General features: G+C 44.6%; 54 protein-coding genes and 1 riboswitch (2 of these 55 cut by a window edge). Of the genes, 46 read left to right on the top strand and 8 right to left on the bottom strand.

Translation table 11 applies throughout. The features are described from left to right. The 7 genes from MKY92_RS13920 to MKY92_RS13950 form a co-directional block, all read left to right on the top strand. On the top strand, positions 1-530 hold the 3' portion of the coding sequence (locus tag MKY92_RS13920) for an alpha/beta hydrolase (RefSeq protein WP_339301298.1). 475 nt of this gene lie to the left of the window's left edge; 530 of the gene's 1,005 nt are visible here — the last part of the coding sequence; its start codon lies off the left edge, out of view; it ends in the stop codon at positions 528-530. Then, a complete protein-coding gene (locus tag MKY92_RS13925; protein ID WP_339301300.1) occupies positions 527-1,981 on the top strand; it encodes an alpha/beta fold hydrolase in 1,455 nt (484 codons plus the stop codon). Before MKY92_RS13920 ends, MKY92_RS13925 begins: the two co-directional genes overlap by 4 nt. A 35-nt stretch (positions 1,982-2,016) precedes the next feature. Next, positions 2,017-4,107: a serine hydrolase domain-containing protein gene (locus MKY92_RS13930; RefSeq protein ID WP_339301302.1), complete on the top strand. Its 2,091-nt coding sequence runs from the start codon at positions 2,017-2,019 to the stop codon at positions 4,105-4,107. 224 nt (positions 4,108-4,331) lie between these two features. Further along, positions 4,332-4,706, top strand: coding sequence for a hypothetical protein (locus MKY92_RS13935; RefSeq protein WP_339301304.1), 375 nt, complete (start codon positions 4,332-4,334; stop codon positions 4,704-4,706). Between the two features lie 2 nt (positions 4,707-4,708). Further along, complete coding sequence (locus tag MKY92_RS13940; RefSeq protein WP_100528051.1) at positions 4,709-6,427, top strand: ABC transporter ATP-binding protein; 1,719 nt, start codon at positions 4,709-4,711, stop codon at positions 6,425-6,427. A 453-nt stretch (positions 6,428-6,880) separates the two neighbouring features. Further along, positions 6,881-7,303 (top strand): MarR family winged helix-turn-helix transcriptional regulator, encoded by a 423-nt coding sequence (locus MKY92_RS13945; protein ID WP_339301306.1) that lies wholly within the window; start codon positions 6,881-6,883, stop codon positions 7,301-7,303. Next, positions 7,300-8,379, top strand: a complete 1,080-nt coding sequence (locus tag MKY92_RS13950) for a low specificity L-threonine aldolase (RefSeq protein ID WP_339301307.1) — start codon at positions 7,300-7,302, stop codon at positions 8,377-8,379. Before MKY92_RS13945 ends, MKY92_RS13950 begins: the two co-directional genes overlap by 4 nt. 81 nt (positions 8,380-8,460) lie before the next feature. Here the strand turns inward: MKY92_RS13950 and MKY92_RS13955 are convergent, their stop codons facing one another. After that, the gene (locus MKY92_RS13955; RefSeq protein ID WP_339301308.1) at positions 8,461-9,378 is read right to left on the bottom strand and encodes an AraC family transcriptional regulator; all 918 of its coding nucleotides are present in this window, start codon (positions 9,376-9,378) and stop codon (positions 8,461-8,463) included. Between the two features lie 596 nt (positions 9,379-9,974). On the opposite strand from MKY92_RS13955, the gene MKY92_RS13960 reads away from it, so the two are divergent. The 12 genes from MKY92_RS13960 (at position 9,975) to MKY92_RS14015 (ending at position 20,630) form a co-directional block, all read left to right on the top strand. After that, complete coding sequence (locus tag MKY92_RS13960; protein ID WP_339301310.1) at positions 9,975-10,754, top strand: class I SAM-dependent methyltransferase; 780 nt, start codon at positions 9,975-9,977, stop codon at positions 10,752-10,754. Further along, a complete protein-coding gene (locus MKY92_RS13965; RefSeq protein ID WP_339301312.1) occupies positions 10,751-11,380 on the top strand; it encodes a pentapeptide repeat-containing protein in 630 nt (209 codons plus the stop codon). Before MKY92_RS13960 ends, MKY92_RS13965 begins: the two co-directional genes overlap by 4 nt. 70 nt (positions 11,381-11,450) lie before the next feature. Continuing rightward, a riboswitch (guanidine-I (ykkC/yxkD leader) is annotated at positions 11,451-11,551 on the top strand. A 102-nt stretch (positions 11,552-11,653) separates the two neighbouring features. Further along, positions 11,654-11,992 (top strand): multidrug efflux SMR transporter, encoded by a 339-nt coding sequence (locus MKY92_RS13970; RefSeq protein WP_339184881.1) that lies wholly within the window; start codon positions 11,654-11,656, stop codon positions 11,990-11,992. After that, positions 11,992-12,306, top strand: coding sequence for a multidrug efflux SMR transporter (locus MKY92_RS13975; RefSeq protein ID WP_339184883.1), 315 nt, complete (start codon positions 11,992-11,994; stop codon positions 12,304-12,306). Before MKY92_RS13970 ends, MKY92_RS13975 begins: the two co-directional genes overlap by 1 nt. 117 nt (positions 12,307-12,423) lie before the next feature. Continuing rightward, positions 12,424-13,830, top strand: coding sequence for a DEAD/DEAH box helicase (locus tag MKY92_RS13980; protein WP_036608186.1), 1,407 nt, complete (start codon positions 12,424-12,426; stop codon positions 13,828-13,830). A 142-nt stretch (positions 13,831-13,972) separates the two neighbouring features. After that, positions 13,973-14,332 (top strand): MmcQ/YjbR family DNA-binding protein, encoded by a 360-nt coding sequence (locus MKY92_RS13985; RefSeq protein ID WP_339301313.1) that lies wholly within the window; start codon positions 13,973-13,975, stop codon positions 14,330-14,332. Between the two features lie 68 nt (positions 14,333-14,400). Next, on the top strand, positions 14,401-15,087 hold the full coding sequence (locus tag MKY92_RS13990) for a hypothetical protein (RefSeq protein ID WP_339301315.1): 687 nt from the start codon (positions 14,401-14,403) through the stop codon (positions 15,085-15,087). A 40-nt stretch (positions 15,088-15,127) separates the two neighbouring features. Further along, positions 15,128-16,012 carry an alpha/beta hydrolase gene (locus MKY92_RS13995; RefSeq protein WP_339301317.1) on the top strand — a complete coding sequence of 295 codons (885 nt, stop codon included), beginning with the start codon at positions 15,128-15,130 and terminating at the stop codon, positions 16,010-16,012. Between the two features lie 229 nt (positions 16,013-16,241). Further along, positions 16,242-17,399 (top strand): type III polyketide synthase, encoded by a 1,158-nt coding sequence (locus tag MKY92_RS14000; protein ID WP_339301318.1) that lies wholly within the window; start codon positions 16,242-16,244, stop codon positions 17,397-17,399. Continuing rightward, the gene (locus tag MKY92_RS14005; protein ID WP_221819438.1) at positions 17,386-18,105 is read left to right on the top strand and encodes a methyltransferase domain-containing protein; all 720 of its coding nucleotides are present in this window, start codon (positions 17,386-17,388) and stop codon (positions 18,103-18,105) included. The genes MKY92_RS14000 and MKY92_RS14005 overlap by 14 nt, the downstream gene beginning before the upstream one ends. A gap of 6 nt (positions 18,106-18,111) precedes the next feature. After that, a complete protein-coding gene (locus tag MKY92_RS14010) occupies positions 18,112-19,260 on the top strand; it encodes an FAD-dependent oxidoreductase (RefSeq protein WP_339301320.1) in 1,149 nt (382 codons plus the stop codon). Positions 19,261-19,439: 179 nt separating this feature from the next. Continuing rightward, on the top strand, positions 19,440-20,630 hold the full coding sequence (locus MKY92_RS14015) for a PLP-dependent aminotransferase family protein (protein ID WP_076317962.1): 1,191 nt from the start codon (positions 19,440-19,442) through the stop codon (positions 20,628-20,630). Between the two features lie 67 nt (positions 20,631-20,697). On the opposite strand, the gene MKY92_RS14020 is transcribed toward MKY92_RS14015, so the two are convergent. Next, entirely contained in the window at positions 20,698-21,123 is a 426-nt protein-coding gene (locus MKY92_RS14020; RefSeq protein ID WP_091016472.1) for a MaoC family dehydratase, read from the bottom strand. Between the two features lie 160 nt (positions 21,124-21,283). Between MKY92_RS14020 and MKY92_RS14025 the strand changes: the two genes are divergently transcribed. The 9 genes from MKY92_RS14025 (at position 21,284) to MKY92_RS14065 (ending at position 30,693) form a co-directional block, all read left to right on the top strand. Next, positions 21,284-22,282 (top strand): LacI family DNA-binding transcriptional regulator, encoded by a 999-nt coding sequence (locus MKY92_RS14025; protein ID WP_339301323.1) that lies wholly within the window; start codon positions 21,284-21,286, stop codon positions 22,280-22,282. Positions 22,283-22,400: 118 nt separating this feature from the next. Beyond that, on the top strand, positions 22,401-23,285 hold the full coding sequence (locus MKY92_RS14030; protein WP_339301325.1) for an AraC family transcriptional regulator: 885 nt from the start codon (positions 22,401-22,403) through the stop codon (positions 23,283-23,285). 85 nt (positions 23,286-23,370) lie between these two features. After that, positions 23,371-24,636, top strand: a complete 1,266-nt coding sequence (locus MKY92_RS14035; protein WP_339301327.1) for an extracellular solute-binding protein — start codon at positions 23,371-23,373, stop codon at positions 24,634-24,636. Between the two features lie 46 nt (positions 24,637-24,682). Further along, positions 24,683-25,573 (top strand): sugar ABC transporter permease, encoded by an 891-nt coding sequence (locus MKY92_RS14040; protein ID WP_036608160.1) that lies wholly within the window; start codon positions 24,683-24,685, stop codon positions 25,571-25,573. A gap of 14 nt (positions 25,574-25,587) precedes the next feature. After that, positions 25,588-26,469, top strand: coding sequence for a carbohydrate ABC transporter permease (locus MKY92_RS14045; RefSeq protein ID WP_339301328.1), 882 nt, complete (start codon positions 25,588-25,590; stop codon positions 26,467-26,469). Positions 26,470-26,669: 200 nt separating this feature from the next. Next, on the top strand, positions 26,670-28,079 hold the full coding sequence (locus MKY92_RS14050) for a spore germination protein (RefSeq protein ID WP_339301330.1): 1,410 nt from the start codon (positions 26,670-26,672) through the stop codon (positions 28,077-28,079). A 41-nt stretch (positions 28,080-28,120) separates the two neighbouring features. Continuing rightward, positions 28,121-29,236: an endospore germination permease gene (locus MKY92_RS14055; RefSeq protein WP_339301332.1), complete on the top strand. Its 1,116-nt coding sequence runs from the start codon at positions 28,121-28,123 to the stop codon at positions 29,234-29,236. Positions 29,237-29,278: 42 nt separating this feature from the next. Continuing rightward, on the top strand, positions 29,279-30,430 hold the full coding sequence (locus tag MKY92_RS14060; RefSeq protein WP_339301333.1) for a Ger(x)C family spore germination protein: 1,152 nt from the start codon (positions 29,279-29,281) through the stop codon (positions 30,428-30,430). A gap of 44 nt (positions 30,431-30,474) precedes the next feature. Beyond that, the gene (locus tag MKY92_RS14065; protein WP_339301335.1) at positions 30,475-30,693 is read left to right on the top strand and encodes a hypothetical protein; all 219 of its coding nucleotides are present in this window, start codon (positions 30,475-30,477) and stop codon (positions 30,691-30,693) included. A gap of 83 nt (positions 30,694-30,776) precedes the next feature. Here MKY92_RS14065 and MKY92_RS14070 read toward each other — a convergent pair whose 3' ends face one another. Continuing rightward, positions 30,777-32,051, bottom strand: a complete 1,275-nt coding sequence (locus tag MKY92_RS14070) for a stalk domain-containing protein (RefSeq protein ID WP_339301336.1) — start codon at positions 32,049-32,051, stop codon at positions 30,777-30,779. 266 nt (positions 32,052-32,317) lie between these two features. On the opposite strand from MKY92_RS14070, the gene MKY92_RS14075 reads away from it, so the two are divergent. Further along, positions 32,318-32,740 (top strand): hypothetical protein, encoded by a 423-nt coding sequence (locus MKY92_RS14075; RefSeq protein WP_339301337.1) that lies wholly within the window; start codon positions 32,318-32,320, stop codon positions 32,738-32,740. A gap of 98 nt (positions 32,741-32,838) precedes the next feature. Here the strand turns inward: MKY92_RS14075 and MKY92_RS14080 are convergent, their stop codons facing one another. Both MKY92_RS14080 and MKY92_RS14085 read right to left on the bottom strand, forming a co-directional pair. Beyond that, complete coding sequence (locus MKY92_RS14080; RefSeq protein WP_339301338.1) at positions 32,839-33,264, bottom strand: hypothetical protein; 426 nt, start codon at positions 33,262-33,264, stop codon at positions 32,839-32,841. Positions 33,265-33,310: 46 nt separating this feature from the next. Continuing rightward, positions 33,311-34,549 (bottom strand): ATP-binding protein, encoded by a 1,239-nt coding sequence (locus tag MKY92_RS14085; RefSeq protein WP_339301340.1) that lies wholly within the window; start codon positions 34,547-34,549, stop codon positions 33,311-33,313. A gap of 163 nt (positions 34,550-34,712) precedes the next feature. Between MKY92_RS14085 and MKY92_RS14090 the strand changes: the two genes are divergently transcribed. The 5 genes from MKY92_RS14090 to MKY92_RS14110 all read left to right on the top strand — a co-directional run bounded on the left by MKY92_RS14090 (position 34,713) and on the right by MKY92_RS14110 (position 40,872). Beyond that, a complete protein-coding gene (locus MKY92_RS14090; protein ID WP_339301341.1) occupies positions 34,713-35,021 on the top strand; it encodes a hypothetical protein in 309 nt (102 codons plus the stop codon). 186 nt (positions 35,022-35,207) lie between these two features. Then, positions 35,208-35,780, top strand: a complete 573-nt coding sequence (locus tag MKY92_RS14095; RefSeq protein WP_339301787.1) for an alpha/beta fold hydrolase — start codon at positions 35,208-35,210, stop codon at positions 35,778-35,780. Between the two features lie 191 nt (positions 35,781-35,971). Further along, entirely contained in the window at positions 35,972-36,970 is a 999-nt protein-coding gene (locus tag MKY92_RS14100) for a helix-turn-helix domain-containing protein (protein WP_339301342.1), read from the top strand. 99 nt (positions 36,971-37,069) lie between these two features. Further along, positions 37,070-37,864 (top strand): SDR family NAD(P)-dependent oxidoreductase, encoded by a 795-nt coding sequence (locus MKY92_RS14105; RefSeq protein ID WP_339301344.1) that lies wholly within the window; start codon positions 37,070-37,072, stop codon positions 37,862-37,864. 188 nt (positions 37,865-38,052) lie between these two features. After that, positions 38,053-40,872, top strand: coding sequence for a glycoside hydrolase family 2 TIM barrel-domain containing protein (locus tag MKY92_RS14110; RefSeq protein ID WP_339301345.1), 2,820 nt, complete (start codon positions 38,053-38,055; stop codon positions 40,870-40,872). A 106-nt stretch (positions 40,873-40,978) separates the two neighbouring features. On the opposite strand, the gene MKY92_RS14115 is transcribed toward MKY92_RS14110, so the two are convergent. Both MKY92_RS14115 and MKY92_RS14120 read right to left on the bottom strand, forming a co-directional pair. Continuing rightward, on the bottom strand, positions 40,979-42,352 hold the full coding sequence (locus MKY92_RS14115; protein WP_339301347.1) for a sugar phosphate nucleotidyltransferase: 1,374 nt from the start codon (positions 42,350-42,352) through the stop codon (positions 40,979-40,981). Between the two features lie 17 nt (positions 42,353-42,369). Continuing rightward, positions 42,370-43,179: a DUF6492 family protein gene (locus MKY92_RS14120; RefSeq protein WP_339301349.1), complete on the bottom strand. Its 810-nt coding sequence runs from the start codon at positions 43,177-43,179 to the stop codon at positions 42,370-42,372. Between the two features lie 202 nt (positions 43,180-43,381). On the opposite strand from MKY92_RS14120, the gene MKY92_RS14125 reads away from it, so the two are divergent. The 5 genes from MKY92_RS14125 (at position 43,382) to MKY92_RS14145 (ending at position 50,152) form a co-directional block, all read left to right on the top strand. Beyond that, positions 43,382-44,146: a YheC/YheD family protein gene (locus tag MKY92_RS14125; protein ID WP_339301351.1), complete on the top strand. Its 765-nt coding sequence runs from the start codon at positions 43,382-43,384 to the stop codon at positions 44,144-44,146. 198 nt (positions 44,147-44,344) lie between these two features. Continuing rightward, positions 44,345-45,085 (top strand): LytTR family DNA-binding domain-containing protein, encoded by a 741-nt coding sequence (locus MKY92_RS14130; RefSeq protein ID WP_339301353.1) that lies wholly within the window; start codon positions 44,345-44,347, stop codon positions 45,083-45,085. Position 45,086: 1 nt separating this feature from the next. After that, positions 45,087-46,385, top strand: coding sequence for a GHKL domain-containing protein (locus MKY92_RS14135; RefSeq protein ID WP_339301355.1), 1,299 nt, complete (start codon positions 45,087-45,089; stop codon positions 46,383-46,385). A gap of 110 nt (positions 46,386-46,495) precedes the next feature. Continuing rightward, positions 46,496-48,547 (top strand): serine hydrolase domain-containing protein, encoded by a 2,052-nt coding sequence (locus tag MKY92_RS14140; protein ID WP_339301356.1) that lies wholly within the window; start codon positions 46,496-46,498, stop codon positions 48,545-48,547. Between the two features lie 201 nt (positions 48,548-48,748). Continuing rightward, a complete protein-coding gene (locus MKY92_RS14145) occupies positions 48,749-50,152 on the top strand; it encodes a PQQ-binding-like beta-propeller repeat protein (protein WP_339301357.1) in 1,404 nt (467 codons plus the stop codon). Between the two features lie 69 nt (positions 50,153-50,221). Here the strand turns inward: MKY92_RS14145 and MKY92_RS14150 are convergent, their stop codons facing one another. Further along, positions 50,222-50,896 carry a methyltransferase domain-containing protein gene (locus MKY92_RS14150; protein WP_339301358.1) on the bottom strand — a complete coding sequence of 225 codons (675 nt, stop codon included), beginning with the start codon at positions 50,894-50,896 and terminating at the stop codon, positions 50,222-50,224. Between the two features lie 163 nt (positions 50,897-51,059). Between MKY92_RS14150 and MKY92_RS14155 the strand changes: the two genes are divergently transcribed. The 7 genes from MKY92_RS14155 to MKY92_RS14185 form a co-directional block, all read left to right on the top strand. Beyond that, positions 51,060-51,671: a hypothetical protein gene (locus MKY92_RS14155; protein ID WP_339301360.1), complete on the top strand. Its 612-nt coding sequence runs from the start codon at positions 51,060-51,062 to the stop codon at positions 51,669-51,671. 165 nt (positions 51,672-51,836) lie between these two features. Further along, positions 51,837-52,817 carry an SDR family NAD(P)-dependent oxidoreductase gene (locus tag MKY92_RS14160; RefSeq protein WP_339301362.1) on the top strand — a complete coding sequence of 327 codons (981 nt, stop codon included), beginning with the start codon at positions 51,837-51,839 and terminating at the stop codon, positions 52,815-52,817. Positions 52,818-53,020: 203 nt separating this feature from the next. Further along, positions 53,021-53,911 (top strand): UDP-N-acetylmuramate dehydrogenase, encoded by an 891-nt coding sequence (gene murB / locus MKY92_RS14165; RefSeq protein WP_237175468.1) that lies wholly within the window; start codon positions 53,021-53,023, stop codon positions 53,909-53,911. Positions 53,912-54,087: 176 nt separating this feature from the next. Beyond that, positions 54,088-54,744 carry a hypothetical protein gene (locus MKY92_RS14170; protein WP_339301363.1) on the top strand — a complete coding sequence of 219 codons (657 nt, stop codon included), beginning with the start codon at positions 54,088-54,090 and terminating at the stop codon, positions 54,742-54,744. A 268-nt stretch (positions 54,745-55,012) separates the two neighbouring features. Then, the gene (locus MKY92_RS14175; protein ID WP_091016421.1) at positions 55,013-55,972 is read left to right on the top strand and encodes an ABC transporter permease subunit; all 960 of its coding nucleotides are present in this window, start codon (positions 55,013-55,015) and stop codon (positions 55,970-55,972) included. Positions 55,973-55,974: 2 nt separating this feature from the next. Continuing rightward, positions 55,975-56,844, top strand: coding sequence for a carbohydrate ABC transporter permease (locus tag MKY92_RS14180; RefSeq protein WP_083679484.1), 870 nt, complete (start codon positions 55,975-55,977; stop codon positions 56,842-56,844). 23 nt (positions 56,845-56,867) lie between these two features. Beyond that, positions 56,868-57,671, top strand: partial view of an extracellular solute-binding protein gene (locus MKY92_RS14185; RefSeq protein ID WP_339301364.1) — the 5' portion only. It continues 735 nt past the right edge of the window; 804 of the gene's 1,539 nt are visible here — the first part of the coding sequence; its start codon is at positions 56,868-56,870; its stop codon lies off the right edge, out of view.

Raw genomic sequence — 57,671 nt, forward strand, 5'->3', positions numbered from 1 at the left:
GGATCTATAGCCTGGATTACGTGAACAAGTATGCAGATGAAATAAGTGCATATGTTGGGCTGGATAGCAGTGTTCCAGCGATAAGTGAACAGAAGATTGATTCATCAGATACACAACCGATTAAATGGTTCCGCAACTTAGGTTTCGCCCGAGTGCAACTGAAACTGAGTGCTGACCCTTATGATGGACTGCCTTATGATGAGCAAACGAAAAAACAATTGAACATTCTGATACGCAAAAATATGTATAATACCACGCAATTAAATGAGGCAGAAAGTATGTATTCCAACTTTAAAGCATCTGAACAACTAACTTTGCCTGTTAATCTTCCAGTTCTTTTCTTTGTTCAAAAGAATCATCCGGTAGCAGACAATTGGGTTCCGGAACACGAGAAGTTAATAGAGAACTCTGCGCGTGGTGAAGTGGTGCTGCTGGAAGCAAATCATTATTTGTATCGTTCCCATGCCAAAGAAATTGCTGAAGGTGTCAGAGCATTTATGATCCGTGATGAGAGAGAGGAATTCAATTGAGATTATTTGAGATACTGTTAGTTCTATCCTGTTTCGCGTTACTCATAGACCTACTATTTATTAAAAGAAGTGCAAAGAAAATAGGCTTGGGTTTGGGAATAGGAAGTAGCGTTATATTATTAGTTCAATTGTTGGTTGAGGGATACAGATGGCAGTTGCTTCTGGTATATATCATGGCGGCTCTATTCATAATTATTGTTTTACTCAGACATTCCGAAAAGATGATGAAGCTTAAAATAGGGAAGTTCTTGAAATATAGTTTATCTTCCCTGATTGTCATTCTGCTTGTTGGTTCTACTGCCTTGTCTGTATACTTACCTGTCTTTAATTTGCCGAAGCCGGATGGTCCAGAGAAAGTGGGTACTCAAACCTTTCATTTTACAGATCAGAACAGAGATGAAGTCTTCACTGAAGATCAAAGTGATAAGAGGGAACTAATGGTTCAAGTTTGGTACCCTACTGAAAATAGGAATAATATCAAGCGTGACACGCTGTTTCCAAAAGATAGAGAGAGGTTCAAAAAGTATATTCAGAGCTTCTCTAATTCTTTAAAACTGCCTGAATTTGTGCTCGACTATTGGAAGTATAGTCAAACCAACTCTTATGAAAATAGTGAAATATTGTCTTCTACAAGTCCTTATCCCTTGGTACTACTATCTCATGGTATGGGAACTAGTAGAGTTCTACATGTATCACAGGCCGAGAATCTGGCCAGTCATGGGTTTATCGTGGTCACCATCGATCATACGTATAACACCTTTGCTACCCTTTTTCCAGATGGCCGTGTAACGGATTACAAAAAAAGTACGACTACACTAGATGAACGTACAAAAACAGGGGATATCTGGACGAAAGATGTAGAGTTTGTAATCGATCAAATCGAAAAGCTGAATTCAGGATCAATCGAAAGTCAGTTTAAAGGAAAAATCGATCTAGATCACATCGGCGCGATGGGGCATTCTTTTGGGGGGGCAACCGCGTTTAATGCAACGTATTTAGATCAGAGAATCAAGGCCGGAGTTAACATGGATGGGTCACTATATGAAGTGGATAATAGAGATGATATAAACAAGCCGTTTATGTTCATCCGATCGGGAAGTTTTGAAGACTGGTTCGCCAACTTTGAAATGGATAGAAATTCGGATGATGAAGTAACTAAATCTCTTTCAGATGAGCTACACATTATGAAAAATGTTATGAATCATGGGGGAAAAGTGATCTATGTAGAAGGAACTCAGCACTTCAATTTCACGGACCTTCAGTTCTATTCAGAGCTGGTTAAACTGTCCGGGATCACAGGAGATATCAATGGTAAAAGAGGATCAAACATCGTAAATCAATATGTACTCGACTTCTTTAACAAGCAACTGAAAGGAACGGGTGGAGATCTGATTCAGGGTCCAAACGACTTGTATCCGGAGGTGAAATTTGTAGACCCAGAAGAACTCTAACTACCAAAACACTTAAAATTCAGGAGATGATGTGAATGGGACGACAAAAGGGAAAACGAACTTCAATCACCGCCTTAACTCTGGTGTTAACGATGTTGGCTCCAATGTCTGCAATGGCTGCGCCTCCTACAAGTAGCAGTGATTTTACGTATGAACCAACCAAGAAAACCGTGATGGAGAAAGCCAAGTTACTCACCGAGAAACATGGAATCACAAGTCTCCAATATGCCCTTATCGATGGTGGCGAGATTGTGGTGTCCGGTCAGACGGGTAAAAACGATAAAAACAACAAGGTGCCTCTTACGCCCGATACAATCTATGGCATAGGATCAACGAGTAAAATGTTCCTCACCGCTTCTGTTATGAAGTTAGTTGAAGAAGGCAAGGTAGATTTGGATCTGCCTGTTGTGAACTATATACCTGATTTTGAGATGAAAGATCATCGCTACAAACAAATCACACCACGCATGCTGTTGAATCATTCTTCCGGTCTGCTGGGCAGCACGGGTAGCAATGCCACATTGTACGGGGATAATGATACGTACTCACATGATACGTTTCTGGACCAATTGGCAAGTCAAAACCTGAAGGCAGATCCCGGTGCGTTCTCGGTGTATAGTAACGATGGGTTTACGTTATCCGAGATTATGGTTGAACGTGTTAGCGGCATGAGTTTTACAGCTTTTATACACCAATATTTTACGGAACCTTTGGACATGAAACATACAAAAACACCACAGGATGTGGTAGATCCGGCAGACATGGCGGGAATCTATTCTCCTTTGGTTGCGGGTCAGCTTCCACAAGAGAATTATAATGTTATCGCTACTGGAGGCATTTATTCCACCGCTGAAGATCTTGTGAAATTTTCACAGATTTTCACGGGAGAGGTCCAAGACATTCTTACCAATAAGTCTGTAGAAGCCATGGCGCAAGAAGAATACAAAAGAGGCATGTGGCCAGAGGATAGTGATACGTCTATATCTTACGGGTTAGGGTGGGATAGTGTAAATCTGTACCCATTCAGTGAATACGGCATCAAGGCAGTAACAAAAGGTGGAGATACCATATCGTATCACTCATCTTTCGTCGTACTGCCGGAATATAATCTGGCTGCAGCCGTTACCTCATCAGGTGGGACAAGTGCCAAAGATCAGTTCATTGCGAGTGAATTATTACTCAGCGCACTTGAGGAAAAGGGCATCATTACAGAACGGAAGCCGGAAAAATCGTTTGGTGTGCCTGTGAAGGCAGATATACCTAAAGAAATAGCCACGAATGTAGGTATATATGGCGGCAATAATTCAGTTAAGAAGATCGAAATGAATACTGCTGGACAAATGACTATATCCACACCCGCAGCTCCAAGTGAACCGGCTCAAAAATACACCTATACAGCGGATGGTACTTTTGTTAACGATGAGGGCACGCAAAAGTTGAAATTTGTTAAGGAGAAGAATGGAAGGACTTATCTGTGGTATCGATCTTATATATCCTTGCCAGGACTTGGACAATTGGCTTTCTCCGAATATAAAATGGAGAAGCTGGAAGCCAATGAATTATCCCAGGATATAACGGCCTCATGGGAGCAGCGTGAAGGTAAAAAATATTACCTGCTGAATGAGAAATATACATCAACGGTTTATCTCAATTCGGCACCAATTCTCCCTATTCATTTGGACAAAGAGACCCCTGGGTATGTATCCAATACTAAGATTATTGGAGCAAACGAAGCAGTCACGGAGCTGCAAATCCCTGGCCTAGCTGGACGTGATACAAAGGAGATTTATTTTGCTAAAAAGAACGGAGTAGAGTACATTACAGCCGTCGGTAGCATATACGCCAGTGAGGAAATGGTACAACCACTATATTCGGGTAAACAATCTCTAGCAACGATTCAAGAAGATGGATATGTCAGATGGTTTTCGATACCAGCAACTGTGAAAGGAAAAGTCATGACGGTGGGAATGCCTGCAAATGGCGCCTTTGCTGTATATGATCAGAAGGGTGTTTGTATTAATCACACCGTGGTCAGCGGAAAGAATGTGGTTGTTTTACCAGAGAACGGCCGCATTGTATTTGCTGGTGAGGTTGAATCCACGTTTGAAATTTCATTGAAAAAGTAACAATAGATTTGGTGCAGTGAAAGATGATGATTTCCGGAGGAGTAAAAATAGTGAAAAACAAAAGAAGTCGCGAAATCGCGGCTTTTTTCTGTTGAGGAAATGGTGAATATACATACTTCGTTATCTATTGGAAAATTTAGGTTGACACTTCTTTTTATCGCGTATACAATCGTATACATGAATACGCTGTATACATATGTATACACGTTATGGGGGTGGCAAATGTGAGAGATCGTCCTATCGAAGAGAAGGATGGAAGTGTACGTCAAGTTGAGCGTCCGAGACATGATATGAGTGACAGCGAGCAACGTGGAGAGCGTTCCAGACGTGGCAAAGGGCATGGCGAACATGAGGGAAGACGGGGCCGTGGAGCGCAAACATTCCGTCGCGGCCGGATTCTTGTATTTCTGGAGCAGATGCAGAATCGAAGAACAACGCTTGTCCGACAACTTGGACAGGAGGAGTATGAACATATTCGCCCGGTGATCAGTGGGGAGTTAAAAGCTATTGATCAGGTCATCGACGAGTATATCCATCTGTTCGAGCTGCAAAATGAAGATGTAAACCCCAATAAGGATCTGGAGAGTGAGAGTGAATAAGTATGATTCGTCGTTTTTTTTCGTATTATCGTCCCTATAAAAAACTGTTTTTGATTGATTTTGGATGCGCTGTACTTGCAGGTCTTCTGGAGTTGGCTTTCCCCCTTGCCGTCAGCAAATTCATTAATGAATTGTTGCCAGGGCAGGATTGGCCTCTCATTATGCTTGCCTGTGTTGTGCTGTTATCCATCTATGCACTTAATACCGTGTTGAACTATGTAGTTACATATTGGGGACATATGCTGGGCATTAACATTGAGACCAACATGCGTGAGAAGATGTTCGCTCACTTGCAGAAGCTGTCCTTCCGTTTCTTCGATAATCGTAAAACAGGCCACTTAATTGGTCATCTTACGAATGATCTGAATGATATCGGCGAGGTTGCTCACCATGGACCTGAAGATGTATTCATCGCAGTAATGACATTAATTGGATCGTTCTGGCTGATGGCTAACATTAATCTGGAGCTTGCGCTGCTTACCTTTATCATTATCCCAATTATGGCTTGGGTCATTATCGTATTTGGTGGTCGCATGACAAAGACGTATCGGCGACTTTTCGGAGACGTCGGCAATTTCAATGCGCGTATTGAAGATAACGTCGGCGGTATGCGTGTTGTGCAATCGTTCGCCAACGAAGAACATGAGAAAGAACTTTTTGCAGTGGACAATCAGAATTTCCGTAAAACCAAACTGCTTGCCTACAAAACGATGGCGAAAAGTATCTCGGTCAGTTATATGATGATGCGACTGGTTACTGTGTTTGTCATGATCAGTGGGGCTTGGTTTTATATCGATGGCAGAATCAATATGGGTGACTTTATGGCATTCCTGCTCCTGTCTAATATTTTCTTCCGCCCGATTGAGAAAATCAACGCTGTCATTGAAAGTTATCCAAAGGGCATTGCTGGTTTCAAACGTTATCTGGAGATCATTGATACAGAACCTGAAATTGCGGATAGCAAAAATGCCGTTGAATTCGAAAGTGTGAAGGGTGATATTCGCTTTGAGAACGTCTCGTTCGGATATGAATCCAGTCGGCGTATTCTAAGTGATATCAGTCTGTCTGTTCGACCAGGGGAAACCGTTGCTTTTGTTGGTCCGTCGGGTGCAGGCAAAACGACCATCTGCAGCTTGCTGCCAAGATTCTATGAGGTAGAAGAGGGACGTATCACTGTGGATGGCGTCGACATTCGTGACGTTAAGCTTCAATCCTTGCGCAAACATATTGGAATCGTGCAACAGGATGTATTTTTGTTCTCGGGTACCATTAAGGAGAATATTGCTTATGGTGATCTGAGTGCAACGGATGAACAAATCTGGGATGCAGCCCGTCGTGCCTCATTGGAGGAACTGATTCTTACGTTGCCGGATGGTATGGATACTGTCATTGGCGAGCGTGGAGTCAAGCTATCCGGAGGACAGAAGCAACGGTTATCTATTGCTCGTATGTTCTTGAAAAATCCACCCATTCTTATTCTGGATGAGGCAACCTCAGCGCTGGATACGGAAACGGAAGCACTGATCCAGCAATCACTCGCTGAATTGTCGGTGGGCAGAACAACACTTGTGATTGCACACAGACTGACAACTATCAAGAATGCAGATCGAATCATCGTAGTAAACACAGATGGTATCGCTGAGCAGGGCAACCATGAGGAATTGGTCGCCGCTGGAGGGATATACAGCCGTCTTCATCAGGTGCAATATAGTCACTCTTAATCCATATAAATTGAATTTACACTGGCCACTCCGATGACAGAATAACCTTCCGATCGCTGTTATCCCCAGATTTTTTTATTCCTTTTATCTAAAGGGGGAATCCGGGGATAGCGTATGCTTCCGATGTAGCTTTCTTGCAGAAAGCTTGTAGGCGAACGCTTCGCTTCTTCACGTTATTTCTGTCCTCTCCGTTTTGTGTAAATGTTTAATTCAATTTATATAGAAACTTAAGTAGCTGACTAAGTATCTGGATTAAGAATATGAATCAAATAAACCTTGCCGCGCATCTGCGCGGCTTTTTGCATGGTGTCAAAAAAAGAGGTTATACAATGTTAAGGGAAAGATAATGTTGACAACGTCCACTAACGTGATTATTATAATGTTGACAATGTCCACTAAAAAGGAGGGTTTGACATCAACTCTCAGTACATAAATCCAGATACACTGGCTGACATGCGACGTTTTAACCGTTTTTATACCAACATACTCGGTGTACTCGATAAGCATATTCTCGGAACAGGCTATTCGTTTGCAGAAGTACGAGTCATTATTGAGATTGGAATTCGGGGAGAGAGCATTGCGAACAATCTGGTAGATACACTGACCATTGATCGCAGTTACATGAGCCGAATTGTGAACAAATTGTCCAAGGAAGGGCTGCTGGTGAAAGTGAATTCTGCGGTCGACAGCCGAGTCAGTCTGATTCGTCTGACAGCCAAGGGTGAGGAACTGTATGCCCAATTGAATGCTCGATCCGACCAACAGATCCTGAAGTTAATGCAAGAATTGAATGAAGAAGAGATTCAAGAGGTATACACCTCCATGATGAACATACAAGAGAAGTTGAACAAGAAAGCAGGAGAGACCACACGATGATACGATTTGAATGTGATTATAACGAGGGTGCACATGAACGAATTTTACAAAGACTGATGGAAACCAATATGGAACAGACGAGCGGGTATGGTACGGATGAACACTGTGAACGTGCGAGAATGCTTATTCGTCAGGCCTGTGACAATGAGCAAGCTGATGTTCATTTCTTGGTTGGCGGTACACAGACAAATACAACGGTGATTGCATCTATTTTGCGTCCATATCAAGGTGTGATTGCTGCGACCTCGGGACACATTGCGGTTCATGAAACTGGAGCTATTGAAGCTACGGGACATAAGGTGCTCACGGTTCCAAGCGAGGACGGAAAGATCACGCCTGATCAGGTTAGAGCAGTCTATGATGCACATATGAATGAGTCGTCACCGGAACACTGTGTTCAACCAGGAATGGTCTACATATCCCAGCCAACGGAGAACGGAACGATGTATAGCAAGGCAGAACTGCAAGCATTGCACACAGTGAGCAGAGCTTGTGGTCTTCCTTTTTTCGTGGATGGAGCACGTCTTGGATATGCACTTGCTTCTCGCGATTGCGATATGACATTTGCTGACCTTGCACGCTTGTGCGATGTATTTTACATCGGGGGAACCAAGATTGGCGCATTGATGGGAGAAGCGGTCGTTATCCTGAATGATGCACTGAAACCGGATTTTCGTTATATGATCAAACAAAAAGGTGGTCTGCTTGCCAAAGGCAGATTGCTGGGTATCCAATTCGAAACGTTGTTCGAAGATGGTCTGTACCTCGATATTTCTCGCCATGCCGTAGATATGGCCTTGAGAATTCATGATTCACTCGAACAGCACGGGGTACGTTTCCTGTACGACTCACCAACCAACCAGCAGTTTCCGATTCTGCCTGATCGTTTGCTTGAGAAATTACGCAGCGGTTATACGTTCACCTTCTGGGAAAAGGTTGACGATACACACAGTGCGGTGCGGTTCTGCACCAGCTGGGCAACTCGTCAAGAGAATGTGGATGCACTGACTCGTGATATCGCTCAATTATTGCACGGAGAGATCCACGTGCCAGAACGGGTCGAAGCATTGGTCTAATCTTGAAGGACAATCCATTGTGGTTGTCCTTTTTGGTTTGCCTTTTGCGTGATAGTTGTGAGATAGAGAGTGCATAATGGGTTACTCACTCAAGCTCATGTCGTATTTCTCTTTCAGCCGTCGGATATCGGCTCTTGGCGGCGCACCGAACATGCGTGCATATTCGCGGCTAAATTGGGAAGCACTCTCGTAGCCAACCCGGAATGCTACATCTGCCGCATCTGCAGATTCGGCCATCAGAAGTCGCCGGGCTTCCTGTAATCTTAATTGTTTCTGGAATTGTAATGGGCTCATAGCTGTGATCTCTTTGAAGTGACGATGGAATGAAGAGACGCTCATGCTGGCGGTCTCAGCCAGATCTTCAATGCGAAATGGCTGTTCCCAATGATGAACGATGTACTCAATCGCTTCTCTGATCCGATAAGTGCTGCTACCTTCAACCGCAATCTGCGCCAGTTCTCCTCCGTAAGGCCCTTGAAGGAGGCGGAACAGGATTTCTTTAACGTACAATGGAGCCAGAAACGGAATCTCTCCCGGCGTATCCAGCAATCGAACAAGTCGGAGTACAGCGTCCTGAATGGAAGATTCCATCTGACCTACAAACATGGCTCGTCTGGCGTTTTCGTTGAAGGTTACCTTGATATTGCATTCGTTAAGTACTTCGAGAATTTGGTTCGGTGTGAATTCGAGCTTGAGACTTAAGTAGGGTGCATCTGCGGATGCCTTGATAATCTGCCCGATGACCGGGAGATTCATGGAAGCAATCAGGTAATTGGAAGGTCCATATTCATAACGCTCCTGTGCGAGCAATACTTCTTTCAACCCTTGAACAATTACACAAAATGAAGGTTTATATACTCTGTATGCCGGCTCACTAATCTTGGAATGGTGATAGACAAACAAGGAAGGAATCGCCGTTTCCATTGCACCGTTATGGTGGGAATGGCGTTCGATCAGGTCACTCAATTCCTGTTTTGGTTGAAATAATTCTTCGGTCATACGTATCCTCCTCACGGATTTAACCTACTTACATTATAAAGCTTACCGTACAGAACCAAAAGGGGGCCTGAGAGGATCAGGCAATCAATTAAGACGATTGATATACCGCTTGCAGCCCAAGACTCGGCATACTAAGAGTATGTTAACAGAGCAAAGCGATTAAAGTTTATTCGAAAAGTTGGTGAGTAAGGTGATGAAGTGGTTATCAAACCATGTGAGGCAAATATTGATTGACAGGCTTGAATCACAGATCAAGTTCGAAGAAAATTCCGTACATCGAGAGATATACTTCACATGCTGGTTAGAGCTAGTTACCGAAGAGGTCGAGACAACATCAGTTTACAGAACAAATTCAAGGAGAGTGTAAGATGTGGAATATATGGGCAGGGTTGTCCAGAAAAGCCATTATGAACGAAATCGACAACAGTATGTACCGCATCCGGTACCAGGAAATCTTAGTTGATCCGAATTTTTAATGTTAAAGTCGCCATTCGGCGGCTTTTTTTATAGTGATCTGATGAGTGAATTGACAGTTCCTTTATATTAAAGTTATTATAGATACATTAGATCCTTAATTGAAAAGGAGATTATAATCTATGAATAACGGACATTCATCCGGTCAAACGAACGAATCGTGGAGTGGTTATTCCGCTCCTTTTGGTACGTTACAGGAAACACCTATCTTATCCTTGCTCCAGCCATCCCAAGGTGAACGTATTCTTGATGTGGGTTGTGGCAATGGGGAGATGACAGCCAAAATTGCAGCCGCAGGAGCGCTGACAACAGGTATAGATTTTTCAGAAGAGACGATTAGGCAAGCTAAACAGAAATACCCTGATATGAATATTCAAGTAGCAAATGCTTGTCATTATCGGACAGAAGAACCGTTTGATGCGGTTTTCTCTCATGCCGTTCTGCATTGGATAAAGGATGCTCCAGCTGTAGTACAATCAATACAGTTAGCGCTCAAGAGGGGCGGGCGATTCGTGGCTGAGTTTGCTGCAAATGGCAACACGGCTATATTAATTACAGCGGTAAGAGAAGAACTGAATGCCCGTGGATACAAATGGGAAGGACGGAATCCGTGGTATCACCCGACCATTGGCGAATATGCTAATCTACTGGAGCAACATGGATTTCGTGTTAGTCTGGCCCAGCACGTGGATCAATTTACCCCGTTCAAGCCAGGTGTCAGAAAGTGGTTGACCAGCTTCGCTGAGTATTTATTCAGTGGTATCACACCTGCGGAACAGGATGTTATTATGGAAGCAGTTGAGAAAAAAGTACAGCCACAATTGATGCGGGATCGACAGTGGTATCTGGACAGAAGCCGACTGCGAGTCGTAGCTATTAAGGAATCGGGGAATACGATATGAAAATGGACAAACCCAAGATTCAGGAGCAGTTGCTCGAACCGGAAACGATTGCATTCCTGGAATCCAAAGTGGAGTACAAACACAAACTGATCGAGAACATTACATTGGATCAACAGGAAGCGAATAAGGTTTCCTTTGAAAATGTTGTATTTAGACATGTGACTATCTCGGAGTCTACGTTGGAACAATTTGAATTCACCGATGTCCGGTTTGAACACTGCGACTTCTCCAATGTCAATCTCTCTGGTGCCTTCATGCATCGAATCGAATGGCATAATTGCAAGTTTGTCGGAACGGATTTTTCCAATAGCCGATTGCAAAATGTCAATTTCCTTCATGGTCTAGGCGACTACAGCAATTTCCGTTTTGCCCATCTGAAACAGGTCTCCTTCTCGGAATGTACCTTGATTGGTGCGGACTTTGCCTATCTGGCACTGCAAAAAATGGAGTTCAGTCAATGTAACATCGACCAAGCTTCCTTAACGGGGACCAAAATGAAGGATTTGGATCTTAGCGATTGCGAATTTGACTCCTTGGTGTTGACCATGGAAGATCTCAACGGTTGTGTGATTTCACCACATCAAGCCGCCACATTTGTAGGATTAATGGGTTTGATTATCAAATAAATGGTATGATCACATTTATGGGGTTGCCAAGATAGTGGAAGTGTGTATAATTGGAGTCACATTAGAATAAAAACAGGTTTTCTAGGGTTCCGCGATGTATGTATCGGTCTGGTCCGAGAGAAAACCCGCAACCTGTTGGTTGTGCCACGGAGGGATAAAAGCCTGGGAGATGAACTGCTACATGCAGTTTGTTTCCCAGGCTTTTTTTGTTTTTACGCTAATGAACCTTACGGGTTGTAGAAAAAAATGTAGTAGAGAAGGAGTGTTACAAGAATGAATAAAACATGGATGTCGGTTGTGATTGCTGCGTTGTTTGAAGTGGGTTGGGTCATTGGATTGAAACATGCCAGTGGTCTGCTGGAATGGGGGTTTACGCTGGTTGCAATTATCATTAGTTTCTCCTTGATGATTGCAGCTTCGCGGACATTGCCTGTGGGAACCGTGTATGCAGTATTTGTTGGCCTGGGTACTGCTGGTACGGTACTTGCAGAGATTATTTTGTTTAATGCGACTGTCCAAACTGGAAAAATGGTACTCATTGGTGTACTTTTACTCGGCGTGATTGGGCTTAAAATGCTGAGCAAAGAGAAGAATAAGGAGGTGCAGCTATAATGAACTGGGTATTTCTTATCTTGGCAGGTATATTTGAGATGATCGGAGTGCTGATGATAAACAAGTTGCACAAAGACCGTAGTCTCATTTCACTGGTTCTATTGGTAGCTGGGTTTGGTCTAAGCTTCCTGTTCCTGTCCATTGCGATGGAAACTCTTCCGATGGGGACAGCATATGCCGTATGGACGGGAATTGGAGCCTCCGGTGGTGCCATTCTGGGCATGGTGTTTTATGGAGAACCTCGAAATGCCCTACGAATTCTGTTTATCGCTATGGTGCTCGGATCGGCAGTTGGTCTTAAATTGGTCAGTTAAACAAAGTGATTTTAAAAAGATAATGTACAAATTACATTTTTAATGGTATCCTTATACGTTACGTGTGAAATAAAAGATGCGTCTTATTGATAGATGTGCGTAAATGAAGGAGACAACATGACATTTAAGGACTTGAATATTATCCCCTCTATTATGGAAGGGTTAAGCAAAGCAAACTATACTAATCCTACCCCTATACAGGAACAGGCCATACCAGCTGTATTAGCTGGCAGAGATCTGCTGGGATGTGCACAGACAGGAACAGGCAAGACGGCAGCATTTTCGGTGCCGATCATTCAATTATTAAGCGAAAGATCCAAAGGACAAGGATCAAAGTCCGCACGACATATTCGCTCATTAATTTTGACACCAACACGAGAACTGGCTATTCAGATCGCGGATAACATCAAGGTATATAGCCGGTATACGGACATTCGTTGTACGGCAATCGTTGGCGGCGTTTCGCAAAAAGTACAAGAGCGTGCGCTGAATCAAGGTGCAGATATTATTATCGCAACACCTGGCAGATTGAACGATCTGATTAACCAGAAACGGATTGATCTGAAGATGGTTGAAATTCTCGTTCTGGATGAAGCAGACCGGATGTTGGACATGGGCTTCATTCATGATGTGAAAAGAATCATTGCCAAAATGCCGAACAAAAAGCAGACGCTGTTCTTCTCAGCTACGATGCCTCCTGAAATCACCAAAATGGTTAAAACCCTGCTGGTTGATCCAGTCAAAGTAGAAATCACACCAGTATCTTCAACAGTAGACCGCATTGAGCAGTCTATATATTTGCTGGAGAACGGCAAGAAGCAACATATGTTGAACCAAATTTTGGAGGATAAATCCATCGTCACGGCATTGGTGTTCACACGCACGAAGCGCGGCGCTGACCGGGTTACACGTGATTTGGCCAAAGCGAATGTTACGGCACAGGCTATTCATGGCAACAAGTCTCAGAACGAGAGACAACGGGCACTGAACAACTTCAAGAGTGGTGCAACACGTGTATTAGTTGCGACGGATATCGCGGCAAGAGGAATTGACGTAGAGGAACTTTCACATGTCATTAACTTTAACCTGCCTAACATTCCGGAAACGTATGTTCACCGTATTGGACGTACAGGGCGAGCTGGCAAAAGCGGGATGGCAATTTCGTTCTGTGAGAAGGATGAACTTCCATTCCTGAAGGATATCGAGAAAGTAATCAAAAAGACGATTCCTGAAGTGAAAGGTCATCCGTATCCAATGACAGGTGTACCTGTGTTTGATAAAACCAGCAAAGCATCAGGCAGTAAACCTTCGTTCAACAAATCGGCTGCAGGCAAACCGGCGAAGTCCAAAGCTAACCCGGCACGCAAGCCCAAGTCCGAATGGTTTGCCAAGAGTGGTAAATCAAACAGTAGTCGTTCAAACGACGGTAGACCCAATAGCAGTAGATCCAACAGCAGTAGCAGTAAATCTAACCATGGCTCATTCAGCCGCAGCAGCAAAACTAGGAATGATAGAGCCAATTAAGATCTAAATAAATCCAGACAAAACCTTCTCCATTCATATGGAGGAGGTTTTATTATACGCTTTTATGTGTAACAACCTTATTTACATACGAACTTACATTCGGTATCATTATATCGTTCACTGGTGAAAGGGAGGTACTGACTTGAAGGATACGATAATTGAATACAGTTTGAAGAAAAAAGGTGCGACCAAGGAATATCCATTTGGGCCTGATCCTGTAACCATTAAGGTCGGAGGGAAAATATTTGCATTACTTTTCGAAAACAAAGAAGAAAATGGTCTATTAAACTTAAAATGTGATCCTATAATTGCAGAGAACCTAAGAGAGCAGCATGAAGCGGTTCGACCAGGATATCATATGAACAAAAAACACTGGAATACCATTACGCTGGATGGTTCCTTGTCCGATGAGGATGTCTACGTCATGATCGATCACTCTTATGATATGGTTATTAAATCCCTTCCGAAAAGGATTCGGGATTCTCTGAACGGTAAGAGATAAGAAGAAATATATGAGGTAGGTAAAAGGCTAATGGTCTGCTTCTCTAACAGAATGAATATCCTATGAAAATGAAGACATATTTGAAGTCCGTTTGGTTCCATTACCTTGGAAATAAACAAGATCGAACAGCCTTGTTTAATGTGGCTTCCCTTGTTATCAATGCTGTAACAGGGATAGGCAAGTTAATCCTGGGCATATATTTGTTTTCGGGATGGTTCATTACAAATGCTGTATATTATCTGATTCTGTGTGTGGCAAAAGGCCAAGTGCTCCATAAATATACAGTTACCAAGAGGATGGAATCTCCCGTAGAAAGATATAGATTGGAGCTTACGGTATATAAACGCGGAGGTCTGTTCCTGTGTTTACTGGGCGCGTCCTATTCGATGGTCTGCCTGCGAATGTATCTAATCGGCGATGCCTTCATATATGAGGGTATCATTGTGTACATCGTAGCAACAGTCGCTTTTACCAAGTTGGTTTTTGCCGTGTATGGTACCTGGGCTAACCGTCATCTCCATAACCCGATCATATCTACATTGAAAATGATTAACTTCACCGATGCGATGGTATCCATCGTGGTGACCCAAGCGACATTACTTACCATGCAAGGCTCACCTCTTGCATTAAAAACCAGTAGTTTGTTTGGCATGGGTTGCAGCGTTTTATTTTGTTTGATGGGGGTCTGGATGATGTTCCACAAAAAAAGGGAAACAAGCACGGATCCAAACCGATCTCCTGGAACTGAATGTTAACATGAAGCATTATTGGCAATCCATTAAAGGTGTGATATCTATGGATCAACAACAACAACTGGCAATGGTACAACGTATGCGTCAAAATGTCGTCGGTACAGATGCAGCTCTTCAACCCAGTTCCACATATGCTGTCACAGTAAAAGAAGTCATGATTCCTACGACCAAAGGTGATACACGTGTACTTGTGTATACACCGGATAGGGACCAATCCGCGTCTATGCCGGTCTTCTTTAATATGCATGGGGGTGGTTTCATCTTGGGACAAGCAGAGATGGATGATCCATGGTGTCGCTTGATCGCTGATCGATCTGATTGTGTGGTCGTTAATATCGATTACAGTCTTGCACCAGAGCATAAGTTCCCAACAGCGGTCCATGAATGTTACGACGTTGTACAGTGGGTCCACGCCAATCCGGAATCCTTCTCGGTTAACCCGTCTCTATTCGCTATTGGGGGGCATAGTGCTGGTGGTAATCTTGCTGCAGCAGTGTGTTTACTGAATCAGCAACGAGGTAGCGAGCTGCCGATTGTTCTGCAAGTTATGGATTATGCCGTGTTGGATGTGGCTACAGATCCGGACGAGAAACCGAGTTTTGCAGAAGCCATTCCAGCCGATATCGCCAGAACGTTCAATGCCATGTACCTTGAAACGCCAGAAGATGCGCAAGACCCGTTGGCTTCACCTGTGCTCGCAACATCAGTAGAGGGACTTCCGGAAGCATTGATTATTACCGCGGAGAAAGATTCACTGGCCCAAGAAGCAAGAACATATGCAGCAAGGCTGGAAGCAAGCGGTGTGAAGGTGACGCTTAAGGAGTACGAGGGAGCCGCTCATGGATTTACGCATTCTGGGGATCTCCAGATGGCTGAGGATGCCTGGTACCGAATGAGTGACAAGATCAGAGAAGCATTTTCCAAATAACTTGCATCAGAATGACACTTAGAAGGAATATAGTTACCTTGAAGTCGCCTAATGGCGGCTTTTTTTCGTTCATTGGTGTGATTGCTTCAATGGCTTGGTGAAACAAGCTTCTGAGCTTGCAGATGTGTTAATAAACTAGATTAGGAGCCTTATTGAGATTATAACGATATCGTTAAGGGTAAGAGTTGTTAAATTAGAGGAAATAATGACCAATACCAGGAGGTTTATTATGAACCAATATAACAGTCCATCCGATATCGCGATTCTTGGCATGGGAACGTCTCTACCTGCGCATCCCGTAGCACAGTCAGATATTGCAGAATTAATCGCTTCTTCTCTTCAGGATCGGCCAGATTTGGCCCGTTTTGCCAGACGAATATTCAAGTCCTGTGGTGTTGAAACACGATATACCGTGGAACCGAGCTATCTGGGTTCACTGGAAGAATGCCGTTATCTGCCCTCTGGAGAGCGATCAGACATCCCGACAACCGAAGAACGAATGAATACATACAAGCGAGAGGCGCTTCCGCTTGGGATTGAGGCGGCAGAGAAAGCCCTGGAGGATTCAGGCGTATCTCCTAAGAGCATCACGCATATCATCACGGTCAGCTGCACCGGTCAATATCTGCCAGGTCTTGATGTTATGCTCATCCGTCATTTGGGTTTGTCTGCCCGAGTTAATCGACTGCCGCTGATCTTTCAGGGTTGTGCCGCAGGGTTGAAAGCCATTCAGATGGCACGAGATGTCGTGCAGGGAGCTCCCGGATCACAGGTCCTTGTGGTCTGTGTAGAGTTGTGCACCATTCATTTTCAGCCCGTACAAGATCGGGAAGCGCTGTTTGCAGCTTCATTCTTCGGAGACGCTGCTTCTTCTTGTGTAGTGGGTACACCAGAATCTCGGCACAAGCATTATCTGAGTCTGGGAACGGGTTATTCTGTGCTTCTTCCGGATTCGACTGAAGATATGACCTGGGAGGTGGGGAATCTGGGGTATGACCTGTATCTATCCCCACGTATTCCGAAGCTGTTAGGTGTTCACCTGGAAGAGGAACTGCGTCTCTTATTGCAAAGTGAACAGCTGCCTGAACTGTGGGCCATTCATCCGGGAGGACGTGGGATTGTGGACTCTGTGCAGAATGTAATGGAGCTTAGAGACGAGCAAACAAAGTATAGCAGGGATGTCCTCAGAATGTTTGGTAACTTATCCTCCAATACCATTCTGTTTGTACTGAACGCGATGCGTGAGGACATGAAGGTACAGGGTCAATCTTCCACAGATGGTGTAGCCATGGCATTTGGACCGGGACTCACCGCAGAGTTGATGCAATTCACTTATGTACCCTCATTATCTTCAGTGATGGAGGAGCACGATCATGTCCTTTTTTAGAACATTGTCCATTCGGGCCAAGGAAGATGAACTGATGGATGACTTCTCTCTGGGAGGGGAGGAGCTGCGTGAAGCGCTTAGACATCTGAGACGTCTTAACAAAATATTTGCAGCACCTGGCCCAACTCTGGCTGGTGTAGAGAAGTTATGGAACTCCGTCGGTAAGCCGAATAAGCTGACCCTGCTGGATGTGGGCGCAGGTTCAGGAGATGTGAACCAGAAACTATTGCAATGGGCGGATCGTCAGGGTGTTCAGCTGGAGATTACGCTGGTTGATCTGACGGAAGAGGCGTGTGAGGAAGCGAGACAACTATTCCGTCACGAACCCCGAGTCCAGGTACAACGTGCCGATCTTACACAACTGCCGGATGCTTCAGCAGATATCGTGACGGGCTCCCAGTTTGTACATCATTTTGACGGAGATCAACTGGTTGATATGGTTTCTCATATGCTGCGAGCATCCAGATACGGTGTTGTTATTAATGATATTCACCGCCATCCCGTATCCTATAAGGCGGTTTGGATTACTACACGGATGATCTCGCGCAATCGGTACATTCGTCATGATGGGCCTCTTTCCGTAGCCAAAGGTTTTACAGGGAGGGATTGGAAGGAACTTAAACAACGGCTCAATCATGATACGATGACCTATGAATGGAAGCCATTATTCCGTTACTCTGTTGTTATTCCCACGAAAGGCAGGTGATCTTACGTGTCGAAATCGATAGATGTGATTGTCATCGGAGCCGGAATTGCCGGCAGTACATGTGCAATGCAACTGGCAGGGAAAGGACATCGGACCCTTTTGCTGGATCGCCAGGAGTTCCCGCGGCACAAAACCTGCGGTGAGTTCATGTCACCCGAAACCAAGGAGATGTTAGAAGTTCTGGACATTCACCTTCTGGACCAGTCGAAGAAACCCAGCACCATGGATCATGCCAAAATCGTTATGCCACAAGGCGGAGTGATCGAAGCACCGCTGCCGGGATTCGCATATGGCATAAGTCGATATGAGCTGGACCAGATTTTGCATCAGAAGGCTCTGGAGGCCGGAGCCCAGATTGTGACCAAAGCGACCATAACGAGCATCGAGCAGTTTGAGGATGCCAGTTATGAGGTTCAGGTGAAACAGGGAGATGAGCGGATCAGTTACAGAGCCAAAGCTGTTATCGGAGCACATGGGACCAAAAAGCCGCGCGGGATGGCTTCCTCACCTGATCTGCGGGACCAAACCGTATATGTTGGCGTTAAGTCCCACTTCAGCGGGATAGAGATTCCCGCACGGGTAGAGTTATATTTTTGCGAGGGTGGTTACGTGGGAATTTCTCCGATTGAGGATGGCATTGTGAATGTTGCCGCATTGTTGACACTGGATACCGTCCAGGGAAGTGGCAAGTCTGTAAACGATATTTTACAGGCGGCATCGCTGACAAACGTGAGTTTGGCGGCCTGTTTAGCTCAAGGAAAGCCTGTAGATGGAACGCAAGTGTCAATTGCGCCGCTGCATCTGTCCAACGTTCCTGAGCCGTGGTCTCAATATCCGCATATCGGGGATGCCATGCTGATGATACCGCCCTTATGTGGAGACGGAATGTCCATTGCCCTTCGCTCCTCACTCCTGTGTGCAAGGTGGACTGACAAGTACCTGCAAGGCGATATTGAACATGCCGATTGGCAGAGTAATTACACGCTGGAAGCAAGCCGAGAATTCACCCAATTGCTCAGACGCGCAAGAAGAATTCAAAAGCTGGCTTTTGCCAAAACCAATAAATTCTATCCTGGTCTGGCCCGGATGATCCCCGGTTTAGCCGCTTATGTTGTGAAGGCCACGCGGTTATCCGAGATGAATGCAGCGCGCTAACAGGCTGAAAGTTTGCTCAATATTTATGCGAAAGAGGTTGCTGACGGCGGCCTCTTTTCTGGTGTACAAACATTAATTTGGTGGAGACAGTTTGGAAATTCGGGAAATGCTCGTATAATAGAATCTAATGTAATGATAGAGAGTTAATTCAGATGAAATGTCGGGAGGCACTATTTAAGATGAACTATTCATTTTCCAATCGTATCGCAGCACTGCAACCATCCATTATTCGTGAGATTCTGAAGGCTTCTTCGGGGCAAAATGTGATTCCATTCTCCGCGGGAAATCCTGCGCCGGAAACCTTTCCTATCGAGGCGATTCGCACATTCACTCAATCCATTCTGGAGCATGACCCGGTCACAGCTCTGCAATATGGGATAACGGAAGGATATGTTCCCCTCAGGGAAGCATTGACTCAACATTTGAAGACAGGTTTTGATACCGGTAAACCATCCGATCAATTGTTCATTGTATCTGGAGCGCAGCAGGGGATTGAACTGGCCTGTAAAGTATTTTGTAATGAAGGGGATACAATCATCTGTGAGAGTCCGAGCTTTATTGGTTCTCTGAACTCCTTCCGGGCATCCGGTGCGAAGCTTGCCGGTGTTCCGATGGAGATGGACGGTATGGATATTGAGAAGCTGGAACAGGCACTGCAAACGGAGCCTAATGTAAAAATGATCTATGTGATCCCGAGTTTTCAGAATCCGACTGGTGTAACAACGAGTCTTGCGAAACGTAAAGCCATATATGAGCTGGCTAAGAAGTATGGCGTTATGATTTTGGAAGATAACCCGTACGGAGAACTTCGATTCAATGGGGATGATGTGCCAACCATCAAGTCTATGGATGATGAGGGTCTGGTCATCTATGTTGGATCATTCTCCAAAATTTTGTCGGCTGGACTGCGCGTTGGTTTTGTACAAGCGCCACACGAAGTCGTGGAGAAAATGGTTGTCGCGAAACAGGGAGAAGACGTACATACGGCCATGCTTCCACAGATCCTGGCGTACAAGTTCATGACAGAGTATGACTACGCGGGGCACATTAACAGCATTCGTGAGGTCTATCGGAGAAAAGCAACATTGATGATGGACAAGCTGCAAGAGCATATGGGTGAGTCCATTACCTATACCCAACCGGATGGTGGACTGTTCCTCTGGTGTGATCTGCCAGCACATGTGCCAATGCTTGATTATGCCAAGACAGCGGCAGCTCAAGGGGTTGCGGTTGTACCGGGAAATGCATTCCTGGTGAACGAGCAAGACCCTTGTAATGCCATCAGACTTAATTTCTCAACTCCGTCAGACGAACAGATTGTCAAGGGCGTAGAGATTTTGGGGCAGGTATTGAAAGGGTATAACGCTTAAAAATGCTTCAATGTGATATATCTACGAAAAGCCGCCAATTGGCGGCTTTTTGGGCTTTTTCTCAGTCTTAATTATCGATTAATGCACTTAATTCTGCCTGAAATACCTTTTGATTCTTCTGATTGAAAGTACTCAGCAGCACCGTAACAATCCCATTTCCTTTGCGTCTGGGAGACAGTCCAATAACTTCTGCAATGACATGAAGTTCATCATCCGGAAAGACCGGTTTCAGGAATTGAATGTTGTTCATTCCGGTGCCCGCCACGACATGCTCTCCATAGACCCCGACCTCAATCCATAATTTAAAGGAGATATTCATCGTTTGCATGCCAGAAGCAATTAAACTGCCGAAGCGGCCTTGCTTAGCCTTTTCCTCATCCAAATGCATGTACTGTGGATCATAGATTGTGGCAAACTCAATAATATCACTCTTGGATAATGCCAAGGATGTGGTTTCGTAGCGCTGACCTATTACATATTCACTAAATCTCATGAAGGCACCTCGGTTTCTTTAATATGTTTTTTCGTAGTTGATGTTTTGCTAAGAGACATGACCGAACTGACGTGTTAAAATGCTAGTGAACTATCCCATGTATATTGCTGTGTTACGCCATAATGGATTAAACAGATGAAACTGTCTTTGAGGAGTATATATGATGACAACGATTAAAGATGTAGCCAAGATGGCTGGTGTAGCCAGTTCCACCGTATCTTGCGTACTCAACGATAAAGGGAATGTAAGTGAGCCAACAAGATTCCGAGTACTTGAAGCAGCGAGTCAACTCAATTACGTTAGGCATGGTCCTGCATCGGAATTAAAACGAAATAGTACACATACCATTGGTATTATTGTCCATGACATGTCCAGCCCGTATTTCTCGGATTTGGTGAACGGAATAGAAACGGTCGTCATGAGTCATGGATACGATATGATTGTATGTAGTTCGTTGGGTGGAGAGAAGTCGACAGCCCATCGTTACATTCGTGAAAGAAGAATTGACGGAGCTATTGTTATCGCTCAGAATATTCAAGATCAATTGCTGATTGAAGCATCTGAAGCAGGGTTTCCGATTGTTGTCATGGATCGGGATCTGGATGCTCAACATATTGTAAAGGTTTTGATGAGTGATACGCAAGGCGGTTACTTGGCTACCCGTTATCTGATCGATAAAGGGCATCGGACAATAGCTTATATTAGTGGCCCGTCACAATCGGAATGTAATCTCCATCGTTATCGAGGTTATTTGAAAGCCTTGAAGGAGGCAGGCATTGAAGAGAACCCCGAATGGAAAATTGGCGGACAATACATGAAGCAAGATGGCTACAATGCAGCCAAGAAACTGCTTGAAGGAGAGTTGCCATCCGCTGTATTTTTTGCCAATGATGAAATGGCGATCGGCGGCTTGGAAGCCTTCAGGGAGCATGATATCTCAATACCTGAGCAGTTATCCGTAATTGGTTTTGACAATATACCTGCATCTCAGTACATGAATCCACCTCTAACCACATTTCGTCAGCCGAAGAGGGATGCAGGCCAGCTTGCAGGTCATGTTCTCTTCCGACTGCTGAACGGAGAGATCGTAGAGACGTTATATACACTGGACATCCAATGCGTGGAACGTGATTCTGTTCGGCTCCTCAACCTGAGTTGAGGAGTTTTTTTCCATTCTATAGAAATTTTAAATGCTTAAAAAGAAAGGAGAGTAGACATTTATGCATAATATAAAGACGAGGAGTTATTTGCATTGGGAATAAATGGAGGGTGATACGATGGGCGTACCCACTTTTTTGGAGACAGGCCATATGCAAGAAGGTTTTCCCATTCGGGTAATTCATACAGGAAATCAGTTCAATTATGCTGCACACTGGCATGATGAGGTTGAGCTGGTTCTCGTCAATGGTAAGAGCGCCAGAATTGGTGTGAACGACCACGTGTGTGAGTTGGAAAAAGGGGATGTGCTGCTGATCAAACCAGGGGATGTGCACTGCTTTTTGCCGGGGACCGAACATTTGACCATTATCTTGTTCCGACTCGAATTGTTAACGGGGAGTTTCACGACCGAAGCCGAAATTCAGGATCTCGGACAGCTTTTCAACAAAACAACAGTTATTCCCTCGAATACGGGAAGTCAGAGCAATCTGACTCAATATATAGATGACATCATTACCGAGAAGAAAAATCAGAAGCCGGGATACCGATGGCTAATGGTATCCAGATTGTATGATCTCATCATACTTTTATTGCGTACCAAAGTACCGGTTACCACTGATGAATCTTCATCTTCAGGATGGGTATGTACTTCCTCCAAAAAATTTGAATTCCTTGAGTCGGTCTGTGAATACCTGGAGGAGCACTATGCTGAGCCCATTAAGCTGGAACAGGTGGCGGAACATATTAAATTCAGCAAGTTCCATGTCTGCAAGCTGTTCAAAGAGATCAAGGGAGTAACACTGATGGAATACTTGAATCATTTTCGAATTATCAAGTCCGAGTGGGCTTTATTGTTCCGTCAGGATACGATTCTGGAGATTGCGATCGGACATGGATTTAACAATGTTAACTCCTATAATCGTCTATTCAAAAAATATAATGAATGCACACCCTCCGAATTTCGTAAGAAACATCGTACGAATATGACAAAATATGGAGGGTAATGCACAATATTTGTGGAGAAAGCCCTCTCCAAAATCAATATACTCTAATAAATTGTAAGCGTTTCCTTTTTGAAGGAGGGGGCCTATGAAGAAGTGGTTTAAGCCAACTATTGTATTTGTATGTGCAGCGATCTTGTTAGCTGGTTGTCAGTTCAGTTCATCGAGTCAAACCAAGCAACAGGAGATTACTGTGTGGAGTTTTACGGATGAAGCAGGGTATGCCATCGAGAAATTTGAACAGAAATATCCTGACATCAAAGTGAACTTTGTCAACATCCCCGGTAATTTCTATATCACCAAGCTGAAATCTGCGCTACAGACAACCTCGAAGGCTCCAGATGTATTTATGATTGAAAATGCGAATATTCGAGAGCTGATTGACGTTCCATATCTGGAGAATTTATCAGCTTCGCCGTATAACGCCAATGAACTTATCCAGGAACAATATGCTTTTGTTCAGGCCAATGAACAGGACAGTGAGGGAAATGTCAGAGCGATAGGTTATCAGGGAACACCAGGGGGCATCTACTATCGCCGGGATTTGGCGAAGAAATATCTGGGCACCGATGATCCTGAGCAGGTGGGTTCACAGATCGATACATGGGAGAAGATCTTCGAGATTGGAGAGAAGGTGCAGCAACTTAGCGGGAATAAAGTACATGCATTGGCGAATTGGAACGCAATATCGAATTCATATGATGGTATACCTTGGGTGAAGGACGGCAAACTTGTCATCGATCCAACTTACTTGGAAGTGCTCGATCTTGTACGTGAAGCACGTGAGCGGAATGTACTTGCCGAGTATGAAGATGGAAGTGCAGGTTACGCTGCATCCATGCAAAAAGGAGAGGTCATGTTCTATCCCGGGGCAACCTGGGGTTTGCAATATACGTTCAAGGCGAACGCTCCGGATACCGAAGGCATGTGGGGCTTAGCCCAGGGACCGTCAGCCTTTAGTTCAGGTGGAACCTATATCGCGATGTACAGTAAAAGTGAGAAAAAGGATTTGGCCTGGAAGTTTATTGAGTTCTATAATTTTGACCACGATTTTCTGTCCGAGTTAGCGAAAGAACAGGATTATTTCACCAGCAACATGGTTGTGAATGATGAACTTGCCCCGTCTCTCTCATCGTCTTATTTGGGAGGACAAAAGCATTTCGAGTTTTTCTCGGAGGCTGCAAAACGGGTACCTGTATACGAACGCACCAAATATGATGCCACGATTAACAATGATATCTACAAGATTGTACTCCAGTTATATCTCAATAAGGACATTCAGACCAAAGATGAAGTCGTAAAGCGAATCAAACGTGATGTTACCTTGAGATTTCCGGAGCTGGAAGTGGATTAGTAAGCGAATGAATATACACATCCGATGATAACTGGGGGGATAGAACATGTTTGCCAAAACGATTCGCAAGGACCATTACGGCTACTACTTCATTGCTCCGTTTTTTATTATTTTCACCACTTTTGGGCTGTATCCCATTTTATATTCCCTCTACATCAGTTTCACCAACTTTGATGGGATCACGACACCTGATTTTGTAGGGATCGGTAACTACGTTGCCGTATTACAAGATCCGTTGTTCTACAAAACCTTGTTTAATACGTTATTCATCTGGGGCGTATCTGTAGTTCCACAGCTCACAATCTCACTTGTGTTGGCTTTTATCTTGAATGATAAGCTGCTCAAAGGACGGGACTTTTTCAGAGCCGTATATTTTTTTCCCAACATCGTTACGGCGGCATCACTTGGATTGCTTGTCAGCCTGATTTTTGACTGGCAGTCTGGCGGACTGAATCATTTTTTGGTGCAGACCGGCATAATACAGGATCCAATTAACTGGAAAAATGACCCCTGGTTTATGCGTCTGATTGTATCATCCATTTTGTTTTTTCAATACTTCGGCTATTCCATGGTTATCTACCTAGCTGGTCTTCAGGGCATTGACCCTTCTCTGCTGGAGGCTGCCCAGATGGATGGCGCGAAAAAGAAACATATTTTCATTCATATTATCGTGCCGATGCTCCGTCCAATTATTCTGTTTCAGATGATTACATCCATTATTGGTGGCATCCAGATTTTCGATCAGCCATTTACACTAACCAACGGCAATGGCGGTCCTGACCGAGCAGCCATGACCAGCATTATGTATCTCTATAATGTAGCATTTCAGAGCACACGATTTGGTTACGGGGCTGCCATCGCATTTTGCCTGTTTATTATCATCATATTGTTGTCCGTTGCATCCTTCATCATGACCAAGCGGAAGAGCCGTTCATAGGGAGGGGAGTTCTTATGCAAACTGCAAAATCAGTTGAACAACCAAATGCGGCGATTCAGCAATATGCCACCACAAGGGGGCTGACGGCAGGCAAAATCATCATCTATGTGTTGCTGACAGGTCTTGCCGTGCTATGCATTATTCCATTTTATCTGATGCTTATCTATTCCACACATAACAATGCAACGATTGCTTCAACGTTCACCTTTCTTCCCGGATCATTCTTGATTGATAACTATATGAACATGGTATCCAAAATCAACATATGGCGTGGGTTTGCCAACAGCATATTTATTGCCGGAACATCGACCGTGTTGTCTCTGTATATTGGGGCCTTAACTGCGTATGGATTTGCCAAATTTAAATTCAAAGGACGAAACGGGTTGTTCCTGTTTCTGTTAGCAACCATGATGGTACCGGGTCAACTGGCTTTGATTGGCGTATATCGACTATTCAGCATGATGGGACTGCTGGATAGTTATGCCGCAATTATTTTGCCTGCTGCGGCTAACGCGTTTAATGTATTTTTTATCAAACAGTTCATGGAGAGCAGCATTCCGGATGAGATTATTGAATCTGCACGGGTGGACAGTGCCGGTGAGTTCCGGACGTTCAATCAGATTGTACTGCCTATTCTGGGGCCGGCAATCGCCGCCCTTGGCATATTCACGTTTATCGGATCATGGAATAATTTCCTGACACCGCTTGTGCTGTTTTTCTCCCTGGATAAATATCCGCTTCCAGTATTGGTTGCGCTAGTGCAGGGGTACTACGGGATGGATTATGGGCTCTTGTATTTGGGGGTAGCGATCTCAATCCTGCCTATTATTATTGTATTCTCTATATTTTCCAAACAGATTATTGGGAGTGTTGCTTTAGGTGCTGTGAAAGGATAGTGATCAACCGAAAATAGGGAATTGCAAAGAGAAAGGTCAACGGATTCGGCAGAAATGAATAGCGTTCTATATCATCAGAGTCGCTCATGAGGGCGGCTTTTTTGGCATTCTATATTTTGCGTATATATCCCATCTGATAAGTAAAGGATACCTTTAACTGAGAATATCTGGACGGAGTGTTTACGGAAAGGGGAGGCGTCATGGACACATCAGCGATAACACAACAGGACCTGCCATTAACCGGACAACTTGTTATTGATCAAGAAATGTTACGCTCCGTTTTTGCGGGTTGCTCGGACGTTGTATTTCATACATTCCAAACCGCGTGTCTTACATCAGCATTATGCGTATATTGTGTTGGTGTATGCGATACGGAGCGGCTGGAACGCCAGGTACTAACGCCCCTTCAGGAAACAGGGATCGAAGCTGCGCAAGTTCCTCTAGCTTCAGTTAAGCATGTTGAAACGACTACTCAGGCAGTACAGGCCATATTAGAAGGAGAAGCTCTGTTACTGCTGGACGGTTCAATAGGCGGAACTACATATCCTCTATACCAGGCTGCAAATCGTTCAACGGAGGAACCGTTAGCTGAATCGACCGTGCGTGGTGCACGGGATGGTTTCACAGAGTCGTTGACCATGAATATGTCTTTACTGCGCAAACGCCTCAAGACACCTGCATTGAAGATTCATACACGTAACATGGGAGAACGTACAAACACAAGTATTTCACTTGTATACATGGAGGGGATTATTGACCCCAAACTTGTTAAGGAAGTGCAGACACGACTTGCCAATTTAAAGCTCCAAGACGTACTGGAGAGTCAATACATTGAAGAAGGGATTGTCGATGAGCGATATTCACCATTTCCACAGATGATTGCGACGGAGCGTCCGGATGTCGTTGCTTCCAACTTGCTGGAAGGTCGGTTTGCTATTCTCGTTGACGGAACGCCGTTTACCCTTATCGCGCCAGTAACCATTTTTTCCATGTTACAATCCCCTGAAGATTATTATCAAAATGTGTTCATGAGTGTTTTTGTACGCTGGCTGCGATACATTTTTTTTGTTTTATCGATGCTGCTTCCATCGGCTTATGTAGCGATTACTACGTTTCATCAGGAGATGATTCCTACCGTATTGCTTCTCAGTATTGCTCGGGCGAGAGAAGAGATCCCTTTTCCCGCACTGGTGGAGGCGCTCATTATGGAAATTGCCTTTGAAGCACTGCGTGAGGCTGGCGTCCGATTGCCAAAGCAGGTCGGATCAGCGGTCAGTATCGTGGGAGCCTTAATTATTGGGCAAGCGGCGACGAGTGCCGGAATTGTCTCAGCCCCCATGATTATCATTGTCGCGATTACTGGTATCGCTTCTTTCATGATCCCTCGCTATGCTGCCAGCATAGCGACCCGTCTGCTACGTTTTCCCATGATGTTTCTTGCAGGAACGCTGGGCCTCACGGGTGTCATGCTGGGAGTCATCTTGGTTGTCATTCATCTAAGCAGTCTTCGTTCATTTGGAACACCTTATCTCTCACCGGTAGCACCTACGATGGCTAAGGAACTTAAGGATGTATGGTGGCGTCCATCCCCAAGGAACAAACCACACTAGAACAATCTACATTTCGAGCAAACAAGGGAGCGGGATTACATATGTTGACGGACAAAGGGAAAATTTCGGTTACTCAATTGGCATTTATGGTCTTTCCCGCCATTCTCGCGACGGCTATCCTGTCTGTGCCTGGAATTACAATGCATTATGCAGGACATGACATGTGGATGACTCCGATTATAGGTTCTATCGTTGGATTGGCTGCTATTGGTATTTCCGTTGGACTTGATCGTCTCTACCCAGGAAAAACGCTCATTCAATCCAGTGTATTGATCGTCGGTCGGATTCCGGGCAAGTTATTCGGTCTGATCTATATCGCTTTTTTGCCCCACCTGACGGGCTTGATTATTCGGGAATACGGTGAATTCATTGTCAATAATGCACTTCCGCGTACACCTTTGTTTGTTGTGATGGGTACGATGGTTGTTGTATGTGCGATTAATGTCAGACTCGGAATTGAAGTTGTCGGACGAACCTCTCAGGTGTTTGTTACCCTGCTGATCGTGCTGCTGGCTTTGATCTTTATATTATTGATTGGTGAACTGAATCCTGCCGAGCTGTTTCCTTTCATGGAGAAAGGTCCAATTCCCATTATTACGGGGGCTGCTGCACCTGCTGCATGGTTTAGTGAATATATTGTGTTGGCTTTTCTATTACCTTATGTGAATGAAAAAAAACGAATAACCCGGGTCATGCTGGGTTCCCTTGTATTTACGACAACTGCAATGACAGTTACCAATCTGTTTTGCCTGTTTTTAATTGGTGATTTGACGGATACATTTGTATTTCCTGTTATGATCGCAGCAAGATACATAACTATTGCGGACTTTCTGCAGCATATCGAATCCCTTATTATTGCCATCTGGATTTTCGGTATTTTTGTTAAAATTTCCGTCTTTCTATATATCTTTGCTACATCAACCGCAGAATGGTTTGGTTTGCGGGACTACAAACCTGTGGTTGGTCCACTTTCGTTCCTGTGCATGGTATTTGCTTACTGGGTTGTGTCCGGTGGATCCGGTATTTCCAGTTTGGTTAGCGCTTCAGCCAACTTGTATACGATCAGCATTTTATTAATCCTTCCAGCTATGATCTACGGTGTCGCATGGCTGAAGAAAGGGTGGGCACATTTTCGGAAGAATCGAGCGAACACCTGATTGATGGGGGAGGAGCACTTGCGAATATATAGAGTACTACTAATGCCAATATTGTGTTGTGTGCTTTTAAGTGGATGCTGGGATCGTATCGAGATTAACGATTTGGCTATCGTGCTGGCTACAGGGATAGATTATGAAGATGGTAAAGTACAATTGACTTCACAGATTTTCATTCCGCGGAAGGCGAGTGCAGGAGATAGCAGTGGGAGTGGAGGCAGTCCAAGCGGGGTTACAATGATTCGAACAGCGGAAGGAAGTACAATTGCCGAGGCATTGAATCGGTTACAACGTAAAGTTCCCCGGAATATGTTCTGGGGCCACTGCGAAGTTATCATCATTAGTGAGCAAGCCGGCAAACGCGGTATCCGCGAGTATATCGATTTTTTCCTGCGTTACCCTCAGTTCAGGGAGCATGCATATGTTTTTTCCAGCGAAAAGGCTTCGAAAGATATCCTTGCATTGCTTGATCCACTGGAGCGAAGTTCTGCTGAGTCGCTGCGTGAGATGGCCAATCTGAAGTTAGGTACACGTGTTACTGCCCTTGAACTGGCTAAATCTATTGAAGGTCCGAGCAGTTCCGCCATTTTGTCTCGCATGTTAATCTTACCCCCGGAGCCCGATCAGGATAAACTGACAACTACGCCATATGTGAAAGGTCTGAGTATGTATAAGAAGGATCGTTATGTCAAGACGATCAAAGAACCACTAAGCGTAGGTGTATTACTACTTGCAAAAGAACTGAACAACATTATTATGCCTGTTGAGATTAAGCCGTTAAAGGGTTCTTTCTCGATAAGACTCATTGAAAATAAAACCTCCTTGAAACCGCGAATTGTAAACCAACAGTGGAGTATGAAGGTCGACATCCAAACCAGGGGAGAAGTGGTGTTAAATACGACGGATGCCAATCTGACGGATCCCGCAGTATTAACTAAACTGGAACAGGAATGGTCGGCTAAGCTCACATCTTTGGCTCATGATGCTCTAGAGATGTCGCAGAAGGAGCTGCGCTCCGATTTCTTCAAATTCGCAGTTGAATTCCGCAGATATTATCCGCATCAATGGAAGTCGCAGGAGAAGAACTGGGAAAGCATCTATCCTGAATTGGACGTGGAAGTCAAAGTAGATGCACACGTAGAACGTACCGGAAAATCAACAGGACCACAGGGGATACCTGATGAGGACGAAAGTTGAACACAATTGGCTCCGGTTACAAGCCTGAGAATAGAGGTGATTGCATGAAACTAGGCTCAATCCTTGGGATTTTGATGCTGGCGACTGCGATAGTGTATGGAGAGTGGAAGAGTAGCAAAGAGAAGCGAGCCAGAATAGTGAGCGCGGGAATTACTGCAGTGGCGGCAGTAATTGGGATCATTCTTCTCTTTCAGCCCCGTTTGCCTGGTCCTACCCAGTTTGTGAAGCTTATATTTGGAAGTGTGGATAAATTTATGAAGTAAGATGATGGAGAAAGAAGGACCAAGTCTCTGCGTACCAGAGGCGCGGTCCTTCTTTTTATTTAAGTTGTATCCAGTCAGAATGTTTATTCTTTGATCACAGAAGCATTCACGGCATCTTCCATTTTCGTATTGTAGGAACGGAACAGACCCAGACGCCAGAACGCGGCTCCTTTGAGGTTATAACGTTTGGCGAGACCGAGCTTATCATCAACAGAGGACGGCGTTTCACTGCTCAGACTGATACCAAGCAGAAGTTTGTTCTTTGGGACACCGGCCTGTATGGCTAATTGGATCGCCTGATCTACAAGACTATTTGGCTCAGGTACCTGAGATTTGGTGCCAACCGGATTATACTGATAGGCCATAATGATAAGATCATCTGCAATAGAGGCAAGTGTTTTGTAATCATAACCTTTATATGCACTATTTAGCGGCGGTACCGCCAGAGATAAAGCTGTGTCCTGAGGTAAGGAACTCTTTAATTGTTTCACGTAAGCATTGAGCAGCTTCTGTTGTTCTACCGCATCCAGTTTGAAGCCCAGTCCTTCAAAATCCAGAACAACTCCGCCAAAACCATGCTCTGCTACAGCAGCAGTTATACCTTCAATCGATTTCTGCCGCAGGCTGCTGTCGCTCAGAACTTTGGTCAGTTCGCCGTTTCCGTCCAATGCATACACCATGAGCTGTGGTTGGATCTTCTGATCTGCTGCGTCAGCAACGATGGACTGCGGTGTAATATCACCCGCAGCAGCAGGGAGACGGTATTCATCCCCTTGGAGCGTGAACTGACCTTCACGATCAATGCGGCTCCAGCCAAAGGCTACGGAATTCATGGAAGTAATAAGGTCCTTTTCTTGAAAGGATTGCAACGCATAGAAGGCTCTCAAGTGCATCTCGCGTTGTGGCGAGACAAGGGAGACCGTCTTGGTTGCCTGATTCCAGCTTACTTGTACACCGAATTGGTTACTGAACGAACTTAGTGGGATAAGTACGCGGCCCTCCCGCTGAACGGGTGCTGCTGCGAGTGTAACTTTTTTTCCATTTACGGTCGCTGTGGTGCTACCAACTTGTAATAGTACCTCGGTAGTTTGTCCTTTCACAGTGTTTGTTGCTTTTACAGTCTGTGATTTGCTGTTCCAGGTAATATCAATACCAAGGGCTTCCCCGACCGTCCGAAACGGAACGTAAGTGACACCTTTATCAACTCGTGGAGCTGCATCAAACTTCAGGGGAACATCATCCAAGTGTACTGAAATGGCCGGGGCAGCATAGGCTCCACCGATATTGGGAGTACTACCAAGGATAGAGAGAGCAATTACAGTAACCGTGGCGATTTTTCCTACACGTTTAATAAGCATCGTATGTCTCCTCCAACTTTGTACGTAATAATAGAATCATTTTTTATAACCATATCTAGTAATCTAGCATATGTATCATAACAAAATTTTCATATCGTTCCAATATAAGAGTCTGGAATATAGTCATATATACTATATAGCTGTTTAATAGATTCTTCCGACCATAGTGAAATTAAATTAAACTCTGTTGAGCTTGTGGTAAGAAGTCCAAACACAATAGTACGCTACGAATATACTATCCTATCCCAACATTAGGAGGTAGATTGATGAGCACATTTCTAGATGCAAGAACATCACAAAATGCCAGTTTGGCCAACTCAATAGCTATTCCAATATTATTCCTGAACACCCCACAGCTCTTTGGCCAAATCGGTCTGCAAACTGCCGGAGCGGGAGCCAATCCCAGAGTTCAATTTAAAGGGACGGTTTCTGTACAATTACCTTTAGCTCTTGTGGACATAACGATTACCGTTGTAAGAGGTACCTTGTCAACGGACCCGGTTATTTACTCCGCAACGTCCACATTTGGTTTAAGTGTATTGGCACCACAAGTAATTACATTCTCTGGAAATGATTTCAATCCACCGATTTTACCACAATTAACTTACACTGCTTTTGTAAGCTCCAACTTGCTGGGAACAATTCGTGTTGGCCCCGAGAATTTTGATGGATTTGTGGTCTCTGATTAATAGCTCTCTCTAAAAATAGTTGTGTTAATCGTAAAAACAACCCCATACCTCTAACCTACGGGAAACCGATTAGAGGTATGGGGGTGGACGTATTCATTCTAATCCGAAACGATAAATCCGTCGAAACTCTCAGGGCCGACCCGCACCGTTCCGAGCAGGTTGGTACTGATAAATGCAGTGTACGTTATTTGAGCAGAGATCGGTGGATTATAGTCGTTGGCAGAGAACATGATAACTTCGGGGTTAAGGAGACCACTTAAACCATACGTGAAGTTAGCAGAGTAAACGATCGGATCAGTAGCAACGGTGCCTCTAACAATGGTAATTCTGACTTGAAAGAGTGCAAGCGGTAGTCGCACCGTAATGGTTCCTTTTAATGAAACTCGTGGATTGGCTCCAGCTCCAACCGTTTGCAGACCAATCTGTGCAAATAGTTGAGGCGTATTAATCACTGGAATCGGTATGGAAATGGAATTAAACAACGCAGCATTTTGCGATGATCTTGCATCCAGAAATTGAGTCAACGTATATACCTCCTATCTGTTTCAGATAGAATAATATATTCATCATTCAGATATTCGTATGGACGTTGGGTGAAGCACTGGAAATATTAAAGACAAACCGACTGCCCATAGGACTGGACTCTTTAAGCCATACAATGCCACCCATTAATTCGGCGAGTTGTTTACAGATGGACAGGCCCAACCCTGCACCGCCATACTTTCCTGAATTACCATGAATCTGGGAATAGGATTTGAACAATAAATCCTGACGATCCTGTGGGATGCCGATGCCCGTATCCTTTATTTCGTAGGATGCATGGAGAGAACCTTTTGTATCAGCAGATACCTCAGTAGAGATGCATACTTCACCTTTCTCCGTAAATTTAAGTGCATTCCCAACGAGATTGATTAAAATCTGACGAACTTTGTGCTGATCGCCCATAAGCATAAGCATCAGATGATCATTAATATTGTACTCTGCATACAAACGAATTCCTTTTTTCTGTGCTTCAGAAGAGAATAATTGTAATACATGATCAACTGTTTCAGTAATACTATAGGGCTTGATCTCCAGAGAGATCGCACCAGCTTCTGCTTTGGAATAGTCCAGAATTTGATCCATCATCGACAGAAGGCTGGTGCCGCTTGACTCAATGACATTAACATATAACGATTGATCCTCATTCAGCCTGGTCGATTGCAACAGATTGGCCATGGCAAGAACACCATTCATTGGCGTCCTGATTTCGTGGCTGAGAACGGCCAGCAAATTTTTCTTTTCTTCAAGTACTTTTGCAGCGGTTTCTTCCGCCTGTTTTAACTGTTGCAGAGTTGTTTCCATCTCAAGAAGACTCGTGAAAAATGAAGACAAGGAGAGGAGTAAATCCACGTCCTTTTGTTGATAGGAATAGAAATCCTGATCAAATGAGCAAAGGGAGCCGTAAATTTCTCCGTTCTCATTATGTATGGGCACACCGACAAATGAACATCCACCTACGAATTCGGTTGCGTCCATATGTCTGGTTAATGGATGAGTCAGATTATTATTGATTACTAACGGGCCTTCGGAATGTTCAGTCACAAGTGCACAGTATGACTCGGCGTTATCAACGACCAGCCCCTCACCCAGAATTAGTTTGTCACGATTATATACGTTCAGAACTTTGGTGGATAGATGATCCAACTGGGCAATACAGAACGTGTTTGCAGGAATTAACCTGCTTGCCGTGTCCATGACATTAGCAGCCGAATCATATAATTTATGTGAGACAATGGATAGTACATCAATGAATTCTGTTTTTAACATACTGATTTGACTCCTCCTGATTGTAGAAATTCGTTGTGCACTGTATTCAGTATATATGAATTGTAAGAATAGAGCATGTATGGTTTTGACAGTGGAAGACGGAAATGAGAAAATATAATGCTGTGCAACATGTATATATTAATAAAGTTTTGGAGGCAAATCAATGAATCAACGTTTTCGAATTACCCGATCCATGCAAGATAGTAATGCCGAACAATCCATCTCGCTGGAAGAGTGCAAACTCTACTTCGAATCCCAACCCGATTTTACCTATTCACCGGTTCTTAACATTGTAGGAGCTGAGAGCACTATGACCATCGAGGGGGACTTTTTTAAGTGGGACCTTGAGGGTGCACAGATAGCTTTTCGTTTGTACATGGGAGATCTGTATGTAGCTATTTCGAACGAAGCTATTGTACCCAAAATGATTGAGATTGCAACGGATCTACGTGCAGATATCGTTGAAGGATAAGAAGTAGAGAACTAGAGTTTAATAAAATGCAATGATGTTAGGTGTAGTCTACTTTAGACATTCCTGTAAAAATGAGACTAAAGGTTCATTTATATTCCATATGTTAGATTGTAATATATGGAATATAAAACATTTTACAGGAGAGTGAATGAAGTGAAAAAGACCAAATTAATACTTGTTGTATTCATGAGCATGATCCTTGCCTTATCGGTAACTGGAATAGGATCGAGTTCAAAGGCTTTTGCAGCTACGGCACGTACACCCATTGTATTGGTGCATGGATTGACCGGTTCAGATAGCAATTTTACAGCAATTGAGAGTTATTTGCGTAGCCAAGGGTGGACAAGAGACGAATTATTCGCGATTGACCTTCCTAGCAAACAAGGAAACCAGCTGTTGAACTCCGCAGCAATTAGTCGATTCGTAGATGATGTTCTACGCCAAACGGGTCATACAAAAGTCAATATTATAGCTCATAGCATGGGTGGAGCTAATAGTCTCTATTACATACTTAACCGTGGAGGCGCTTCCAAAGTGGACAAGTTGATTACCCTTGGCGGGGCTAATCGATTGACCACAACGACAGCTCCGAGTGGAATAAAGGTGACTTCGATCTATTCCACCAGTGACACGATTGTGTCCCCGGCACTTTCCCGGTTGAACGGGGCGAACAACGTTTCGGTTTCCCTCGTATCCCATATTGGTCTGCTGTTTAATTCACGGGTGAATGCCCTGATCAAAACTGCATTGAATGAGTAGCTGAACATACAAAATGTGCATTCTTTCATAGTTACAAAATGATGAACTTGAACACGACTGGCCATTTATGCGCAGTCGTGTTTTCGTATTACACGGAAATGGCTCGCTGAGGTAAGTTTCAAAAATAGGCACATCCATTCTATAATTAGAAATCAGAATAAAAAAGGAACAAGTTAAAGGAGTCTGTATACATGCAACCTCAACCGAATGATCGAATTAAAGTTCATCCAGGCTTTTGGGCTGGATTACATCAATTAGGGATTGGTGCTGATGACATCGCTCGTACAGCACAACTATCTCTTGAGACAATAAATCAACCTGTAGTGACCCAATCTCAATACTTCGCAATCTGGCAGGCCTACTCTGATCTAAATAGGAACACCGCCGAGGGCATCATCAAACTTGCAACCGGATATGAAATATCGAAGTATCCTCCGCCTGTTTTGGCGATGTACCATGCTCGTGATTATCGTGATGCGTTGAATCGCATGGTGCGTTACAAGCAAATGTGTCCTCCCGAGAGTTTACAGATTACCGAAGCAGGGGAGGAATGGTTCATTGAACTCGAATGGTTACATAAGGAACAACAAGGCCCACCATTACTGGTGGGTATTACGCTGGCATTTCTGATCGAACTTGGACGGAGGGGCACAGGACAGCCTTTGACTGCAAAACGGGTTGAGTTCTCCCAACCGATGGGTGAGGTAGCCACCCTTGAGGCTTACTTCGGCTGCCGAGTTGATACAAATTCGAACTATAATCGGCTGACGCTAGAACGGAAAGATCTGAGTCTTCCATTTCTATCGTATAACGAGGAGTTACTGGAGATTCTGACCCCGGCTCTGGATCGGTCGCTGGACGAACAAGAGAGCAATCGTTCCGTTACTGAAGTGGTCAAATGGATTATGAAACGCAGCCTCACAGGAAAGCGCCCTGACATCCAGACAGTTGCCAAAGAGCTTCGCATGAGTGATCGTACTTTGCAGCGGCGACTGACGGAGGAGAACACAAACTTCAAGCAATTATTAACGGAGGCCAGACGTGAGCAGGCCCTAGCGTACCTTGCAGATCCTTCGCTCGATATCAAAGAAGTGGCATTTCTGGTTGGATATGAAGATCAGAATTCGTTCTATCGTGCGTTCAAGACCTGGGAAGGGGATACACCTTCCAATTGGCGTGTAAGGCAATAACTCTGGCGTAAAGTGCTAGTTACTAGACTCTTCAGACTGCGTAATATTATATCTATCCGGTGCTGCCGGATAGTTGTAATCAAGAAGGAGAAATGCAGGATGGATATGGGACTAAAAGAGAAAACAGCCTTAGTTACAGGATCAACAAAAGGGATCGGTAAAGCGATTGCTATAGAACTCGCCCGAGAAGGGGTAAATGTTCTGATCAATGGACGTAATGATGAAGAGGTGGAACGAACCGTTCGTGAAATCAAGTCCACTTTTCCGGAGACCTCTCCGCAAAAGGCTACCGCTGATCTTGTGGATCTGGCGCAACGCCAAGCTTTATTCGAGAAATTTCCTGAAGTTGATATATTAATCAATAACATGGGGATATATGAAATCATGAGTTATGAAGACATAAATGATGAAGTGTGGGAGAAATATTTCCGTACTAATGTGTTGGCTGCCAATGGCTTGTCTCAATTTTATTTACCTAAAATGGTGAAGAACAATGGCGGGCGTATTATTTTCATCGCAAGTGAAGAAGCCCTTATGCCTTCAGGCCAGATGCCTCAGTATTGCATGACCAAGTCAATGCTGCTGTCATTATCCAAAAGTTTGTCCAAACTGACAGCAGGGAGCGAGGTTACGATCAATACGATCCTGCCAGGTCCAACACTGTCCGAAAACGTACAAAAAATCATTGAGGGCATATATCCTGATGAGACGTTGACTTTCGAGGAAAAAGAGAAAGACTTTATGAAGAGTAATCTGCCACAGTCCGAATTACAGCGATTCATCAAGCCAAGTGAAATAGGCAGACTCGCTGCATTTGTATGTAGCCCATATGCTTCAGCCTTCAGAGGCTCTCCCATCCGGATGGACGGGGGCATGGTTCCCACCATATTTTAAAATTGTTCAGGATACAGGATATGTATCCATAAAGTGTCGCCAGTATTGGCGACTTTTTTATTTGTAAATGATCTATGCGAGGGGCGTCAATCGAGTTTATAATACAGGTATGATTTATCGAAAACGATTTCTGTTCATTGGAAGCGATTACTTTTATCGATTATATGAATCTAAAAGGGGACACTATCATGATAGCTGCAATAGATTTGGAAGGTATATGGAAACTCCAACTCGATGAACACAAGGTGGAACGTGGTCTGAATTTCTCAGACGTTATTACATTGCCCAATACTACATCTCATGCGGCCAAGGGCAAGAAAAACGAGAATGTGTTAATCGGTGCGCTGACAGATGAGTACTTATTTGAGGGTTATGCCTGGTTTTCACGAGAGATTGAAATTCCCGAACACTTGGCTGGCAAACGTTGCTTCTTGCATCTGGAACGAACAAGAGTTACCACAGTCTGGATTGATGGGGTGGAATGGGGAACGCAAAACAGTCTGAACACACCTCACCGTTACGAGATTGAGTCAGGGCTAACCGCTGGGACTCATACAATTACCATTCGAGTGGACAATACCAATTATCCAACCAAAGGTGGTCACCTTACATCCGAAGACACGCAGACGAATTGGAACGGCATCACCGGGAAATTGGAACTTCAATTTTTCGAGCGTGTTTTCCTGGGTAATGTTCAGGTCTATCCCGATCTTGCGACTCGATCTTTCGAGATCAAGGCAGCACTTATTGGTGACCTGCAAGAAGTACGAATCGTGGTTTCGGCTGTTGCAGTCAGTGCAGATCCGGTGTATACGACCGAGGAACAGATTTTCGCCCCGGATTCGCAGGAAATCCAGCTGACGTACAAGATTGGCGAAGATGCGATGTTATGGAGTGATGATGAACCTAATCTGTACCAACTTCATATTCATCTGCAAGATCAGGACGGCGAAGTGCTGGATTCCACCGAAGTATGGACGGGATTACGGGAATTCCGGGCTGCTGGAGACAAATTCACCATTAATGGTCGCAAAACGTTTCTTCGAGGCAAACATGACGGGCTGATCTTTCCGCTCACGGGATACGCGCCAACAGATGTGGATGAATGGGTTCGTATTCTTGCTATCTCCAAGTCCTACGGTATCAATCACTACCGTTTCCATACCTGTTGTCCTCCGGAGGCTGCTTTTATTGCAGCGGATCTGCTCGGCATCTACATGGAACCTGAGCTTCCGTTCTGGGGAACCATTACGGATGAATCTTCGGATGGGCATAATCAAGCCGAGCAGGATTACTTGATTAGCGAAGGATTTGCGATGCTGCGTGCTTTTGGTAATCATCCTTCGTTTGTCATGATGTCCATGGGGAATGAACTATGGGGAAGCAAGGACAGATTGAATTCGATCCTGAAGGCATACAAAGCATATGATCATCGTCGTCTATACACCGAAGGTTCGAATAACTTTCAGTTTGTGCCGGACATTCTGGAGGAAAGTGAATTCTTCTGCGGGGTTCGTTTCTCCAAAGAACGCTTGTTCAGAGGTTCATATGCGATGTGTGATGCTCCGCTTGGTCACGTGCAGACCGACCTGCCAAATACATTGAAAGATTACGATTCAAACATTGTACCTGAGCAAGGCAGCGATGCTGACCCTTCTGGTCAGACTGGGGACAAAGAGATTCAGATTCAGTATGGGACAGGTTCCAAAACAGTGCAGGCCGAAGCTGGAAGTGACCAACTTGTCTCACACGTACCCATCATCTCGCATGAAATTGGACAGTACGCCACGTTTCCTAATTTCGAGGAGATCAACAAGTATACGGGTTCTCTCAAAGCCAAGAATTTCGAAGTGTTTCGAGAGCGTCTGAATGCCAAAGGACTGGGACATCTGGCGGAAGCATACTTCAGAGCCTCTGGTAAACTCGCGGTCGCATGTTACAAGGAAGAACTGGAAGCTGCTTTTCGTTCGCAGCAACTAGCCGGGTTCCAGCTGCTGGATCTCCAGGATTTCAGTGGTCAGGGAACAGCGCTGGTGGGTGTACTGGACGCATTCATGGATTCCAAAGGCATGATTACACCTGAGGAGTGGAGAACGTTTTGTTCCGACGCTGTGCTGCTCGCGAGATTCCCCAAATATAATTATCAAGCGGGTGAATTGTTCGAAGCACGCATTGAACTAAGTTACTTTCGGAGACAAGCATTGGATGGACTTCAATTGAAGTGGGAAATTCAAAGCGAGCAGATCGAAGGAAGCTTCCTATTGGAAGGGAAAGCAGACCTGCCAGCGACCCATGGAGAACATTATGTGAATGTCGCGGATCTCAGCATTCGCATTCCTGAAGTCTCCAATATGACCAAAGTGGAGCTTAGACTGTCCATTCCGGGTACGGATATCCGTAAGTCTTACGACCTGTGGATCTACCCGAGTCAGGAGGAAGTGGACCTGAGCGGTTTGAATCTATTTACCGAACTCTCGGAACAGGCGTTGGCGTTGCTTGAGCAGGGCGAGGATATTTTACTATTCCCGAATCCTGATCAGATTCAACACGCGATCCAAGGTTTCTATAGCACCGATTTCTGGTCTTACCCTATGTTCCGATCCATCTCGGAGAATATGAAAAGAGAAGTTCCTGTGGGCACAATGGGCTTGTTAATTCAACAGGATCATCCGGCCTTCGAACATTTTGTCACAGAGGAGCATTCAACTTATCCGTGGTGGAGCATCGTGTCAGAGTCGTCATCGATCATCTTGGATGAGTTGGATAAAGACTTGAATCCGATCGTGCAGACCATTGATAATTTTGAGCGAAACCACAAGCTCGGCCTGTTGATGGAGTGTCGGGTCCGGAAGGGGAGAGTGCTGATGGGAGCGCTGAATCTGGAGCGTCTGATGACTACATTGGAGGGCAGACAGTTGTTATACAGCTTCCAGCGTTATGTACAAAGTTCCGCTTACCAGCCAGTTGCACGTCTGGAAGTAGAGGAACTTCGTAAGTTGTTTAACTAAGATATAGGGAGAAGAAGTGTCAGGTTTCCCTTAATTATGCCAATGAGCCCCTTCCGCGTATGGAAGGGGCTATAAGACATGCAGATTGAATCGGTTCATTCTCCCATTAAGCGTTAAATGAACCTGCACTTTTTAGGATTACATTCCAATCTTCTTCTTCAAAAAGTATGTTGTCTTTCTCCTCTGTTACTCCGATCCGGACCTCAAGGATCACCATCCTGGTTTCAGCCAGAATAGAAAAGAGACTCTCCTTGGTAATTGCGAACTGATTGCCCCTACTCACTTGCATGACCTTTCCGTTGACAAGCACTTGCCCACTGCCTGCAAGCACGGTCCATGCTCTACACCCAGTTCTATGCCAGTTCAACCCGATATGTTTGCCCGGTAGAACCGTTATGTTTAATGTGGTTACAGTTGTATTCTCATTGTCTAACGAACCTTCTATGACACGATAACTGCCCCAGGTTGCTTCACCATACATCGGTTTTAATGGCAAGTTACCCAATTGCGCTTTAATTTCATTTGAATTATTTTTGTTGGCAATGAGAATGCCATCCGGACTTGCGGCAGCGATAATACCTGGCACGCCAATGACTTGGATGGGGTAGGGAAGCTCGTTAATAATATAGGAATCGGAGGAAGAACCCGAGATTCCACCGAGTCCGATTACATGGGTATCTAACTGCTCGCACAGCGTATCCCAGCTTCCGATATCTTGCCATACTCCCTTATATGGCAGGACTACGGCCCGCTGTACCTTTTCTGCAACATGCTTGTCAAAACTGCGTTCAGGCAACGATTCATACAGGGACGACAATTGATCATAATGAACCGGAAGCCCCATTTTTTTAATATGGGATATCATAAACGCGACGGTGAATGCGTACACACCGCAGTTCCATAGTGCCCCACGTTGTAGCAGCGTTTCAGCAATGGTGGCTTCGGGTTTTTCTATGAATTGTGTTATGGGCGCATAAGCATTACGTTCTTGCCCACCCGGCAGGATGTATCCATACTGTTCTGAAGCATGTGTAGGCCTTGTCCCAATTAAAGCGATATCGGCTTGAGAATGTTTCAATATGTCCGGCAGTAATTGGAAATTGCTGAAAAAATCTTCACCTGCGAACACATCAGCTGGCGCGATACAGATCACATCGTCATCTTTGGCCATTCGGAAGGATTGCAGATATAAGGTCGCTAAGGCCGCCGCAGTAAAAGTGCCTCGTTTATAAGGTTCCCCAATGACTGGTATTTTGCCTTGAGTATGTCGTGCCGTAATATTAGCCTGATCCTGATGTGAAATAATGAGTGTTGAATCCGTTAGGCATGAACTGTCAAGCTGGCGGCATACTCTGCTGATCATGGATTCCCTACCTCCAGCGGGTGATGGAAGTATATCTATGAACAGCTTGGAGCGAAGCTCATTGGATAACGGCCAGAGCCTTTTGCCAGAGCCGCCGCACAGCAGTACGATATGCATGGGCTTCCTCCTTAAGCTCAGGGAGCTTTACTATAGATTTTCCGTTTATGAAAGGAAAGAGAACGATATTTAAGAGCAAGATTGCGGATTTGTTGCTCTTTTAACGAAGAAGCGTTCATATTCAGACTTTTATTCTTGGAACTTCTAAGGACCATGCTGCCTGGGTTCTTTGTATACATAAAATTGGCATACGTTTCATACTCGGAGAAACCAAACTGTTTCTTCTTATTGATATTAGAGATGATCGCTTTGTACCATGGCAGCTTATGAACCGCTTCAATTTTCTGTTTTAAGGCAGCGAGTTTCGATTTGTCGAACAGCATATAATGGGTGACAAAAGAGCGGGGGCGCGGAGCTTTCATGCCTAACAACTTGCGGTAGGTATTGAAATATTCCGGCTGGCTCCAGTCACGGCAGTAAAATACTGTTTTGCCTTCTACAAGAAATGAATGAGGTTTAATCAGTACGGTATCTGCATCCATGACTAGAAAGTACTTTGCCTTCACAATGGAATCTCCGTTCATTTTGAGCAACTGCTGATATAACCAGCCTGACCGATTCCATCGGGAGGACTGGTAGTGTATGTCGTTTTTGGTTATAGGCAGGACGGATCGCTCATTAACAAAAATGCAGTTTTTAAGGGAACAAAGTTTTCTGATTTTGGTGCTGACCGGAGAAACAATATATATGCTTCCAATGGGATGTTTTACATAACGGCGAATGTTATCGATGACGAGGGGAAGGGTAGCCAAATCTTTCTCGATCGCGGGTATAAGAACATCAATCTTAGGCGCATTATTCAACCGGATTCCAGGCTGGACGGACATCTTCTCAACTCCTTGCACAAATCGTGATGACTCATTATATGGTATGTGTGCAAAAGTGTTTTGGTCAGGGCATGTGCAAATATACATTTTTACCAATAGGGGCTTATGTTGAGGGTTCATTTATCGGTATTACATATAATGCTTGCAGGATCTTGATCAAACAGCAGGCTTTGATGCGGTTGCTGAAGGGAGAGTTTACGACATGGGAGTTGATAAGTTGCAGCCGTTAAGAAGCAAGTGGTTAAAAACAAAATTGATCATTAATAATGAATTAATTAAACCGTTTATCCCCGACACACAGAAATATAACAAGACGAATCTGAAATCCATGATCAGCAAATATGGAATGGTCTATGTCAAACCCGAGAGAGGTACTTTCGGGATGGGTGTTATTAAGGCCGAGATGGAAAGTCATCAACATTTTGTCTATCAAATAGAGCAAAAACGCCTGACGTTTGACAGCTTTGAATCGTTTTATAACAGTCTGACTCGTCTGGTGCATAAAAGAAGTTATCTGATTCAGAGAGGAATCCATCTGCTTAAGCACAATAACAGACGTTTTGACATCCGTGTCATGATACAGCTAAGCCCGACCAAACATTGGGAAGCTACCGGAATCATCGGCCGACTGGGTCATCCAAAGAAAATCGTAACCAATTATCATAGTGGTGGTACACCGATGGATATTCACAAGCTGCTAAAATCACATGCATCCACCAAACGCAGAAATGAACTGGTTCAAGAGATGAATGAACTTAGCCTGCGCATAGCTCGTCATATGAAAAAAAAGTATCCGTATCTAATGCAAATCGGTGTAGATATCGGCCTTGACCACAGTCTGAAACCCTGGATTATTGAAGTGAATGTCAAACCTGATCCATATATATTCAATCAATTAAAGGACAAGACGATGTATCGCAAGGTAATACGATATTACCGTCATGCTGTGCCCAAAAAAACAAAATAACAGACCGGACTTTTCATAGGAATGGCTGGAGAAGGTTTCAAGCTCAAGAGTCGCCAATGTGGCGACTTTTTTTGTTGATCTGCGTTTTAGGGTCGGAATAATGCATTTCATCCCAATTTGACTCCGAAACCTATGCTAAAATAGTATATTCGAGAGTGAAATTCAGAGTCGATGTCGATGAAAGGCGGATGTTCCCCCATGTTCAATATTGCAATCTGTGATGATGAGGAGCAGCAACGAGAACGTGTGAAAACGATGCTGGTCTCCTTATCTCTAAAAACCAATTCTGATTTTCAAATTAGCCTATTCACATCTGGTGAACAACTGCTCTCGCACTACAGAGAGGTTGGGGACACATTCAATATTCTTATCTTGGATGTGGAGATGGGCGGAATGAACGGGATTCAGACCGCTAAAGAGATCAGGAACATGAAGTTTCTGGATCTACAGATTATGTTTCTGACCAGTTACCCGGAATATATGGTGGAGAGCTTTGATGTCATCACCTTTCAATATCTGATCAAGCCAATCCAGCCGCAAGTTTTCGAGGAAAAGATGATTAAGCTGTGTCAATATTTTCAGGCATTGGACAAAAAGTATGTACTAATCAAATCAGACTATGATGAACTGCTGCTGAAATATGATGATATTCTCTGGATTGAGGTGGTCAAAAGTTTAACGATCAAGAACAAGTTGAATTTTGTGACTCAGGAAAATGTACATGAGACCAAAGGTATTTTATCCAGCTACGCTACCGGTTTGAAAGATCATGGTTTCTTGCAGATTCATCGCTCGATTATCATCAACCTGATGCATGTTAAGAAGTTTTCCGGCACCCAAGTCGTCATGTTGAATGGAACGGAACTGCCCATAGGTCGCTCCAAAGTCAAGGAAGTCAAAGATGCCTATACCAAATACATGATTATGAGGATTCAATGATATGGATACCTATATGATCTTTTCCATCATCTTCGTGACCTTGCTTATGGCATTTCAGGCGAATTTTTATTTTGATTCTGTGTTGGGCAAGTCCAGCCGGAAGCCGCGTAGAGCGATCTATTTCTTGGTATTTGTCATGTTGGGTTATTTTTATTTGGTCTCTTCTTTCTCAGATATCGCTTCTACTGCTGTTGCTCTGTTATTAATCTTCAGTCTGGCACAGTCCTATGAAGTGGAGTTCAAAATCAAGCTTGTTTTTACCATCCTGTATGCGGTTCTGATTACTATGGCAAATGCCATCGCTGTATATATTCTCGGTGTTCTGGAATCCGCGGATTACAGTTCAATGGATCAGTTCAACGGAGAAGACCACTGGATTCTCTCCAAAGTGATGCTGCTTGGTTGCAGCATCATGTTCGTTGTCATTCAAGTTGTCCGTCTCGTCGCCAAACGTAGAAGTTTTGCCGTTCATTATCGGTATTATTTGTTGTTTCTCATCGTACCGATCATTACGATCTATCAGATCAATGTGGCCTCCATATACAGTGAAAAGAACATATTTTACGTCTTTTCTGTACTGGGCTCTCTTTTTCTCAATGTGTTCATAGTCTATGTATTCGACAATATGGTGGAAAAGGTACAGCTTGCGCATGCAAATGCCCAGTTACAGCGTCAGATGGATCATCAGGATGCCAACTATGAGAAGACCGTTCACAGTTTCAAAAACATTAAATCCATCATCCATGATATTAACCAGCAGTTTCTGTATATTGATGAATGTATCCAACGTAACGAACTGGCGGCGGCAGGTGACCATATCAAGTCTACATTAAATACCATTGAAGGTGCGTACCAACGGGTGAACTCCGGCAATCTGGTCATTGATGCTCTCGTTACAAATACGCTTGCTATGGGGCAGGCAAACGGGATCAAAATCGACACCAAAATCCAGCTTCACTCGCAACATGTGCAGATTGATCGGTACGATCTGTGTGTGGTGCTGGGTAACATGCTCGATAACGGAATTGAAGCCTCCAAGAAGGTTAGACAGGCCGAGGATCGATATATCCTTATTGCCATTCACTCCACATCATCTGCACTTGTCATCCAGATTATGAATCATGTGGAGCAACCGATCGTTGACTTGAAAAGTGACAAGCCCAATCCGGAGTACCATGGGATCGGTCTAACCAATATATCGAGAATGTGCGAGAAATATGGTGGACATATGAGTATTGAGCATCAGCATCGGAAATTTAACAACATGGTCGTGCTTCCGTTCCACACCGACAACCCCTGAATCTACCATTCAGGGGTTGTTTTTTTCCATTCAGGGTCCGTTTGCGTTCGAACAGTCTCTTCCCGGATATGATGAATTCATTCATAAGAACATTTGAGGGAGGACATAGGATGAAGAAATTAATTAGTCTTTTATGTACAGCGGTGCTTGTAATTACGCCGCTGACATCTGTCAGCGCAGAGGTGAATAACAGTGCAACGATTGAGGCACGGGCGGAGCAGATCGCCAAGGAGATGGTGCAAACCTACGGTGTCACCAGTGTGCAATATGCGATCATGGATGAAGGAGAATATATTTTATCAGATAGTGTAGGACTGCACGATAAGGCATCACAGAAGCCAATAGACAAGGATAGCATGTATGGCATAGGTTCGGTTAGCAAAATGGTTGTTACAGCAGCCGCTATGAAGCTGGTCGATTCCGGTAAAGTAGATCTGGATGAGCCGCTTACTTCGTATATCAAGGACTTTAAAATGGCAGATGCGCGCTATACTCAAATCACACCACGCATGTTGATGAATCATTCATCCGGTCTTTACGGTACACATTATGGAAACAGCATGTTGTTTGACGATAACGACACCCGCAATCATGATGAGTTATTGCTCAAACTTCAGTCCGAAAAACTGAAATCCAAACCTGGCGCATACTCCGTCTACGCCAATGACGGTTTTCAATTGCTTGAAATCCTGGTTGAACGGGTGAGTGGTTTAAGCTACAGCGAATATATCGCCAAGTATATCAGCGAGCCGTTGAAGTTGGAATCAACGAAGACACCACTAGATTCCTTTGACAGAGCGCAGTTATCCGAAACCTATTGGCCTACACTTGAGATGAAGATGCCTACCGAAAATGCTAACATTATCGGCACCGGCGGAGTGTACTCTACCGCAGAAGAATTGAGCCAATTCGGAGAGGTTTTAATGGGGAACAGACCGGATATTCTGTCCGAATCTGCTGTGAAAGCCATGCAATCTCATGAATATCGTAATGGCATATGGGTATCGGATGAACAAAATACGATCAATTATGGCTTGGGCTGGGACGCGGTTGACCTTGCACCGTTCAGCGATTATGGGATTACTGCACTTGCCAAGGGCGGAGACACCATGTTATATCATGCCGTGTTAATCACCATACCGGAACATGATATTTCGATGGCGGTTCTATCATCTGGCGGATCTTCCGTCTACAATCAGATGTTTGCCAGCAAAGTGCTACTGGACGTTCTGGAGGATCAGGGCATCATCGACGATGTTCAGCCTGATCAGAAATTCTCACCACCTGTCAAAGTGAAGATGCCAACAGAATTAAGCGCGTACTCCGGTCTCTATGGTACGGTAGGAGAGACATTGGACATAAAGATCAATGATGGTGAGATGCAACTGCCTGCCTTGCTGGGTGGAATTATTCCAGAGCAGAAATATGTGTACACAGGCGACGAACATTTTACAAGTGCGGATGGCAGTGTAAAAGCTAGCTTTGTGAAGGAACGTAATGACAAGGTGTATGTTAAAGTTCAGGGCATGATTACGTTACCCGGTTTAGGTCAAACGGTGATGAACACGTATGATTATCAAAAGTTGGAACATAATGCACTGGATGTAGCAACAAAAGAGAAATGGACAGCTCGTGACGGCTCGAAATATTACGCGTTGGATGAAAAAATAACATCGATCTTTTATCTGTTTCCATCGATGCTGATCAAGAACCTTTCCGTTGATGCCAAAAATGGCTATGCTAATGGCACGCAAATTAAGGATGCGAACAACGCAGAGAATGTTGCTGAGATTCCAGTCATGAACGGAAGAGACGCGTTTGATCTGAAATTTTACACGAAGAATGGCGCCGAGATTTTGATGCAGGATGGACAGGAATTCATTGCAGAGGATGCCCTTACGCCAATCTTTGGTGGGAAAAAAGGAGTGACAACCATTCCGGCTAACGGTCAGGCCCGATGGTATGCGATCGATGCCCGATCGGGTAACAAATCCATCACGGTGGATTCTCCGAAGACCGGAGGTTATGCAGTGTATAATGATAAAGGGGAAATGGTTGACTTCTCTGTAGCAACCAATCAGGAATCGACGAAGCTCCCGAAAAGTGGTTTTATCGTTTTTGGTGGGGATGCCGGTGATGTATTCCAGATTGAATTAAAGTAAAGTAAAGCAGGGACTGCGTTACAAAATCACATTTGTAACTCGTCACATAAATCATGTCGTATTCAGGAAGTCGCCGTAAGGCGGCTTTTTTGATTTCATTTTTAGAATAATTTAACAATCTGGTAACAATTCGGCTTCACTACTCGTTATATTTATGTAGTTATATATCAGGCTCATTTTTAACAGGAGGAATCACTACCTATGATCAATAGACATAAACGTCAAACGACTATGCAATGGAAAAAAAGAGCAGGAAGACCCATCATTGCAGGCATTACTGCCGGAATGCTGATGGTTCACGGCGTTATCGGCGTGTTGCCATCGCAGGCACATGCTGAAGCATCGGATGTATCCATCCGTAACTGGTATTCGTATCAACGAATCACTGTACCTGAACTGAAACCTTCTTGGACAGCGAAAGTAGATAACTATCTGAATATGAACGAGACGTATGTTGGAGTTAATGCCATCGCAGAAGAAGGAAAAGTATTCACGTTTGCTGGATCAAAGCTGATTGCACTTGATGCGACAACAGGTAAACGGTTGTGGAATTACGGCAAAGAACTGACTCCTTATATTACCTATCAAAGTGGGATTCTCTACGGACTGACCAGTGATCATAAGCCTTATGCCTTGAATGCGAAGACAGGCAAAGCAAAATGGCAGTCAGGCACATCCACCTGGATTGATACGTATAACCGTACGGAAGCTCTGATTCCAACGGTGGATACCCTCTACGTGATTAAAGGAAGTACAACGTTTGCACTGGATATCAAGTCAGGCAAACTGCGTTGGGAGGCGGATGAACCGCTGGGTGAAGGTCATGGCACCGAATATCTCGAAGAGTCTAATGGTGTGGTGCTGAGAACCTTTTTTGTCCAAGGGGCACTTACATCCATTCAGCTTAATGCATATGACAAGAAAACGGGCAAAAAGCTATGGGATCATTTTGGTCAGGGGCGAGCTCTTCAGATCAAAGACGGTCTTGTGTATTCGGTGGACACCTATTCTCCAATGCTGGAGGAATATGATTCGTCACCTGAACGCGAATGGAAGATCAACGCATACAACCTGAAGACCGGTGTGTTAAAAGGAAGTCAGGAGTATACGTGGACAATGCCGGGAGACCCACCGTATACGAATGGTCGAGGAGGTATACTTGTTCATAAAGACAAACTGTACATTGAACAGGGAGACAAGATAGCGGAGTATCCGTTGAATTTGACTAAGTCGGGAACAGCGCCCCTTCGAACTTTTCAGCGACCTTACGGGGACAAGATGGCGTTGCTTGGCATTGTACAGGAACGACTGATATACAAGAACCTCGACACCAGTGAACTCACAGGCATCAAGTTGGCTAACGGTCAAGAGGTTCAATGGCATGGGGATGCTCCCATTTCTCAGATCGATGTTTACGGTAAAGGAATGTATCGAGCGCAACGTAACGGCACCCTGCTTGCCCTCAACATGATGACGGGTCAGTCAGCTTTTCGAGTCGCTACCGGGGGAGATCTGCATAACACGACATTGAAGACAAACGGAATGATCATCATCCAAGCCGAAGGTAAACTTCTCGGCGTTAAGCTGCCAGCGTCGCTGAAATAAGTGATTTAGAATAAAAATTATGTGTGAAGACCGGATCACGGCATAGCTTGCTAATAATCCGGTCTTTTTTTATTTTTGCGCATAAAACACTGCAAAGTCCAAGTATTTGTACATGCAATCTGCCACACGAAACCCCGCCTCCTCCAACCACATCAATTGATCCTCCAGCGTGGCATTGATATCCACCTTGCGTCTTTCTATTGAAGCCGAGATGGCTTCCTCAGACAAACCACTTTGATGAATCGCTTCTAACCAGCGCTGGCGGTAATAGGTGTCCGTATCGGGGGTTCTTCCCTGAACCTGATCTGCGTTGATGAAGCATCCGCCTGGTTCTAACAGCTTGTGTACAGCGTCAAACACCTTTTTCTTGTCAGCGTGGGTCAGATGGTGAATAGACAGGGAGGAAATAATCATATCGTAGGAACCGGTGAAATCGTACTTGGAGTAATCCCCGATCACATACTGTACTTGGTTTGCATCAGCAAATCTTCGACGTGCTCCTTCGAGCATTTGATCACTAATATCGATCAGGGTTAATCGCGCGTTGGGATACTTTTGCAGGACCAATCCGGAGAGCAGTCCCGTTCCTGCACCCAGATCAAGAATACGTGGAGAATCGAGCGGGCTTTCCATTAGATCCAGAGCCATTCCATAAAAATCATCAAAACAAGGGATAAGCTGCTTTCGCTGCACATCATAATCTTGGGCTACCTTATCAAACAGCTGCTTTACTGAGAATTCCATGTGCTCATCACTCCTTGAGGTTTTCTCCATATTTTACAAACTGGAAGGGATCAAGGGAAATACTGATTATGGATAAACTCATAGGTTTGACCTATGGGTTCCGAGTCTCTGCCATGGGTAATAACATGTAAGCGCAGAATATAGACAGGGAGGAATGAACCTGATGTTTCAACCACGTTCTATTTTGATGAGTATCTCGTTAATCGTTATAGTTCTAACACTTGCAGCTTGCTCTGGTAGTAATGAACCTTCGGCTATCCCTGAGCCATCAATGCCAGTAGGTGGAACAGAAGAAGCGAATGAAACAACGCGTCCACAGACCGAAAGTTTTGAAATGTTGACCGCAGACGGCAATCAATCACTAGAGGCGACCTTACATCAAGGAGGAGAATTTTCCTTGTACGTATTCGAGAAATTCACATTTGATGCTGCTCAAGGCCGTCTGTCACTGACTAGTAACGCTGACTATTATGTAGATATTGAACCACTGCCTTCGGATTATAATCTTGCAGAATTGGAGACAGCCGGTAAAGAAGAATTACAAAAAGTCGGTAAGGTATCCGATTATAGTGGAGAACTGGTAGAACACCCGCTTGGTTATGCCGAGCTCTATCTTCAGGCCTCAGGTGAAGAAGGCATTAGTGATTATATGGTCTGGAAATCAGAAGAAGGGGACGCATTTTTATTCCGTCTTCATAATCCAAAAGGCGAAGAGGCCTCTGATTTCGCCAGCCCGGTCCTTGTTTCGTTATCCACCGTTCAGGGTGATTCGTAACTAGATGATCATAATCTCTTCAACGAAAGTCGCCAACTGGCGGCTTTTTTACTTTTGCAGATTGCACGGAGAAGTTGCGAGATGAAATATTCACTTCCATTTGACTTAGAGCACACTCTAAGGTGTAGACTAGCATCAGCAACGATCCCAAAGGAGATGAAGAGAATGACACAGGTAAATAATACTCGAACTTTACAACATAAAATGGGCTCTGGCTTCAATCATAACAGTACAGCGGAAGATGTATTGAGAGATCTGGACTTGTCAGGACAGCTTGCTATTGTAACGGGTGGATATTCCGGCCTCGGTTTGGAGACGACACGTGCGCTTGTTAACGCGGGAGCACGTGTAGTGGTGACTGCGCGTCGTCCAGCGGTTGCGAAGGAAGCACTTTCTGGTCTGGAAGGTGTTGAAATAGATGCATTGGACCTCGCTGATTTATCCAGCGTTCGTGCTTTTGCCGAGCGGTTTCTGGCGAGTGATCGGAACATCGACATGCTGATTCTTAATGCGGGCATCATGGCTTGTCCGGAGACGCGGGTAGGTCCTGGCTGGGAAGCTCAATTTGCAACCAATCATCTGGGCCATTTTGCCCTGACTAATCAATTATGGCCTGCACTCGCAAGTCAGGAAGGCGCGCGCGTGGTTTCGTTGGCTTCAGCTGGACATCATTTCTCGGCAATTCGTTGGGATGACATCCAACTTGAGCAGGGCTATGAGAAATTCCCTGCCTATGGACAGTCCAAAACAGCAACGATTTTATTCAGCGTTGAGCTGGATCGTCGAGGTGCAAAGCACGGAGTACGGGCTTTCTCCGTTCATCCAGGCGGAATTATGACACCACTACAGCGTCATATGCCACAAGAGGAGATGATTGCTCTGGGCTGGATTGATGAATCTGGACAAGTGGCCAATCCTGCGTTCAAAACTCCTGAGCAGGGGGCAGCGACGCAAGTCTGGGCAGCAACTTCACCTCAGCTTGAGGGAAAAGGCGGTGTCTACTGTGAGGATTGTGACATCAGTGAAATGGCTCCAGAGGATGGAGGTTTCTACGGGGTCAAGCCGTATGCCATCGACCCTGAGCAAGCTATGCGTTTATGGGAGCTATCGGCCAAGCTGACTCAAACAGACATGGAACTCTCATAATCATGTAGTCGCGGCAACAGAGCAACAGCTTGCTTCCATTCAGGAGATCACGGAAAAGTTCAAAATCTAAAGAGAATGCGACTAATTATAATGAAAACAACATAATTTCAAACAAAATCTCCTATTTAGCATATAATAAAGAAGGAGCATCTCATTTTCGCGATGGTGCAATCATTTCTTTATGAATTCAGGGAGAGAAAATCATGAATATTTTTGAGCATCAGATACCTTTGGAAAAAGTGAAATTCAATGAACCGCTAAAAAATCACACGTTTATTAAAATAGGTGGCAACGCAGATATTCTCATCCATCCAACAACGATAGACGAAATCACTAAAATCGTGGAAATTGCCAACTTACATCAGTTACCTCTGACGGTTATTGGGAAAGGCTCAAACGTCATTATTAAAGACGGGGGCATCCGGGGAGTAACGATTTCTCTTAGCCACTTCGATCAAATTAAAGTGAGCGAGGACAGCATGATTGCGCAAAGCGGCGTTGATATCATTGATGTCTCCAGACTTGCTTTGGAGCATAGCTTGACCGGTTTGGAGTTTGCTTGCGGTATTCCCGGCAGCACGGGGGGCGCACTTTACATGAATGCCGGTGCTTATGGCGGTCAGATCGCCGATGTTGTTGAACGTGCAACTGTGATCACCAAAGACGGCGCAGTGTTGGAGATCCCGCGAGAAGAGATGAAATTTGGTTATCGAAATAGTCTCTTCAAAATGGATCACTATATCATACTGGAGGCCGAATTCGGGCTCAAAAAAGGAAACAAGGAAGATATTGCGAGCAAAATGAAGGAATTAACGTTCCTGAGAGAATCCAAGCAGCCGCTTGAGTTTCCCTCTTGTGGAAGTGTATTTAAACGACCCGAAGGACATTTTGCCGGTAAACTGATTCAGGATTGCAACTTGCAGGGCACTCGCATCGGAGGTGCTGAAATCTCCATGAAACATGCAGGTTTTATTGTAAATGTGGATCACGCTACTGCCCAGGATTATATGGATCTGATCCAATTTATTCAGAAGAAAGTATATGATACGTTCCAAGTTGAATTGGAAACTGAAGTAATCTTTCTGGGAGAATAGCTTCGATGAATGACTTGAAAGGTCGCCAATGGCGGCCTTTTTTGATTGTACGAATTATACTCAAACAAGCTAATTATGGTAATATCAGAGGGATTGTATTTAATATTTCATCGTTATCATAAGGAGTGTACATGGAGATGTTCAAGCGTAACAGGAGAATACTGCTAATCACTGCAATGGTAATTTTACTATCGCCCCTGTCAATCTTGGCATATATGTATATGAATGAACGTGCTGGCGGCCTAGCCGATCAACGGATATCCAAGGTTTGGGGATTAAGTGAACCTATACATATTCCTATAGCGAACAGTCCTCAAGGGGCCGTTCAAGAATTTAGAGGTGAGTTTTATACCTCCCAATTCATTCATCAGGAGGCTGTGGACGGGGGCATGATTTTGTTTACACAAAAAAAGGGTCGGGAAAACAACAGTAATCTTCAGATGGAGTATACCCGCAAGAACATTTTCGGATGGAAATGGGTATGGGGTGGAGGATATTCCATTAATGAATCAGTTGAATCCAAGTTTGCGTTGAATTATATGAGCATACCGAAATTAGAAAAAGTATCGGCACCGTTTCCGATGTTATTTGGTAATATTAAAGATTCATCCATTAAACGTTTATATGTAGAGACTGAGGAAGATGGAAAAGTGATTGAGACCGAAGCGAAACTGGTTGAGGTGAGTCATGGACATCTAATCTGGTATGTTTTCCTTCCTCCGTCAGCGGCTATCCCATATATAATTAAGGGATTTAACGAAGAAGGGAAACTCATTACACATGAACAAATTAAAGATGCCAATGACAGCGGATCGTTAACTCTGAGGAAATGAGATAGGGACTATTAAGGACATAATGTGAAAAGTAAACAACACCATAATCGCTTCAGAGGTCGCCTATGGCGGCCTTTTTTTGTTGCCAATGTAGTACCAACCATTCCGCCAGCGAATGAACCGATCCTGCAAACCCGCGTCGCGCAAGCGATTGGCTCATGCTATGGCTGAATGAACGATTGTTGCTGACCCCGCTCTCCCTTAACATGTGAACAGAGGAGCCTGCTCGTCATTCACCATCATTCTGTCAAAGGGGGCCCGCAATCGTATGGCTGAGCTGTCGGAAACATCAACGTTGCAACCCGGGGTTACAGTCAACAAACCCGTCAAACCAAGTTATCTGCGTAACATTCGAAAACACTGGATGTTGTATGTCATGATCCTGCCCGGCATTTTGTTCTATATTATTTTCAAGTACATTCCACTGGGCGGAAGCGTGATCGCATTTCAGAACTTTCAGATTATGAAGGGCATATGGAGCAGCCCATGGGTTGGCCTGGATAACTTCAAGTTTATTTTTACGTATCAGGATTTCTATCATGTGCTTCGGAATACAGCTCTGATTGCCTTATACAAACTGGTGATCGGATTTCCTGCTCCCATCCTGCTAGCGCTATTGTTCAACGAAGTGAGAAAAATGCTTGCCAAACGCTTTTTGCAGAGTCTGTTTTATCTGCCTCATTTTCTCTCCTGGGTTGTTGTCGGGGGGATCGTGTTTGAGGTGCTAGCCTCGGGTGGTTTTGTAAACGCTGTCCGTGGATGGTTCGGGTTCGAGCCGATCCTGTATATGCAACAGGAGCAATATTTTCGACCTATTGTCGTCCTGTCCTCCATCTGGAAAGAGGTAGGTTGGGGAACGATTATATACCTCGCTGCGGTAAGTGGCATTGACCCCACGCAATATGAAGCGGCAGTGATGGACGGAGCAAATCGCTGGAAACAGACGATCTACATTACATTGCCTGCGTTGTTCCCGACGATCTTAACCCTGTTCCTACTGAATATCGGCAATTTCCTGGAACTTGGCTTTGATCAGATCTACAACCTGCTGACACCGATGACCTACTCGGTAGGGGATATCATTGAAACGTATGTATACCGCTCTGGTGTCCTGCAAGGGCAATATAGCGTAACAACAGCGATTGGTCTATTTCAGTCGGTGATTGGCTTCATTCTGCTCTGGGTCTTCAATCGGCTTGCGAGAAAATCAGGAGAGGGGTTGTGGTAATGATCAAGCAGACGATTGGAGAAAAGCTGTTCCAAACCGCCAACTACATTTTCCTGACGCTTGCGGCCTTTACAATGCTCCTTCCTTTGCTACATCTGCTTGCGGTTTCCCTGAGTTCGCCGGTTGCCGCAGACTCCAAAGAAGTATTTTTGTGGCCCGTCGGCTTTACTTTCGCGTCATGGAAACACATTCTACAAAGCTCGGGCTTATGGCAATCGTTTGGTGTAACCGTATTCATTACGGTAGTAGGTACTGCGCTTAGTATGTTATTTTCAGTGTTGACCGCTTTTCCGTTATCGCGCAGAGAATTCATGATTCGGAAACAAGTCATGCTGGGCATCGTTATTACGATGATTTTCAATGCACCGATGATCCCGTTCTTCCTGACGGTGAGGGAGCTGGGCATGATGAATTCCATCTGGTCCCTGATTATTCCTGGTGTAATTGGCACATTTAATATGGTCATTCTGCGTACCTTTTTCATGAGCTTGCCCAAAGAACTTGATGACACGGCCCGAATCGACGGTTGTCATGACTTCCGGATTCTGTTTCAGATTTATTTACCGTTATCCAAGCCGGTTCTGGCTACGGTCAGTCTGTTCTATGCGGTGGGATACTGGAACACGTTCCAGCGGGCGGTGCTTTTTCTACGTGATCCAGGGCTCTGGCCTTTGCAGATGAAGCTGCGAGCGTATTTAACCAGCCCGGAGGAACTGGCCCAGGTAAATATGTTTCTTGGGGATTACAACTTCAATACAACCACGTTAAAGGCAGCGACGATACTTTTTGCAAGCGTTCCCATTATTTTGGTGTATCCTTATTTACAGAAGTATTTTGTGAAAGGTTCATTGCTCGGATCACTGAAAGAATAAACCATGTTCAGGGGGATGATTTCATGAGAAAACAACTGACCCGCAAGATAATGCCGCTAATGCTCAGTCTAGCCATGCTGTTGGTCGCTGGTTGTGGCTCAGCGACTACAAATTCCGGAAATGACGTTGGTAACGGCGAAGGCAGTGGTGGAGCTGCAAAAGTCAAAGTATTCAAAAGCCATATGGGCGTTGGCAGCTTGCCAACTGCGGATAATCCGCATGTGAAATACATCGCCGAACAGACGGGAGTCCAGTATGAACTCATTACAACGCCACCCGGTTCGGAGCCATCCGAATACTTAAACCTGATGATTGCCTCCGATGAACTGCCAGATATCCTGCGTCCGATCGGAGGTATTGAGCAGACACTGATTCAGCAGGGAGGCGCGTTACCACTGGATGAACTGCTGCCTGAATATGCACCGCATGTGTGGGAGAGTATTCCTCAGGAAGCTTGGGATATCGTTCGCTCTGCTTCCCCTGATGGCAAAATCTATTATGTGCCCAAGGTATTCCTTGTGCCTGAACGCGCACCGTTAATTCGTCAGGATTGGGTGGATAAGGTGGGCATGGAGATGCCAAAGACCACTGATGATTATGTGGAGCTGCTCACAGCCTTTCGTGACAAGGACCCGAATGGCAACGGCAAACCGGATGAACTGCCAACAAGCGGCAGGGAATTCGGCAGATGGATGGACCATTTGTTTGCGATGTACGGGGTAGCGATGTGGGAAGGGTATCCCGAATGGGATGAATACGATGGAAAGATCCAGTACGCAGGAACTACCGACAATATGCGGGAAGCAATCAAGTTCATTCGCATGTTA

It is taken from the genome of Paenibacillus sp. FSL R5-0623, assembly GCF_037974265.1.
In the GTDB taxonomy this organism is placed as follows: domain Bacteria; phylum Bacillota; class Bacilli; order Paenibacillales; family Paenibacillaceae; genus Paenibacillus.

What these genes read in the sequence shown, in the direction of transcription:
- murB (WP_237175468.1), top strand. Translation starts at nt 53,021, where the DNA reads ATGAATATTTTTGAGCATCAGATACCTTTGGAAAAAGTGAAATTCAAT.
- MKY92_RS14015 (WP_076317962.1), top strand. Translation starts at nt 19,440, where the DNA reads ATGAACTATTCATTTTCCAATCGTATCGCAGCACTGCAACCATCCATT.
- MKY92_RS14000 (WP_339301318.1), top strand. Translation starts at nt 16,242, where the DNA reads ATGAACCAATATAACAGTCCATCCGATATCGCGATTCTTGGCATGGGA.
- MKY92_RS14035 (WP_339301327.1), top strand. Translation starts at nt 23,371, where the DNA reads ATGAAGAAGTGGTTTAAGCCAACTATTGTATTTGTATGTGCAGCGATC.
- MKY92_RS13940 (WP_100528051.1), top strand. Translation starts at nt 4,709, where the DNA reads ATGATTCGTCGTTTTTTTTCGTATTATCGTCCCTATAAAAAACTGTTT.
- MKY92_RS13955 (WP_339301308.1), bottom strand. Translation starts at nt 9,378, where the DNA reads ATGACCGAAGAATTATTTCAACCAAAACAGGAATTGAGTGACCTGATC.
- MKY92_RS14140 (WP_339301356.1), top strand. Translation starts at nt 46,496, where the DNA reads ATGAAGAAATTAATTAGTCTTTTATGTACAGCGGTGCTTGTAATTACG.
- MKY92_RS14040 (WP_036608160.1), top strand. Translation starts at nt 24,683, where the DNA reads ATGTTTGCCAAAACGATTCGCAAGGACCATTACGGCTACTACTTCATT.
- MKY92_RS14100 (WP_339301342.1), top strand. Translation starts at nt 35,972, where the DNA reads ATGCAACCTCAACCGAATGATCGAATTAAAGTTCATCCAGGCTTTTGG.
- MKY92_RS14130 (WP_339301353.1), top strand. Translation starts at nt 44,345, where the DNA reads ATGTTCAATATTGCAATCTGTGATGATGAGGAGCAGCAACGAGAACGT.
- MKY92_RS14110 (WP_339301345.1), top strand. Translation starts at nt 38,053, where the DNA reads ATGATAGCTGCAATAGATTTGGAAGGTATATGGAAACTCCAACTCGAT.
- MKY92_RS13995 (WP_339301317.1), top strand. Translation starts at nt 15,128, where the DNA reads ATGGATCAACAACAACAACTGGCAATGGTACAACGTATGCGTCAAAAT.
- MKY92_RS14050 (WP_339301330.1), top strand. Translation starts at nt 26,670, where the DNA reads ATGGACACATCAGCGATAACACAACAGGACCTGCCATTAACCGGACAA.
- MKY92_RS14170 (WP_339301363.1), top strand. Translation starts at nt 54,088, where the DNA reads ATGGTAATTTTACTATCGCCCCTGTCAATCTTGGCATATATGTATATG.
- MKY92_RS14115 (WP_339301347.1), bottom strand. Translation starts at nt 42,352, where the DNA reads ATGCATATCGTACTGCTGTGCGGCGGCTCTGGCAAAAGGCTCTGGCCG.
- MKY92_RS14020 (WP_091016472.1), bottom strand. Translation starts at nt 21,123, where the DNA reads ATGAGATTTAGTGAATATGTAATAGGTCAGCGCTACGAAACCACATCC.
- MKY92_RS14060 (WP_339301333.1), top strand. Translation starts at nt 29,279, where the DNA reads ATGCCAATATTGTGTTGTGTGCTTTTAAGTGGATGCTGGGATCGTATC.
- MKY92_RS14155 (WP_339301360.1), top strand. Translation starts at nt 51,060, where the DNA reads ATGTTTCAACCACGTTCTATTTTGATGAGTATCTCGTTAATCGTTATA.
- MKY92_RS14070 (WP_339301336.1), bottom strand. Translation starts at nt 32,051, where the DNA reads ATGCTTATTAAACGTGTAGGAAAAATCGCCACGGTTACTGTAATTGCT.
- MKY92_RS14030 (WP_339301325.1), top strand. Translation starts at nt 22,401, where the DNA reads ATGGGCGTACCCACTTTTTTGGAGACAGGCCATATGCAAGAAGGTTTT.
- MKY92_RS13975 (WP_339184883.1), top strand. Translation starts at nt 11,992, where the DNA reads ATGAACTGGGTATTTCTTATCTTGGCAGGTATATTTGAGATGATCGGA.
- MKY92_RS14125 (WP_339301351.1), top strand. Translation starts at nt 43,382, where the DNA reads ATGGGAGTTGATAAGTTGCAGCCGTTAAGAAGCAAGTGGTTAAAAACA.
- MKY92_RS14045 (WP_339301328.1), top strand. Translation starts at nt 25,588, where the DNA reads ATGCAAACTGCAAAATCAGTTGAACAACCAAATGCGGCGATTCAGCAA.
- MKY92_RS14150 (WP_339301358.1), bottom strand. Translation starts at nt 50,896, where the DNA reads ATGGAATTCTCAGTAAAGCAGCTGTTTGATAAGGTAGCCCAAGATTAT.
- MKY92_RS14145 (WP_339301357.1), top strand. Translation starts at nt 48,749, where the DNA reads ATGATCAATAGACATAAACGTCAAACGACTATGCAATGGAAAAAAAGA.
- MKY92_RS14055 (WP_339301332.1), top strand. Translation starts at nt 28,121, where the DNA reads ATGTTGACGGACAAAGGGAAAATTTCGGTTACTCAATTGGCATTTATG.
- MKY92_RS14160 (WP_339301362.1), top strand. Translation starts at nt 51,837, where the DNA reads ATGACACAGGTAAATAATACTCGAACTTTACAACATAAAATGGGCTCT.
- MKY92_RS14175 (WP_091016421.1), top strand. Translation starts at nt 55,013, where the DNA reads ATGGCTGAGCTGTCGGAAACATCAACGTTGCAACCCGGGGTTACAGTC.
- MKY92_RS14025 (WP_339301323.1), top strand. Translation starts at nt 21,284, where the DNA reads ATGATGACAACGATTAAAGATGTAGCCAAGATGGCTGGTGTAGCCAGT.
- MKY92_RS13950 (WP_339301307.1), top strand. Translation starts at nt 7,300, where the DNA reads ATGATACGATTTGAATGTGATTATAACGAGGGTGCACATGAACGAATT.
- MKY92_RS14105 (WP_339301344.1), top strand. Translation starts at nt 37,070, where the DNA reads ATGGATATGGGACTAAAAGAGAAAACAGCCTTAGTTACAGGATCAACA.
- MKY92_RS14135 (WP_339301355.1), top strand. Translation starts at nt 45,087, where the DNA reads ATGGATACCTATATGATCTTTTCCATCATCTTCGTGACCTTGCTTATG.
- MKY92_RS14120 (WP_339301349.1), bottom strand. Translation starts at nt 43,179, where the DNA reads ATGTCCGTCCAGCCTGGAATCCGGTTGAATAATGCGCCTAAGATTGAT.
- MKY92_RS14085 (WP_339301340.1), bottom strand. Translation starts at nt 34,549, where the DNA reads ATGTTAAAAACAGAATTCATTGATGTACTATCCATTGTCTCACATAAA.
- MKY92_RS13945 (WP_339301306.1), top strand. Translation starts at nt 6,881, where the DNA reads ATGCGACGTTTTAACCGTTTTTATACCAACATACTCGGTGTACTCGAT.
- MKY92_RS13990 (WP_339301315.1), top strand. Translation starts at nt 14,401, where the DNA reads ATGAAGACATATTTGAAGTCCGTTTGGTTCCATTACCTTGGAAATAAA.
- MKY92_RS13980 (WP_036608186.1), top strand. Translation starts at nt 12,424, where the DNA reads ATGACATTTAAGGACTTGAATATTATCCCCTCTATTATGGAAGGGTTA.
- MKY92_RS14095 (WP_339301787.1), top strand. Translation starts at nt 35,208, where the DNA reads ATGAGCATGATCCTTGCCTTATCGGTAACTGGAATAGGATCGAGTTCA.
- MKY92_RS13965 (WP_339301312.1), top strand. Translation starts at nt 10,751, where the DNA reads ATGAAAATGGACAAACCCAAGATTCAGGAGCAGTTGCTCGAACCGGAA.
- MKY92_RS14005 (WP_221819438.1), top strand. Translation starts at nt 17,386, where the DNA reads ATGTCCTTTTTTAGAACATTGTCCATTCGGGCCAAGGAAGATGAACTG.
- MKY92_RS13970 (WP_339184881.1), top strand. Translation starts at nt 11,654, where the DNA reads ATGAATAAAACATGGATGTCGGTTGTGATTGCTGCGTTGTTTGAAGTG.
- MKY92_RS14065 (WP_339301335.1), top strand. Translation starts at nt 30,475, where the DNA reads ATGAAACTAGGCTCAATCCTTGGGATTTTGATGCTGGCGACTGCGATA.
- MKY92_RS13930 (WP_339301302.1), top strand. Translation starts at nt 2,017, where the DNA reads ATGGGACGACAAAAGGGAAAACGAACTTCAATCACCGCCTTAACTCTG.
- MKY92_RS14090 (WP_339301341.1), top strand. Translation starts at nt 34,713, where the DNA reads ATGAATCAACGTTTTCGAATTACCCGATCCATGCAAGATAGTAATGCC.
- MKY92_RS13960 (WP_339301310.1), top strand. Translation starts at nt 9,975, where the DNA reads ATGAATAACGGACATTCATCCGGTCAAACGAACGAATCGTGGAGTGGT.
- MKY92_RS14075 (WP_339301337.1), top strand. Translation starts at nt 32,318, where the DNA reads ATGAGCACATTTCTAGATGCAAGAACATCACAAAATGCCAGTTTGGCC.